General features: G+C 41.0%; 55 protein-coding genes, 2 tRNA genes and 1 riboswitch (1 of these 58 running past the window's edge). Of the genes, 27 read left to right on the top strand and 30 right to left on the bottom strand.

Annotated elements, in window-relative coordinates; translation table 11 throughout:
• The 4 genes from EHR06_RS19055 to EHR06_RS19040 form a co-directional block, all read right to left on the bottom strand.
• Positions 1–505: the 5' end (the start) of a hypothetical protein gene (locus EHR06_RS19055; protein WP_135758471.1), read on the bottom strand. Its footprint begins 767 nt before the window's first position; 505 of the gene's 1272 nt are visible here — the first part of the coding sequence; its start codon is at positions 503–505; its stop codon lies off the left edge, out of view.
• 5 nt (positions 506–510) lie between these two features.
• On the bottom strand, positions 511–1116 hold the full coding sequence (locus EHR06_RS19050) for an LIC_13076 family protein (protein WP_135758470.1): 606 nt from the start codon (positions 1114–1116) through the stop codon (positions 511–513).
• Positions 1117–1239: 123 nt separating this feature from the next.
• Positions 1240–2322 (bottom strand): helix-turn-helix domain-containing protein, encoded by a 1083-nt coding sequence (locus tag EHR06_RS19045; protein ID WP_167492320.1) that lies wholly within the window; start codon positions 2320–2322, stop codon positions 1240–1242.
• Between the two features lie 111 nt (positions 2323–2433).
• Positions 2434–3684 (bottom strand): PilZ domain-containing protein, encoded by a 1251-nt coding sequence (locus EHR06_RS19040; RefSeq protein WP_135758468.1) that lies wholly within the window; start codon positions 3682–3684, stop codon positions 2434–2436.
• A gap of 350 nt (positions 3685–4034) precedes the next feature.
• On the opposite strand from EHR06_RS19040, the gene EHR06_RS19035 reads away from it, so the two are divergent.
• Genes EHR06_RS19035 through EHR06_RS19005 form a run of 7 tightly spaced genes read left to right on the top strand, consistent with a single transcriptional unit; the run spans position 4035 to position 12239 of the window.
• Positions 4035–5318 carry a response regulator gene (locus EHR06_RS19035; protein ID WP_135758467.1) on the top strand — a complete coding sequence of 428 codons (1284 nt, stop codon included), beginning with the start codon at positions 4035–4037 and terminating at the stop codon, positions 5316–5318.
• 12 nt (positions 5319–5330) lie between these two features.
• Positions 5331–7865: a chemotaxis protein CheW gene (locus tag EHR06_RS19030; RefSeq protein ID WP_135758466.1), complete on the top strand. Its 2535-nt coding sequence runs from the start codon at positions 5331–5333 to the stop codon at positions 7863–7865.
• Positions 7866–7868: 3 nt separating this feature from the next.
• Positions 7869–8312 (top strand): chemotaxis protein CheW, encoded by a 444-nt coding sequence (locus tag EHR06_RS19025; RefSeq protein ID WP_135758465.1) that lies wholly within the window; start codon positions 7869–7871, stop codon positions 8310–8312.
• Between the two features lie 10 nt (positions 8313–8322).
• Positions 8323–9933, top strand: coding sequence for a methyl-accepting chemotaxis protein (locus EHR06_RS19020; RefSeq protein ID WP_135758464.1), 1611 nt, complete (start codon positions 8323–8325; stop codon positions 9931–9933).
• Positions 9934–9936: 3 nt separating this feature from the next.
• Complete coding sequence (locus EHR06_RS19015; protein WP_135758463.1) at positions 9937–11031, top strand: protein-glutamate methylesterase/protein-glutamine glutaminase; 1095 nt, start codon at positions 9937–9939, stop codon at positions 11029–11031.
• Positions 11031–11873: a CheR family methyltransferase gene (locus EHR06_RS19010; protein ID WP_135758462.1), complete on the top strand. Its 843-nt coding sequence runs from the start codon at positions 11031–11033 to the stop codon at positions 11871–11873. Before EHR06_RS19015 ends, EHR06_RS19010 begins: the two co-directional genes overlap by 1 nt.
• A gap of 3 nt (positions 11874–11876) precedes the next feature.
• A complete protein-coding gene (locus tag EHR06_RS19005) occupies positions 11877–12239 on the top strand; it encodes a response regulator (RefSeq protein ID WP_135758461.1) in 363 nt (120 codons plus the stop codon).
• A 104-nt stretch (positions 12240–12343) separates the two neighbouring features.
• On the opposite strand, the gene EHR06_RS19000 is transcribed toward EHR06_RS19005, so the two are convergent.
• Both EHR06_RS19000 and EHR06_RS18995 read right to left on the bottom strand, forming a co-directional pair.
• Positions 12344–13183, bottom strand: a complete 840-nt coding sequence (locus EHR06_RS19000) for an SDR family NAD(P)-dependent oxidoreductase (protein WP_135758460.1) — start codon at positions 13181–13183, stop codon at positions 12344–12346.
• Between the two features lie 27 nt (positions 13184–13210).
• A complete protein-coding gene (locus EHR06_RS18995) occupies positions 13211–14662 on the bottom strand; it encodes a flavin-containing monooxygenase (protein ID WP_135758459.1) in 1452 nt (483 codons plus the stop codon).
• A 229-nt stretch (positions 14663–14891) separates the two neighbouring features.
• On the opposite strand from EHR06_RS18995, the gene EHR06_RS18990 reads away from it, so the two are divergent.
• From EHR06_RS18990 to EHR06_RS18975, 4 genes are all read left to right on the top strand, one after another.
• On the top strand, positions 14892–15212 hold the full coding sequence (locus EHR06_RS18990; protein ID WP_135758458.1) for a DUF1330 domain-containing protein: 321 nt from the start codon (positions 14892–14894) through the stop codon (positions 15210–15212).
• A 45-nt stretch (positions 15213–15257) separates the two neighbouring features.
• The gene (locus EHR06_RS18985; RefSeq protein ID WP_135758457.1) at positions 15258–15644 is read left to right on the top strand and encodes a TfoX/Sxy family protein; all 387 of its coding nucleotides are present in this window, start codon (positions 15258–15260) and stop codon (positions 15642–15644) included.
• A gap of 186 nt (positions 15645–15830) precedes the next feature.
• Positions 15831–16526, top strand: coding sequence for a FecR family protein (locus tag EHR06_RS18980; protein ID WP_135758456.1), 696 nt, complete (start codon positions 15831–15833; stop codon positions 16524–16526).
• Between the two features lie 165 nt (positions 16527–16691).
• Entirely contained in the window at positions 16692–18086 is a 1395-nt protein-coding gene (locus EHR06_RS18975) for a hypothetical protein (RefSeq protein WP_135758455.1), read from the top strand.
• A 39-nt stretch (positions 18087–18125) separates the two neighbouring features.
• Here the strand turns inward: EHR06_RS18975 and EHR06_RS18970 are convergent, their stop codons facing one another.
• On the bottom strand, positions 18126–18974 hold the full coding sequence (locus tag EHR06_RS18970) for a tetratricopeptide repeat protein (protein WP_100725067.1): 849 nt from the start codon (positions 18972–18974) through the stop codon (positions 18126–18128).
• A gap of 113 nt (positions 18975–19087) precedes the next feature.
• Here EHR06_RS18970 and EHR06_RS18965 point away from each other — a divergent pair, with 113 nt between their 5' ends.
• Positions 19088–19267, top strand: coding sequence for a hypothetical protein (locus EHR06_RS18965; protein WP_024864064.1), 180 nt, complete (start codon positions 19088–19090; stop codon positions 19265–19267).
• A 73-nt stretch (positions 19268–19340) separates the two neighbouring features.
• Here EHR06_RS18965 and EHR06_RS18960 read toward each other — a convergent pair whose 3' ends face one another.
• The 7 genes from EHR06_RS18960 to EHR06_RS18930 form a co-directional block, all read right to left on the bottom strand.
• Positions 19341–20165, bottom strand: a complete 825-nt coding sequence (locus EHR06_RS18960) for a crotonase/enoyl-CoA hydratase family protein (protein ID WP_100711333.1) — start codon at positions 20163–20165, stop codon at positions 19341–19343.
• Between the two features lie 43 nt (positions 20166–20208).
• Complete coding sequence (locus EHR06_RS18955) at positions 20209–21585, bottom strand: histidine kinase dimerization/phosphoacceptor domain -containing protein (protein WP_135758453.1); 1377 nt, start codon at positions 21583–21585, stop codon at positions 20209–20211.
• Positions 21586–21893: 308 nt separating this feature from the next.
• Entirely contained in the window at positions 21894–22979 is a 1086-nt protein-coding gene (locus EHR06_RS18950) for an alpha/beta hydrolase (protein WP_135758474.1), read from the bottom strand.
• A 7-nt stretch (positions 22980–22986) separates the two neighbouring features.
• Entirely contained in the window at positions 22987–24108 is a 1122-nt protein-coding gene (locus EHR06_RS18945; RefSeq protein ID WP_135625645.1) for a peptidoglycan DD-metalloendopeptidase family protein, read from the bottom strand.
• A 93-nt stretch (positions 24109–24201) separates the two neighbouring features.
• On the bottom strand, positions 24202–24612 hold the full coding sequence (locus EHR06_RS18940) for a bactofilin family protein (protein WP_100725072.1): 411 nt from the start codon (positions 24610–24612) through the stop codon (positions 24202–24204).
• Between the two features lie 251 nt (positions 24613–24863).
• Positions 24864–27338, bottom strand: a complete 2475-nt coding sequence (locus tag EHR06_RS18935) for a penicillin-binding protein 1A (protein ID WP_135758452.1) — start codon at positions 27336–27338, stop codon at positions 24864–24866.
• A 19-nt stretch (positions 27339–27357) separates the two neighbouring features.
• Entirely contained in the window at positions 27358–28425 is a 1068-nt protein-coding gene (locus tag EHR06_RS18930) for a zinc dependent phospholipase C family protein (protein WP_135758451.1), read from the bottom strand.
• A gap of 77 nt (positions 28426–28502) precedes the next feature.
• Between EHR06_RS18930 and EHR06_RS18925 the strand changes: the two genes are divergently transcribed.
• Entirely contained in the window at positions 28503–29774 is a 1272-nt protein-coding gene (locus tag EHR06_RS18925) for a diaminopimelate decarboxylase (protein ID WP_135758450.1), read from the top strand.
• Positions 29749–30459: an IspD/TarI family cytidylyltransferase gene (locus tag EHR06_RS18920; RefSeq protein WP_135758449.1), complete on the top strand. Its 711-nt coding sequence runs from the start codon at positions 29749–29751 to the stop codon at positions 30457–30459. Before EHR06_RS18925 ends, EHR06_RS18920 begins: the two co-directional genes overlap by 26 nt.
• A 160-nt stretch (positions 30460–30619) precedes the next feature.
• Here EHR06_RS18920 and EHR06_RS18915 read toward each other — a convergent pair.
• From EHR06_RS18915 to coaE, 7 genes are all read right to left on the bottom strand, one after another.
• Positions 30620–30701, bottom strand: a tRNA-Leu gene (locus EHR06_RS18915).
• An 80-nt stretch (positions 30702–30781) separates the two neighbouring features.
• The gene (locus tag EHR06_RS18910) at positions 30782–32353 is read right to left on the bottom strand and encodes a methyl-accepting chemotaxis protein (RefSeq protein WP_135758448.1); all 1572 of its coding nucleotides are present in this window, start codon (positions 32351–32353) and stop codon (positions 30782–30784) included.
• A gap of 145 nt (positions 32354–32498) precedes the next feature.
• Positions 32499–33317: a CPBP family intramembrane glutamic endopeptidase gene (locus EHR06_RS18905; protein WP_135758447.1), complete on the bottom strand. Its 819-nt coding sequence runs from the start codon at positions 33315–33317 to the stop codon at positions 32499–32501.
• Between the two features lie 24 nt (positions 33318–33341).
• Positions 33342–34031, bottom strand: a complete 690-nt coding sequence (locus tag EHR06_RS18900) for a hypothetical protein (protein ID WP_135758473.1) — start codon at positions 34029–34031, stop codon at positions 33342–33344.
• 96 nt (positions 34032–34127) lie between these two features.
• A complete protein-coding gene (locus tag EHR06_RS18895) occupies positions 34128–34778 on the bottom strand; it encodes an FFLEELY motif protein (RefSeq protein ID WP_135758472.1) in 651 nt (216 codons plus the stop codon).
• 87 nt (positions 34779–34865) lie between these two features.
• Entirely contained in the window at positions 34866–35531 is a 666-nt protein-coding gene (locus tag EHR06_RS18890) for an SPOR domain-containing protein (RefSeq protein WP_135758446.1), read from the bottom strand.
• Positions 35528–36154, bottom strand: coding sequence for a dephospho-CoA kinase (coaE, locus tag EHR06_RS18885; RefSeq protein ID WP_135758445.1), 627 nt, complete (start codon positions 36152–36154; stop codon positions 35528–35530). The genes EHR06_RS18890 and coaE overlap by 4 nt, the downstream gene beginning before the upstream one ends.
• A gap of 131 nt (positions 36155–36285) precedes the next feature.
• Here coaE and EHR06_RS18880 point away from each other — a divergent pair, with 131 nt between their 5' ends.
• Positions 36286–36525 carry a hypothetical protein gene (locus tag EHR06_RS18880; RefSeq protein ID WP_086446954.1) on the top strand — a complete coding sequence of 80 codons (240 nt, stop codon included), beginning with the start codon at positions 36286–36288 and terminating at the stop codon, positions 36523–36525.
• 8 nt (positions 36526–36533) lie between these two features.
• Here EHR06_RS18880 and EHR06_RS18875 read toward each other — a convergent pair.
• A tRNA-Phe gene (locus EHR06_RS18875) sits at positions 36534–36606 on the bottom strand.
• Between the two features lie 39 nt (positions 36607–36645).
• Here EHR06_RS18875 and EHR06_RS18870 point away from each other — a divergent pair.
• The gene (locus tag EHR06_RS18870; RefSeq protein WP_135758444.1) at positions 36646–37347 is read left to right on the top strand and encodes a protein-L-isoaspartate O-methyltransferase family protein; all 702 of its coding nucleotides are present in this window, start codon (positions 36646–36648) and stop codon (positions 37345–37347) included.
• 1 nt (position 37348) lies between these two features.
• Here EHR06_RS18870 and EHR06_RS18865 read toward each other — a convergent pair whose 3' ends face one another.
• Both EHR06_RS18865 and EHR06_RS18860 read right to left on the bottom strand, forming a co-directional pair.
• Positions 37349–38242, bottom strand: coding sequence for a porin OmpL1 (locus EHR06_RS18865; protein ID WP_135758443.1), 894 nt, complete (start codon positions 38240–38242; stop codon positions 37349–37351).
• A gap of 262 nt (positions 38243–38504) precedes the next feature.
• The gene (locus EHR06_RS18860) at positions 38505–39407 is read right to left on the bottom strand and encodes a porin OmpL1 (RefSeq protein ID WP_135758442.1); all 903 of its coding nucleotides are present in this window, start codon (positions 39405–39407) and stop codon (positions 38505–38507) included.
• Positions 39408–39749: 342 nt separating this feature from the next.
• Positions 39750–39842, top strand: a riboswitch (TPP riboswitch).
• 115 nt (positions 39843–39957) lie between these two features.
• Between EHR06_RS18860 and thiC the strand changes: the two genes are divergently transcribed.
• Together thiC and EHR06_RS18850 are read left to right on the top strand one after the other, a co-directional pair.
• Positions 39958–41547, top strand: a complete 1590-nt coding sequence (thiC, locus tag EHR06_RS18855; protein WP_135758441.1) for a phosphomethylpyrimidine synthase ThiC — start codon at positions 39958–39960, stop codon at positions 41545–41547.
• Between the two features lie 51 nt (positions 41548–41598).
• A complete protein-coding gene (locus EHR06_RS18850; RefSeq protein WP_135758440.1) occupies positions 41599–42324 on the top strand; it encodes a hypothetical protein in 726 nt (241 codons plus the stop codon).
• A gap of 66 nt (positions 42325–42390) precedes the next feature.
• Here EHR06_RS18850 and EHR06_RS18845 read toward each other — a convergent pair whose 3' ends face one another.
• Positions 42391–42603: a hypothetical protein gene (locus EHR06_RS18845; RefSeq protein ID WP_135758439.1), complete on the bottom strand. Its 213-nt coding sequence runs from the start codon at positions 42601–42603 to the stop codon at positions 42391–42393.
• Positions 42604–42740: 137 nt separating this feature from the next.
• On the opposite strand from EHR06_RS18845, the gene EHR06_RS18840 reads away from it, so the two are divergent.
• Positions 42741–42938 (top strand): hypothetical protein, encoded by a 198-nt coding sequence (locus EHR06_RS18840; protein WP_135758438.1) that lies wholly within the window; start codon positions 42741–42743, stop codon positions 42936–42938.
• 28 nt (positions 42939–42966) lie between these two features.
• Entirely contained in the window at positions 42967–43884 is a 918-nt protein-coding gene (locus EHR06_RS18835) for a class 1 isoprenoid biosynthesis enzyme (RefSeq protein WP_208757833.1), read from the top strand.
• Between the two features lies 1 nt (position 43885).
• Here EHR06_RS18835 and EHR06_RS18830 read toward each other — a convergent pair whose 3' ends face one another.
• The 3 genes from EHR06_RS18830 to EHR06_RS18820 all read right to left on the bottom strand — a co-directional run bounded on the left by EHR06_RS18830 (position 43886) and on the right by EHR06_RS18820 (position 48219).
• Positions 43886–46015 carry a PP2C family protein-serine/threonine phosphatase gene (locus tag EHR06_RS18830; protein WP_135758436.1) on the bottom strand — a complete coding sequence of 710 codons (2130 nt, stop codon included), beginning with the start codon at positions 46013–46015 and terminating at the stop codon, positions 43886–43888.
• Positions 46016–46078: 63 nt separating this feature from the next.
• Positions 46079–46969 (bottom strand): formylglycine-generating enzyme family protein, encoded by an 891-nt coding sequence (locus EHR06_RS18825; protein ID WP_135758435.1) that lies wholly within the window; start codon positions 46967–46969, stop codon positions 46079–46081.
• A 119-nt stretch (positions 46970–47088) separates the two neighbouring features.
• Positions 47089–48219: a hypothetical protein gene (locus EHR06_RS18820; protein WP_244288668.1), complete on the bottom strand. Its 1131-nt coding sequence runs from the start codon at positions 48217–48219 to the stop codon at positions 47089–47091.
• Positions 48220–48457: 238 nt separating this feature from the next.
• Here EHR06_RS18820 and EHR06_RS18815 point away from each other — a divergent pair, with 238 nt between their 5' ends.
• The 4 genes from EHR06_RS18815 (at position 48458) to EHR06_RS18800 (ending at position 52002) form a co-directional block, all read left to right on the top strand.
• On the top strand, positions 48458–48907 hold the full coding sequence (locus EHR06_RS18815; RefSeq protein WP_100725094.1) for a DUF2147 domain-containing protein: 450 nt from the start codon (positions 48458–48460) through the stop codon (positions 48905–48907).
• A gap of 58 nt (positions 48908–48965) precedes the next feature.
• Positions 48966–49415, top strand: a complete 450-nt coding sequence (locus EHR06_RS18810; protein WP_135758433.1) for a DUF2147 domain-containing protein — start codon at positions 48966–48968, stop codon at positions 49413–49415.
• 144 nt (positions 49416–49559) lie between these two features.
• Positions 49560–51074 (top strand): M14 family zinc carboxypeptidase, encoded by a 1515-nt coding sequence (locus EHR06_RS18805; protein WP_135758432.1) that lies wholly within the window; start codon positions 49560–49562, stop codon positions 51072–51074.
• Between the two features lie 4 nt (positions 51075–51078).
• On the top strand, positions 51079–52002 hold the full coding sequence (locus EHR06_RS18800) for a DMT family transporter (protein ID WP_135758431.1): 924 nt from the start codon (positions 51079–51081) through the stop codon (positions 52000–52002).
• A gap of 3 nt (positions 52003–52005) precedes the next feature.
• Here EHR06_RS18800 and EHR06_RS18795 read toward each other — a convergent pair whose 3' ends face one another.
• The gene (locus EHR06_RS18795) at positions 52006–52929 is read right to left on the bottom strand and encodes a hypothetical protein (protein ID WP_135758430.1); all 924 of its coding nucleotides are present in this window, start codon (positions 52927–52929) and stop codon (positions 52006–52008) included.
• A 70-nt stretch (positions 52930–52999) separates the two neighbouring features.
• On the opposite strand from EHR06_RS18795, the gene EHR06_RS18790 reads away from it, so the two are divergent.
• Together EHR06_RS18790 and EHR06_RS18785 are read left to right on the top strand one after the other, a co-directional pair.
• A complete protein-coding gene (locus tag EHR06_RS18790) occupies positions 53000–54124 on the top strand; it encodes a hypothetical protein (RefSeq protein ID WP_135758429.1) in 1125 nt (374 codons plus the stop codon).
• Positions 54125–54220: 96 nt separating this feature from the next.
• Positions 54221–55795: a methyl-accepting chemotaxis protein gene (locus EHR06_RS18785; RefSeq protein WP_135758428.1), complete on the top strand. Its 1575-nt coding sequence runs from the start codon at positions 54221–54223 to the stop codon at positions 55793–55795.
• 95 nt (positions 55796–55890) lie between these two features.
• Here EHR06_RS18785 and EHR06_RS18780 read toward each other — a convergent pair whose 3' ends face one another.
• On the bottom strand, positions 55891–56331 hold the full coding sequence (locus tag EHR06_RS18780; RefSeq protein WP_135758427.1) for a carboxymuconolactone decarboxylase family protein: 441 nt from the start codon (positions 56329–56331) through the stop codon (positions 55891–55893).
• Between the two features lie 161 nt (positions 56332–56492).
• Here EHR06_RS18780 and EHR06_RS18775 point away from each other — a divergent pair, with 161 nt between their 5' ends.
• Positions 56493–57188 carry a DNA-3-methyladenine glycosylase I gene (locus EHR06_RS18775; RefSeq protein WP_135758426.1) on the top strand — a complete coding sequence of 232 codons (696 nt, stop codon included), beginning with the start codon at positions 56493–56495 and terminating at the stop codon, positions 57186–57188.
• Positions 57189–57671 lie beyond the last annotated feature (483 nt).

The raw sequence follows: 57671 nt of genomic DNA, 5'->3' as shown, positions 1-57671 counted from the left end.
CCACTCTTAGGGAATAAGTAGAGATATTGGAAAAAGCGACGTCGGCGCTGGATATGGAGTGTGTGATAAAAGCGGAAACAGTCCCTTCTACATTACTATTATCTAATGCGTTTACGGAAATCGTTTGGAATTGATCCCAGTTTTGGGGAGTGAATTCGATCCTGACCGTATTTGCACTTCCGTTAATCTGCATTCGATTTTCGGGGCTTATATCCAAATATACGGACTGGGTCGGTTCAATTTTCAACCGGATGTCGTAAGAAGACCCGTTGCCTCCTTCTATTACATTTAATTGTGTTTGAGAAACTTCCAAATAATCTTCCGCATTTTTATTCGTTAAAGAGGAAGGTTCAACCGCGAGTAATATTCCTAAAAAATCGGAATTAAAAGATTCTGTCGGATTTCCGGATAGATAATCCTCCAAATAAGCTTGGTAATGAAAATATCCACATCGAATATGGAATAAAGAAATAAAAATAATAAAGATCTTATATATCCGGAGCATGATCGTTAATCCAATGAATATCTTACTTTTAAGATATCTCGTTTATAGAATTTTTTTCGGGCTCCGTCCTCGTCTTCAATCTCCAATATTTCAGTGTCTTGGGCTACTACTTTGCCTTGTTTTAGGCTTCCGTCCATAAACCAGATTAGCGGGAGATTGGATTTGAATTTTTCACCAAATTCTTTTTTAGCTCTTTCTGTCAGAAGTTGGGGCAGATCTTTGTATTCTTTTTCGATCTCACCTAGGATCTTATTTCTTTCATGTACTAAATATTCGGTCTCCACCGGAGGAAAATCCCCGCAGTCTTGGTAAGAAAATGTTTTTCTTCCGACAGAGGCGATGATCCCAAGCGGAATAGTGACCAATATGTCTTTCCAGGTTACCTTCTCTCGGATCTTGATCTTTTTGTATTTTGAACTTTGGAATTTTGGCTCGTTGATGGAATAGAGCCCGTACAACCAATAGTATTGCTCGTATTCTCCTATCTGCTTACAATCCGTATCTTGGTTTTTGGATATTCTAACCTGATTGGCTTGGTCTATAAAAACTTGGTTTGTTCCGCAAGATACGAAAAGGAAATAGGATAAGATCTTAATGATCGAATGTTTCATTTTTTTCTTCAAAAATATCGTTCAATCTAATCGTTCCTCCGATCAAACGATCTTATTTTATAAGGATAAGCGACAGTATACCCGACAAACGAATGATAGTCGTCCATCCGTATAATTCTGGACCTAAAAATCGATAGCGGCCCGAAATTTTTTCGGATGCATTCCGGTATGTTTTTGGAAAGCGAGATGAAAAGAGGATTTAGCCTTGAACCCGCATTCGTAAGCAATGTCAAGGATGCTCATTTCAGGCTTTGTTTTCAGCATTTCACAGGCTAAATTTACTCGCCATTCGTTGATATAGTTGCGAAACGAGATCCCCTTTTTCACATTCAAATATTCGGAAAGTTGGTGGACGGTCACATCCGCATATTTTGCCAGATCGGCTAATGTGATCGATTCTTCCGTATAGATCCTATCTCTTTGCATGATCATTTGTAGACGCTCTTCCAATTCATCTAAATCGATTTCGTTCAGTCTGGATTGTTTATAAGGTTTCTGGATCTCGTAACCTTTCCTGAGCTGGTAGCTAATGTATCGTTTATATAAAAGGAAAAATAGAGGGATTATGATACCCGAAGACAAAATATGAAGATCTAAATAAGAAGTTTTCGAGACGGCTCTTTCCGCAAATCCGAAAAGGGACCGAATGATCAACAGTCCGGAAACGATCCTTATAATTCTTCCCTGCATTCCTAATAAAAAATTCCGTGAACGAAAATATGTGACCCCTAATCCGTATATTTGATATAAGATTGCGGATATTAAGACTAATGGCGGAATTAAACTTACACTTTTTGAATTTGTTCCAGAGGTCACAACATTCAAAAATTCGAATCTATGATCGTAATTTATAAAATAGGTCGGAAGAATGATCGCAAAGGAAATCAAACAGGGGAAAAAGTCTTTGATTACTGAGGCGAAATCTCTTTTAAGCTCCTCTAAGGTCGCTAGATTACTAATACATCTGAGAGATCTCGGCAAAGCCCAAGCGTGGCAAAACATTATGGGGCCCGCAAAATAGATCAAAGTTGCTGCATAATCTTTATGCCCCGAAAAAATAGCCCATCCTAATAGCATGAAAAAAGAATGCGAAAGGTAGATTACGATTAAATACAATCTCCAAGGATATTTTTCCTTGGAAATACCTTCTCCCAAAAACAGAAAAAGTGAGAGAGAACCGGAAATTATAGTTATCTTTTCGATCAAACCTTCCATATAACGAAAGTAAAATGGATTACTATTTTCGTGTAGGACTTTTTAGGATTGAATGCGCAGTATATCCTTCTTCGGGCTTAGGCGATTTTTGTGAGGATTGGGTTAAAATTTCTTTCTTTTTGGACGCAGGCTTCGATAAATTTTAAAAGCCGTAGCGTCACTTCCACCGGCGCTTATACGATTGCGTAAGGACTGCAGATTATATTCCAATTTTCTTAAACTGGAAAGCTGCTCTTGGTCGTAAATGAATTGTAAACCTAAAGAAAGTTTTCCACTTCTATCGACTGAGCGCCAGCAGATCTTCGCATTCATGTGAATAGGAGGTCTTCCCTTGAATACAAGGTCGAATTTGAGACTCTCTTTTCCGTAAAGGTTATATAATAGATCTTTTTGATGTATCCTTATTTTTGCACCGGATTCGGAAATATTTAATACACTGAATCGGTCCGTTGCCTTGATCGAATCGGAACTTTGGATCGTATTGATGATCCTTTCCGATAATGCATAGAGCCCGGAAAGATCTTCCGCTAGGATCGGTTCTCGATAGCTTCTGATCCAAAGATAAGCTTTGGGATAGGAGTCTTTATCATTTTTATCATATAAGATCGGAAGTATAAGTTCCGATATAATTGATTCATTCTTATAACTTCTAATTGCAGAAAGAATGTTTTTACCGAAGTAAGTGCTGTATTGTACGAATTGAGGCAGGGCTTCCGTGTAAGAGCTAGGTTTACTCGTATTTTGGATGTAGAAGATCTTTTTAGTTTTTCTGACGATCTCAAATTTGGATTCCTGTCCGGATTGAAAGAGTCCTATCTTGATCTCTCCGAATTTAGGATGTGTCAATTCGTCTTTAAAGATTTCTAACGCTTCCCGAATAACGTTCAGAGAAATATGGCGGTTTAATTCGAATCGTTCCGGATGATATACTACATTCGTTGCAAATACGGAATCGTTCTTAACTCGTAGCCTTTCTTCTTTTCGATTGGTTTTAGCAATAGAAATCGATTCGGCTTGCATTAAAAATTCGAAGTCATTAAGGCGTCTGACGGCTCTACAGTTCAGCTCTATATGATGTTTTAGTGTTCTTTGTAGAGTGACTTTTTCGCCCAAAGAGATAATAGATCCTTTTTGAAAACGTACTGCAATCTGTCCGGAATCCCCGAAAATTTTTGTGATAATCGCTTTTGTATCGGAAGACCAACCTTTCACTGCAAGTTCTTCCATATATAGGAAAGAATCTGCTATTCGGGAAATTGTGGAGGGATCGGACAGAACATCGCAGGGTCTTTTATCCGTTTCCTGATTGGCTATTGTCTTTTCCAAAATTAGACCCTTTTTCTTCTCTATCATTTTCTGACGAAAAAATGCCTAATGTCTCCACTGCTTACCTGAGATCGCGGGAATGTATTTTGAGTGATCCGGAAAAAATCAGTAACCTCTTTATATCCTTACGAATTCGGGAAATTGATATTTGTCAATTTCGCATTGTTGCTTTAAGGACAGTGTGTATGACGTTTGTGTGTAGAGTAATGTTTTTCTTATACATATTCAAGTGAAGTACCGTTAATTATATTTCTCATATTCAAAAGTAGTAGACCTGCGTAATAATTTCGATGTATCTCAAGTCTCTAAAAATTGTTCGATTGTGATCCTTGATCTTCATTCAAGCGAGCACGACGAGAACAGGGGAAGAAAGATATATGGGTCGGGAGTTAGATCAAGTTGTAGATATGCAGGTTCTTTCCGGAGAATCTAGGATGGGAAAAATTCTGATATTAGAGGATTCACCGGAGATCGCTACGGTCTACGATAACTTTTGTAGAAAGATGAATTGGGACTTCGATATCGCTTCTAACGGTAAGGAAGGAATGAAGAAGATCCTTTCCGCTTCTAAACCTTATGCGTTATACATTGTGGATTTGGTGATGCCTGAACTGGATGGGCCATCCTTTATACGTGAGCTTAAGAAGAAGGATCCGAATGCAATTATAGTAGTACAATCTTCTCTATATGAGCCTGACAAGATAATCGAAGTGATGAAGCTGGGAGTTTTTGATTATCTTGTTAAACCTGTTACGAGAGAAGCCTTTGATAGAACGGTCACCTTGGCTTTTCAATATAACAACTTGCGGGAATTTCAAGCGGGTGCGGAAAAATCGAATCGTGATGTATTAAAAGAGCAGCTGGATTGGTTAACATATAAAGAGTCCATCCGAAAGTCCGATGAGACTTCATTATCTCTTTCTACCATAAAATCTTTGAATACTTCCTTTTCTCAGGGATCCGGGATCGGTTCTATTCTTTCCCTTCTGGATCTGCTGAAAATGGGACATCAAACTACCGAGAACGGTGCATTGGTAAATAACGAAATATTAAATCTTCTTTATGCTAGCCAGGACGTTTTAAGAAAACAATTAGGAAGTCTGTCCACCATTCTGGCTCTGGCCGGAGAACAGGCAAAGATGGAAACAATTTCCATCGGCGATTTGGTAAATACTTTGACTAAAAGGTCTGAGGCGTTCGTTCCATTTTTGGATAAGAAGGACCTAAAGATACGGTTTTCGTCCTGCAAATCGAAAGGGTCACTTAAGGCGCAATTAGATTGGGTTGGCATCGTATTCGATGAACTCATCTTAAACGCTATGAAATATTCCAAGAAGTCAACCTTCATAGACGTTTATTTCGGTAAGATAGACGGATATTTCTGTATAGCAATCAAGAACGTAGTCACTTCCGCTCAAAACCTTGTAGATGAGGAAAATAAGGAAGTTTTGGTGACTCGCCCTTTCTTTCGTTTGCTTCCTCCTGTAGAGGAGTTTTCGGAATTAGAGAGGTTCGGAATGGGGCTCGGTTTGACAGCCGTCGACATGATAGTGAATAAACATCGTGGAATATTTAATATTCATAATGTTTCGGATCATACTTCCGCTGTAGTTGAACCTTGTGTAATGTCGGAAGTTTTCTTTCCCGTGGCATCCGTATAGGATATAGAATATATGGAAGTCGATTACGAAAACCTGTTAAAAGATTATCTGGTAGAGGCTAGAGAACTACTGGATATGGCTGAAGAGTCTATTCTCGAATTGGAGAAGGATTATCAACCGGAGCAGATCAATACTCTTTTTAGAGTGATCCATACTATAAAGGGTAACTCGGCCATTTTCGATTTTCCGTTGATCACCGGATTGGCTCATTCATTCGAAAGTCTTCTGAACCAATTCCGCAAAAAGGAGACCAAGCCTGCGGATAGGGAGATCGGTCTTTTTTTGGACTGTATAGACGCTCTTAAAGAAATGAACGAGCGCAGGAATAGCGTTCCTGATTCGAAAGTTTCCGAGTTGGTGTCGAGGATCAATGAAAGTCTGAAGGCGGATGAAAGATCAGGCGAGGACGAAAAACCTAGATTCGGATTATTTACTCCTCCTAAAAAGGATAAACCGGTCAATCCCTCTCCAAGTAAGGAAGGGGAAAGGATTTTGTTCAAAGATGGGAAAGTATTAATCCCTAAAAGTTATATCGTAAAGGCAGAGCAGGAAGCTTCTTCTCTTTTTCTGATCAAGTTTCAGCAGAAAGATCCGCAAGATAAAAATTGTTCGGATGTAATAGAGAAGTTTTCCGGTATCGGCATGGTTTTGAGCCACGGCGATTTTAACGGAAAGAACGGATCTTATTCGAACGGCTCCGAGAATAAAATACATTATGCTGTCATAATGTATTCTGCGGATAAGGAAAGTTTTTTGGAACTTTCTCCCGTTTCTTTACTTTCGGCTTCCACGATTTTTAAACCGGAATTAAAGGAAAACCCGCAGGTATCTCTGCCAACGTCGGACAGATCCGCTAAGCCAGTAGTTGAGGCCGAAAGTCAGACCAAGTTGAAAGAGGTTTCTGCGGAACATTATCTTAAGATCCCACTTCAGCTTTTGGATCATATGATCAATCTAGCGGGTGAAACAATTATAGTAAGGAACCAACTACTGCAAAAGATCGAGAGTTACGACGATCCTTCTTTACTATCTATAGTCCGTAATTTGAGCCAGTTGATCACATCCTCTCAAGAGAGCGTTATGCGAACTAGGCTCCAAAAATTGGAATCATTGTATAAAAGGATCCCAAGATTGATCCACGATCTTGAAAGGACCACCGGAAAGGAAGTCGAGCTATTCCTGGAGGGAGGAGAAGTCGAACTTGATAAAAATATAATCGATTCGATCTCGGATCCGATCACACATATGATCAGGAACTCTGTCGATCACGGAATAGAATCACCGGAAGAACGTGCCTTGGCGGGAAAACCTAAAAAAGGAAAAATACATTTATCCGCTTCTTTAAGAGGAGGGAACGTTATTCTCAAAGTAGAAGACGACGGTAGAGGATTGAACGTTGACAGTATTAAGAGTAAGGCGATTGAAAGAGGACTTATAACCGAAGAAGAAGCTAATAGAAAATCCCCGGAAGAATTATCCGAATTTATTTTTTCTCCGGGATTCAGCACGGCTAAGTCGGTGTCTTCTACTTCCGGCCGCGGCGTCGGCATGGACGTGGTAAAAATGAATTTCCAGAAAGCGGGAGGTACCGTTTCGGTTTCGTCCAGACAAGGTGCGGGGACTTCGGTTATCGCTTCCTTACCTCAGACTCTTTCCATCATAAATTGCCAAATGGTTAAAACTTCCGGAATGCTTTTTGCGATACCTCAACAGAATATTTCAGAGCTCATTTTACTCGATCGAAGGTCCCTATCTTATTTGGAAAATAAGATGGTGTATCAACTAAGAGGTCACCTTCTTCCTTTGATCAACACGGGAGTGTTACTGGGATTATCTTCCGATCGGTTGGAGGAAGAGAAGGACAAATACATCGTGGTAGTTCATACGGAAAAACACAAATTCGGAATGTTGATAGAAGAGATCGAAAATCCGGAAGAGATAGTGGTCAAACCTCTTTCTAAAGATCTGGCAAAGATCAATCTTTATACAGGCGCTGCGATCTTGGGCGACGGAAATGTCGCGTTGATCCTGGACATTTCGGGGATCAGCAAATTCTTAAAGTTACATACGAACGTAAAAGAGGAGCTTCGCTCTAAAACCGTTCGCGAGATCGGAGAGAAGGAGCATTATCTACTGTTCTCCGTCAATAAGCAGATGTTCGGTTTGGATTCAAGATCCGTGATCCGGATCGAACAAGTGGATCCGAAATATTTCGAAAGAGTTATGGATAGAGAGGTTATCCAATACCGCGGGGAAGTCGTAGAACTTTGCAGATTGGACCGTTATTTCAATCTGAAAGAAGAAGAAAAGGATGTGGAGAGAACTATGATACTCATCCAGACTTCTTTAGGGAAGAAGGGAATTCTTGTACAAGAAATCCATAATGTTGTGGGAGAAATAGATTCTTTTTCCAAGAACGAAGATCAATCTTCCGGAGTTATAGGTAACGGGATCGTATTCGGGCAAATGGTTATCGTTATCGATCCAATTGCCGTCCTGAAAAAGATCGGAAAAGATATAGTTCGTCAGGGAATTATTTCGGAGTGATATATGGCGGATCAAGAAGACAAGAAACAATATTTATCATTCTTCCTCGGGACCGAGATCTATGGACTTCCTTTGGAAGGATGTAAGGAAGTGGATCATAACAAAAGAATATTAAAAGTCCCTCATTCTCCTGATTACATAGAAGGGATCGTGAATCTACGAGGGGACCTTGTTACTATACTTAACTTAAGATCTCTTTTCGGCAAAGATAGTATAAGCGGAGAAGGAAAACATTCCCTCATTCGTTTAAAAGGAAAAAAAGAAACCTTCGCCATTCTTTCCGATTCGGTTTCGGATATCGTAGAAGTGGCAAACAAGGATCTAGAGAATTGCCCTTCTCATTTGAATGAGAAGGAGGCGAGATTCATTCGAAACGTAACCATTTTAAAAGATAAGACCATGATAATTTTAAACAGGGAAGAGCTACTACGTCTAGAAGACGAGTGAGGAGTGTTATATGCTAGGTTTTGTGTCTCAAAGTAAAGAAAAGGAAACTGAGAAAAAACAAATGTCCGTAACGTTGACGGACAATGAACGTTTTGTTAAAGAAGGGACCACTCTTGTTTCGATGACCGATTTGAAAGGTCGGGTTATCTATGCTAACAAAGAGTTTTTGGAAATAGCGGGTTTGACCGATGATGAGTTGGTCGGTAAACCTCATAATGTGGTTCGACACCCGGATATACCTAGGAGTGTATTTAAGGATTTTTGGGACACGATCCAGAGCGGTAAACCTTGGAGAGGGATCGTTAAGAATAGATCCAAAAATGGGGACCATTATTGGGTAGATGCGAACGTAGCCCCTAAAGTAGAGAACGGGAATATTGTAGGCTTTATGTCGGTGAGAAGAACTCCGGCACGCCAACAAGTCGAAGCCGCTTCCAAATTATACGCCGATATACTTGCTGGAAAACGAAAATTAGAACCTACTCAGAAAAGAAAAATATCCATTAGAACAAAATTATTCTCGTTTATATTTTTGAACCTACTGGGTCTTGGAAGTTTAGCGGTTTCAGAATATATCGGTTTAGCCTCCGAGGCGACTATGGGGATTGCGGGATTTTTTGCGGTTATCCAGATCCTATTAGGCGGCTATCTTACTTTTTATATTCTGAAACCTCTCAAAGAAGCTACGGATATCGCAAACAAAATAGCTACCGGTGATCTTTCCGTGAATATCGCTCACAATCGTAACGACGAATTGGGTGAATTAGGAAAAGCGATCTTGAATATGCTGATCAATACGGCGGCATTGATCTCACGATTAAAAGAAAACGGAGATATACTCTTTTCCTCCGCTCAAGACCTATCGGGAGCAAGTCTGAACTTATCCTCAGGGATAGAGGAAATGTCACAACAATCTCAAACGATTGCAGCTGCAGCAACTCAGATGAATCAGAATTTGAATGTTGTTTCGAGTTCTATCGAAGAAATGTCCGTTTCCGTAGGAGAAGTGGCTAAAAAAGCGGCAGACTCCGCAAAGATAGCAAGAGAGGCAAATTCTACCGCGATCGAAACAAGCAGGGTCGTAAAAGAATTGGGAGAGAATGCGAACGAGATCGGTAACGTAATCGAAAGTATTTCCAATATTGCCGCTCAAACTAAACTTCTTGCGTTAAATGCAGCGATCGAAGCTGCGGGGGCGGGAGACGCCGGGAAAGGTTTTGCCGTAGTCGCATCCGAAGTAAAAGAGCTTGCGCGTCAGTCCGCGGAATCTTCAGAAGAGATCAAAAGTAAGATCTCTGCCATACAGAAGAGTACGGAGAAGGTGATCGAGTCCATCAGTAAAATTACGAGTGTGATCGCTGAAGTGAACGAGATCAGTGGAAGTATCGCTTCCGCGGTCGAAGAACAGTCAATCACGACTAAGGAAATTGCAGCTAACGTCAGTCAGACTTCTCTTACCTCGAATGACGTTACTAAAAATATCAACGGGATCTCTACCGCTTCTCTAGACGGTGCAAAGGACTCGAACAGCGTATCGAAACTTTCCCAATCTCTCCAGGATCTTGCCGCAGGTATGACGATGTTGGTGAATCAATTCAAAATTTCGAATTCGGCTAAGTAAAAGGTGAGCGCCTTGGAATTACCTGTGGAAAAAAATAAAACGTCTCGGAAGACATCCGTCTTCATCGTGGACGATTCTTTGGTCTACCGGAACCTTCTTCGGAACACTTTTTCCCAAGATGGAGAGATCGAATTTTTAGGAGCGGCGATCGACGGTAAGTTCGCACTTCCTAAGATCGCTCAACTGAAACCGGACTTCGTGATCTTGGATGTAGAAATGCCTCAGATGAACGGGATCCAAACTTTGGAGGAAATTAAATCTAAATTTCCAGACACAAAGGTGATTATGCTCAGTTCTCTCACTCAAGAAGGAGCTAAGATCACTTTGAAAGCTTTGGATATGGGGGCGATCGATTTTGTGCCGAAACCTAACGGAGGGCAAGAAGGAGCGTTAAGCGAAACCTTGGAGTTATTGACTTCAAAGATCAAAGCCCTTAGTCCAATCAAGCCGATCATCCAGAGTCCGGCGGAAAAGAAAAATATTCCCGTTAATATTGTCCAAACCAGAAGGGAGAAGGATTGTTCGATATGCGCGATAGGAATATCTACCGGAGGACCGATCGCGTTGCGTCAATTATTCCAAAAGTTACCGTCGGATCTTAGCGGAAGTATCGTAATCGCACAACATATGCCTCCTTTATTCACCAATTATCTAGCGGAAAGCCTTTCGCAGGCGGCGAATATTCTGATCAAAGAAGCGGAGGACGGCGAAGTATTGCGGAAAGGAGTAGCTTATATAGCTCCCGGGGGAAAACAACTCGAGATAATCAACGGCAATTCCGGCCCTTCTGCAAGAGTGTTTAACGGTCCTGAAGAGGAATTATGTAAACCTTCCGTAAATATTCTATTTAGATCTTTAGCCGAAAATTTTCCGAAAGAAACAACCGCGATCATTATGACAGGAATGGGAGAAGACGGTTATCTCGGAATGAAGGAGTTAAAGAAGAATGGAGCATACTTGATCGCTCAGAATAGGGAATCGTGTACGGTTTTTGGAATGCCCAATCGTCCGGTACAGGAGGGGCTCGTAGATGAAGTATTGGATGTGGATCATATCGCCGAAAAGATCTCTAACCTATTACAAAGGAACTCATTATAATGTTAGATGCTACTTTCGAATTGATGGACGCGATAAAACAGGCGACGGGCATATCCCTGACCGAAGAAAAAATTTATCTTTTGGAAAGTCGTCTCTCGGATATATTAGCGGATTATAATTTATCCGACTTCGGGCAATTGTCTAAAAAATTCAAAGAAGGTTCCGATCTTGAATTTAGGGAGAGAGTAATAGAAAGAGTAACTACTCACGAAACTAGATTTTTTAGGGACGAAAGTATTTTCGGAGCGATCTTAGAAAGGATCATACCTGAGATCTTGGAGAGAAAACAACAGAAGGATCCCAAGATCAAAATATGGTCGGCTGCCTGTTCCACGGGACAAGAGCCTTATTCGGTGGCGATCTCCATCCATGAAAGGTATCCTCATTTATTTAAGAATATCAGCATAACCGCAACGGATATAGCAAAGGATACGATAGAAAAAGCCAAAGGCGGGGTTTTTTCCGCTTTCGAGATAGGAAGGGGATTGCCTGAGGCACATCTTGCAAAGTATTTCGATCCTGTCTCCAAAGGACTGTACAGGGTGAATGATGAAATAAGATCTATTATAGAATTTAAACAGCATAATTTGATCTACGATCCTTATCCATCCGGTTGTGATTTAATACTATGCAGGAACGTATCTTATTATTTCGATCAGCAGGAGCGAAAAAGTTTATTCAATAAAATAGAGAAGGCATTGGATCAAGACAGCTTTCTTATTTTGGGTTCTGCAGAATCGATATCGGAATATTCCAAAAATTTCATCATTCGTGAATTCGGTCTATGCCGTTTTTATGAATTGAATCCTTCCAACTTTACGTTATTTATTAAAGGAGCTTAATATATGGGGAACTTAAGGATACTAGCGGTAGATGATTCGGCTACTATGAGGAGTTTGGTCCAGCAGACGTTGGGGATAGGCGGCTATGAAGTCACTCTTGCATCCGACGGAAAGGAGGGCATAGACAAATTCAGCGATGCCGAATACGATCTAGTCATAACGGATATAAATATGCCGGTGATGGACGGGCTTGCTTTTATACGCGAGGTAAGAAAGAGAAATACGAATGTGCCTATTCTGACCCTAACTACCGAGTCGGAAGAAAATATAAAACAGAAAGGCGCAGAAGCCGGAGCGAACGGATGGATCATTAAACCGTTTCGGCCCGCACAATTCCTGGATATCATAAAACAAGTAATACAGTGAGATCACTACTTTCCTGAAAAATTCTTTATATTTTTCGGATAGGGTCTCTTACAAACGGATTTTGTTTACGGAAAGCCAATCGAATGGCTCTCCGTAAATCGAATTTATCTCATTTGTTTGAGTAGAAGTTTCCCGATTATTACCTGGTAAGAAGTGGGAAGTAATCTCTGCATCAGATCCACAAATACTGCATCCGGCCCGATAAGAACTCTGCGGGAATTCTTTTTTACTCCTTTAAGGATCACTTTTGCGGCGCGTTCTGCAGTCGTTATAAACTGAGCGGACATCTTTTCCCCTGCAGTATTTGGATCCAAGCCAAGTGCTCTCACGCTATCATTGGTCTTAGAACTTTTTGCAATTGCAGTTTTGATACCGCCAGGATGGACGCTGGTTGCGGAAACTTTCACTTTGGTAAGGTCCAATTCTTGCCTTAAGGTCTCCGTAAATCCTCTCACTGCAAATTTGGATGCATTGTATGCAGAGGTCCCTGGAACTGCGATGATCCCGAATACACTAGAGGTATTGATGATATGACCTTCTCCACTTTCTTTTAAATAGGGCAGAAATGCTTGGGTTCCGTTCACTACTCCGCCGAAGTTGATGTCCATAACTCTTTGAAAATCTTTGGATTCGAATCCTTCTATCGTGGAGCCGAATGCGATCCCTGCATTATTAAATATTAAATTTATCTTATTATGATCTTTGGCTACTTTTGAGGCCCAATCGAAAACAGCGGAGCGATCCGATACGTCCAGTTTTTGGCTGGTAACGGAAATATTCGGATTCTTCTTCTTTACTAATTGAACTGTTTCCGCAAGGCCAGCTTCGTTTACGTCTGATAATGCGAGATTGCATTCTTGTTCCGCAAGTTGGATCGCAAGTTCTCTGCCCATTCCCGATCCGGCCCCGGTAATGGCGGCCACTTTATTTTTAAAACTTTTCATTTGGGTTTTCTTCTTCCTATTTTGTTTTTATCCGAACGACAGGTTAGAGTCGTTCACGTTCGCGAAATTTATATCGAATAGATCCATTAGATAATTCTGATGGAATCTCCAAGGTCTATTTGCTCCCCTTTGAGGGAACTGCTCTATGGCTCTTTGGATGTATCCGGAATTCAGATCCAGTATAGGCTCCTTCTCCATTTTGGAAGGATCACAAACCGGAACACATTGTTTGTAACCTTTTGAATCCATATGGTTCAGAAGTCGCGCAACATAAGTAGAAGTTAGATCCGCTCTTAATGTCCAAGATGCGTTTGTATAACCCACACAAAATGCGAAGTTAGGAACTCCGCTTAGCATTAAACCTTTGAATGTAAATTGTTTGGAAATATCTACCGCTTCACCGTCTACCTTTAGTTGTATCCCGCCGATTGCGAGTAATTCTAATCCTGTTGCAGTGACTATAATATCCGCTTCTAATTCTTTCCCGGATTTTAATTTAATCCCCTTGGCTGTGAAAGTTTCAATATGATCTGTGACTATGGATGCTTTACCTTTGGAGATCGACTTGAAAAGATCGGAGTCGGGCACCAAACATACTCTTTGATCCCAAGGCTGGTAATTCGGTTTGAAATGAGTATCTATATCATAACCTTTAGGAAGAGAGGCTTTTAATCTTAATCTGATCAGCCACTTCGCAAAGTTAGGAGATCTTTTACAAACTTGATAGAACCAAATTTGGATCAGAATGTTTTTGATACGAGTGATATGATGAGCAAGTTTCGCAGGCAGAATAAATCTTAAAAAATCTGCGACTATATCTTTGGATGGAAGACTGGTAATATAAGTAGGAGACCTTTGCAGCATAGTAACATGAGAAGCATCATCCGCCATAGATGGAACTAATGTAACCGCAGTTGCACCGCTTCCGATCACTACTACCTTTTTGCCCTTATAGTTTAAATTTTCAGGCCAATGTTGAGGATGAATGATCTGTCCTTTAAAATTCTTTACTCCGGGAAAATTCGGAGTGAACCCTTTATCGTAATTATAATAACCGCTGCAAATATAAAGAAAGTCCGCAGTGTATGTGCGTTTTTCTTTTTTAGGTCCTACTTCTACGGTTAAAGTCCAAAAATTTTCCTTACTGGACCAAGAAGTCGAGGTTACTCTATGTTCAAATCTGATATTACGATCTATTCCGAATTCGGATGCTGTTTCCCTCACATAATTTAGGATAGAAGGTCCGTCGGCGATTGCCTTCGCTTCTTTCCAAGGTCGGAAAGAATAACCCAAAGTAAACATATCGGAATCGGAACGAATTCCAGGATAACGAAATAGGCTCCAGGTCCCGCCTATATCCGATCTACTTTCTAAGATCGTATATTTTTTACCCGGGCAAAGTTTTTGAAGATGATAACCTGCGCTGATCCCTGATAAACCCGCGCCCACAGTGATCACGTCGAAATGTTCTTTTTGCATTTTTTCCTCGGCGGATACATTCTATCGATCCCTTTGAAAGAACCGATTACATCCCGCTTGTCTATGATGGATTTTGCACCAAAACCGAGTAAGATTCGACTGATCTTATAATATCGCCCTTAAAAATTCGTTCGAGATGATAAGAATATACGGATTTTCACTAGTTTACATCTCAAAGTAATCCTGAAAAGGCTTGCAACCATTTCAAAATCTAAGATTGGAGAAGGTCATGAAGTATTACTCCGTAGCAGAATTAAATATTACCAGCGCGCGTTGGATCCCTGCTTATGTGCGCAGTGTGACCAAGATGGTGGAAAAATTCGGGGGAAGATATCTTTCCAGGACCACGAATATGGAAAAGATAGAAGGGGACAGAAAACTTCCTCAACTATTCCTGATCATCGAATGGCCGTCCAAAGAAGCTCTCCGAAACTTTTATAATTCGGAAGAATATAAACCGTTTCTGGAAAGCAGACTAAAAGGTTCTAATGGAGAATTTATTTTGGTCCCGGGAGAAGATGTAAACCAGCTCGCGAATGTTCCTGAGTAATCGGATTTTCATTCGAATAAACATCTAAAAACTTAGGAAAAGTATATGGCGATTCACGAAAAAACGGCCGAACGTGTACGAAAAACTCTCACCGAACAAAAAGAGGTAGAAGAGAAAAAAATGTTCGGTGGTCTTTGTTTTATGGTAAACGGAAAGATGTGCGTTTGTGTCAGGGACGAGGAGCTTATGTTCAGAATAGATCCCAAAGATTACGAATCCGTTTTAGAAAAGAAAAAAGCCAGACCAATGATCCATAATGGAAATCTGATGAAAGGATTTGTATTCGTAAATATCGAAGAAGTAAAGCTTGAGAAAGAGTTTGGATACTGGATGGGACTTGCCTTGGATTATAATAGGACCTCCAAGGCTTCTAAGAAGAAGGCTACAAAACGGAAAGTCCCTTCTCCCAAGAAAACTTCTCAGAAAAAATAAGCGCCAATAAGACTTTTATTTACCCGCTTCTTCGTTTAGAATAATTATAAGAGCCTACTGCATCGGCTCTGGAAGCCCGACATCGGATGTTTATTGATAAACTAAAGATTGGTACGGACTATAATAGTCTCTTCTTTTTCAAAAATAGATTTACTTCCTTTAAAAGAGCCTCCACAATCGACCGCTATGAAAATATTATCAGTTCTATTTCTTCTAGGTATAACATGCGTTTTGTTTTCTTGCGGTAAAAAGGAAGCGGATGTAGGTAAGGGAGTGATCACATTTGTTGTAGGGAACGTAACCTTAGAAAGGGGTTCCGAAAAATCCAAGGCAGAAGTGAACAAAGAGATCCAAAACGGTGACACATTGGTTACGGACGAAGGCGCCACTGCAACGATCGCATTTGGAGAAAATGTTTCCTTGCTGGAAATCCAATCCGGTTCCAGATTCCGCTTCGACGACATCAAATCTGACAAAAAGTTTTTCCAAGAGAAGGGAAGATCATGGCTTCTCTCCAATAAACTTGCAAAAGGTGAGGGCTTAAGCTTAGGAACTCCAACAACTACTGCGGGTGTAAGAGGAACTCAATTTTTTACTAATATTGTAGAAGACATGACTTTTATCTGCCATTGCCAAGGTAAGGTGGAGTTGGAAAATTCTTCAGACCATTCTAAGATGATACCTACATCCGATTATCTCACAGTCACAAGAGGAACAAAAACGATTGTGATCGATAAGGATGATCTGCTAAAGATTGGAATTCCTTATGTTCACAACCATAGTGAAATAAGTAATTCTCCTGTGGGAGAAAAAAACACTTTGAAGTTAGAGGATTTTTTAAAGATCCAAGATCTTGCTAAGAGAAAATTAGCAGGGAAGTGATCTTTTAAATTACGTCTTCAAATATATGCGGGAGAAGAATAAAATTCCCGCATAATCGCCTTTTCTATAGAAAATAAGGAATATATGGCAAAATATTGTTGCGCCTAACGTTAGCTAAAACTTATAAAGAATCTATCCGGGGATTTCCCATATTTTGGCTAACGTATGAAAAAAATATTATTTTCTTTTATTCTGATCTTCGGGTTTAATATTTTTTCTTACGGCTGCCAGCCTGGGGCCGGTTCTGAGCCAATAAGTAGTTTGGCCTTCTTATTCGGTGTCGTTCAGTCAGTTCCGAATTCTCCAAAATATCTGGTTCAAGAGCTTCCAACCAAGAAGGATCTAATGAAGCTTGGAAGTAAATCTTCCGATCAGAGTTTGGGAGCTTACTCAATTTTACCACAATCGGAATTATACACTTCCAATTTGAATTCGGAGATGGATGCAGTGTATTCGATCATTCAGGAAAACGATCTATGCAAGTATATTATCCTAAATTATGCGGATACAGTTGAATTGGGAGCGGCTCTTGTAATAGGAGATATTGAATTTGAGGGAAAAGAATATAAGAACGTATCTTTACGCTATTATCTGCAGAATTCAGTCTATTTTATTGAAATGAAATATGATTTGGATGAATATCTAAGGCGTTTTGTGACTATACAGGTCGAAAATTTTAATACTCCCTCGGAAACTATTCTACTTTCGTACTTTGATAAAATTGTTAATCCTCTTCCATATCTTTACTCTTCTGGATATTCTATAGTAAAAAGGGCTAACACTACATATTCGGTCCAAAATCGCTCGTTGGTACATTTTAGAGTCTATGATCAGAATTCGTCCTCTGATCTCTTTTTAAGATATGGCAAGGCATTTCGGATCTCAAGAGTAGGTCAGGACTATTATTTTTATTCATCTGATAAAGAAGTAATTCCGGATTATACTTACGAGGGCCAGTTCTATCCTGAATTTATTTACGAACTTGAAAGGACTTTTGCTTTTGTATCCACCTCCGACGGTTATGCAGGTAAAGCTATCGGATATTCAACCGGAGGTTTTTACTTTCAATATTATAACGATGATTTTGATTTGATCCTTTCTTCCAATCTTGCCACTCTTACTCCTGCCTCCGATAGTATGGCCCAATACGGTTATCCTCTAAAATTTATTAAAGCTGCAAGTTCCTCTGCTCCGATTTTATACGACGAAGACCTGCCGCGTTTGTGGATCGATACGAATAATAACGGATCGTTTGATAATGGGGAACCTAAACTCCAAACGGATATGGAGCCTTTAAGTCAGGTTTGTTCTTGTGGTATTGAGGTGAAATCTTATCCCGTATTTTTAACTGATGTCCCGTATCATACTCCCATATCGGATGTCATATTTAATTATTATAATAATCCTCTTTTTGCGTCTTTTGTTTATAACGCTCAAAGTTTCTTAGATACGAATAGGAATGTTATAAAATCCGCATTAGATGATGGAATAGTGAATGCCTTAAAATACGATATTTCTACTTATCCTGTAGATGCAAATCCTGCCAATGTAGAATGGTAGTGATTTGAATTAAGTTTGCAGGTTATGCGAGGCAGGTGATCAGGCTTCGTCTATTTCAACATTCTCTAATGTATCAAAAAAACCGGTCTGCAATAACGGGCCGAAATCCACCATATCCTCCGCAGAAAGTTTAAGACCGTTTTCCATGGAGTAGGCCTGCAGTAAAGAAGCGCAGGCCAAGTGACTTTCCTGCAATTGAGCGTGGGCTCTCGCTTTTACAACGAGTATATCCGCGTCGGATTCTCCGAAATATTTGATATATAGATCTATGAATTTAAGTGCATTCTTATGATCCGAAACTTTCAGATAACACTGAGCGATCATATCGTAATGTAAAAAGGTCTCTTCTTCGTCCATTCTCATGGCGGTTTTTAAAGAAGCTAAGGCCGAGTTATAATCTCCCCTTTGATAATACAAATATCCGAGTTCGGACCAAATATCTTTTCGTTTGATCCCTCTTCCTCTGGACAGTTTTTCCTGGGATAAGGCCTGCTTTAATACTTGGATCGCCTCATTGGATCTATCCGTATCTTTTAATAAACTCGCTAGAGTTAGATATAATTCCAACTGGTCCGGGAATATCTCGATTGCAGTGGTAAGTATCTTTTTAGCGGATTTAAAATTGTGAACCTTGATGAGATAATTTGCATAATACAATCTGCTTTCCGGATGAGTGGAAAAACGGTCCTGCAATTCCTGGAAAAGATTCAGGGTCTCTCTGGTATTCCCAATATAATATTGGCACCATGCCTGGCGGTTTTTCACCTTCACTACGGTTTTGGGATTTTTGGTAAAATTCAGGGATTCCTTGTATAGGTTAAACGCCTTAGTAAATTCTCTCTGCCTTTCCCGATGGATGGCGCTTATGATCAGTTCCCTAAAACCCACGACTGGGACAGGCTAAAAAAATTCCTAAAATAATCAAGTTTTCCACAGATCAACCGATGATTGAAACGGGGGCAAAGGAAAGAAAAAATCCCCACTCTATAGAGGTAAAGAAAATGGAAATCGGTAGCCAAACCAGCCAATCTCTCATGATCGAAAGAATCGCCAATCTGCCTAGGGAAATATTCCAAGCTCAGTCGGATATGAATTCTAAACTTTTGAAGCTGAACGTAGAGGCTCAAGTGCAAGCCCAAGCTTCCGAAGGGAGATCCAGACTTTTGGATCTTTACGTTTAATTAGGATGCAGGAATTCCACAAAACGTATCTACCGTTTGCAGGAGTTCCCACATCCCACCCACGCTTGCTAAATTAATTCTTATTATATTCCGGCCTTTTTCTATCTTTAAAGGCTTTCATTGCCTCTCTAAAATCCCTGGAATCCATAAAGCTGGAATTCCAAACCGCGACATAGTTCAAACCGACAGCTAAAGGTTTTCCTTCGGAGTAGTTCATTACTTCCTTAGTACCTTCTACCACTATTCTTGGATTTGCAGCGATCTCGGAAGCGGTTGCAATTGCACCTTCCAAAAGTTGGTCTTGGTCCTTGAACAATTTAGAGACAAGTCCCATTCTGAGAGCTTCTTCTCCGTCTATGTCTTTACCGGTGTAGGCGAGTTCTCTCGTGTTTCCTTGTCCAATGATAGAAGGAAGTCTGTTGATAGAGCCCATATCCGCTACGATCGCTACCTTTGCTTCTCTTAAGGAGATGCTTGCATCGTAAGTCGCATAACGAATATCGCAAGCAGAGATCAGATCTAGTCCGCCACCGATACAATGTTTTTGGACTGCGGCAACGGAAGGTTTAGGAGAATCATAAACTGCATTGATCCCTTTCTGCATTCGGAGGATCAGTTCATAGAATTTTTTACGATCATCTCCATAGGTACCTTGTACTACGGATCCAAATTCTTGGAAGAATGAGTCCAGGTCCAAACCTGTGGAGAATGATTTGCCTCTTGCTGCAACTACGAAGGATCTGATTTTTTGATTGGAGTTAATTTCGTGTACGACATCCGGAAGGTCTCTCCAGAAACTCCAGTTCATCGCATTTCTTTTGTCGGGACGGTTTAAGAAGACGATAGCTACTCCGTCTTCTCTCTCGACGATTTCAAAGAATTCAAAGTTTGTCTTCATCGGGATCAGAGTTGTCCGATTCAGCCGACGAGTAAAACGTTTTTTAGGTCTCGTGTTTTACAGGGAAGCTTAAGGTGGCCTTGCAGCCGTTATCGTTCTCAAGCTTAAGTTTTCCTCTTAAAAGTTTTACGAAAGAATCTACCAAAGAAAGTCCCAAAGAGCCTGAATTGCGGGTTTGAGCCATAGTATCCTCGGACACACCCACACCGTCATCTTTCACTTCTAAGAAATATCGTTCGTCATTCAAACTAAAACGGATCAATATAGAACCACTCTCTCTGCCTTTGAACCCATGTTTGAATGAATTAGTTAAAAGTTCGTTTATGATCAATGCACAGTTCATACCCATCTCGCTTGGGATCTTTGGAGTTTGGATATCCAACACTAGTTTGAACTTAGAACGATCTACTTTATATACTTCGAATAAAAGATCGGTAAGCTTGCGCACATACAGATCGAAACTGATAGAAGACAGATCATGGTTTTCATAAAGCACTTCGTGCAGAAGGGCCACTGCCTGTATCCTATGCTGGCTGTCCTTGAAAATATCCAAGGTCTCCTGGTCCTTCAGGTTGGAAGCGTTCATGCTCAGCAAAGAGGAAATAACTGTAAGATTGTTTTTGATCCTATGGTGGATCTCTTTTAAGTAAGACTGGTTTGTATTATCCGATTCTCCCAAACGAAGAACAGTGATAGAACCGCTGGATTTTCCTTCGGTGTTTAAGATGGGAGAGATCTGAACGGAAACTGAAGTTTTATTTCCGATCCCATCGACCGCGAATATTCCATTTTTCTCAATCGTTTGGTTAGAGGTTAACACGTCCGAAAGAGGAAGAGTATAAGAGGAAGAGTTTGGATCTTCTAATTTTAAAATCTTTGTTAAGGAAAGTCCTATAGACTCTGCGTAACTAAGACCTGCGATCTTTTCCGCCACCGGATTACAAAATAGTACTAGGCCGTTCTCATCCGTAGTGATGATCCCGGATTCCATTTGGTTCAAAGTGGATTTTAAGGATTCTTCGTTTTTGCGATTTCTATGCTCCAGCTCGTTTTTATACAAAGCAACTTCGATAGAAGAACGGAGCTGGTCGGATTCAAAAGGTTTGACTATATAACCTAAAGGCTGAGTTCTTTTGGCCCTATTGAGAGTGTTCTCGTCCGCATATGCTGTAAGATAAATAACCGGGGTTTGGAATCTATTCCTTAGTAGTTCGGCAGTTTGGATCCCGTCCAGATTTCCTTCAATATTGATATCCATTAGGACCAGATCTGGATGATTCTCTTCCGCCTTTTGGATGGCCTCCTCTCCGGAGGATGTGATGCCCACGAGATCGTAACCTAATTTTTTAAGTTTCTGGCCCAAGTTGACTGCGACTATGATCTCATCTTCCACAACTAGGATCTTAGGTTTTGTGAGCATACTTCTAATCTACGAATAAAACCGATTGTTTCAACCACATAAATGAAAAATGATAAGTGAAAATATCTGCAGAAATATGGGCGAAAAATGAATAGAGATCTTTGCAAGTAAAATAGAATATAAGTGTGATTTTTGTAAGGAATGTTTATTACCCTGTAATTTTTTTTGAAACAACCATTCGTATATAAAAACCCATCTAATCCTTTCGGACTAAAATCCGAAATTTTTTGATATATCGTCTAACGTGTGATCTTGCGCGGATATTCCCGTCCCAGGGACAGGTGGATCGATTCCGGGTTTAGAAGGATTTAATTTCGGAGAATATAGTTTTCGTTCCCGTAGGACTTACGGATGAACAACCTCTTCTCCGCTCCCAGACCCAAAAACAATTGGTATAGATCGGTCAAAATCGGACGGGAAGAATAATATCCGTGACCTAGCGACAATAAAGAGGAGTCGATCGGGTTTACATTGACCACATCCACTCCTGGAAATTTGGAACAGGCGCCTAGTCTTCCAGTTTGGTGGATCTGTGCGGAGGCAAATAATGCGGAGTCTCCGGGAGAGCAGTACAATGTGATCCTTTCCGAAGATTTTAATAAACTATCTAATATGAGTATAAACTCACCGGTATCGTAATCAGGCGCATTCAAAACCAGTTCCTTTAGAAAAGGTCTGTCTCCCCATTCTTTAGAAAGTTCGGAAACTGAATTTAAGACTACCTGATGCCCCATAGAATGGACCAATAGATGGATCTTTTTGTTAGTGGAGGCCATTCTTTTCAGGAAGTATTTGAAAGAATCCCTGCTGCTTCTCGCAGAGACTAGATTTTTTTCGTAAGTGTTTTTTAGGAAGAAGGTCCCAAGCATGGAACCGTCTCCTCCTGCCGGCCAAGTATACAGCGCTACCTTGCCTGGAAATTTCAGATCGTATTTGAGCTGGGCCGCTCTTAAAATTGCCTCTTCGAAGTTTACATTAAATCCGTGAACGAATACGATCACTTCTTCGAAAGGATCTTCTTCTATTCTTTTCCACCAAAGTTTCTCTTGCTCTTCTTTGGTTTTGCCTTGGATAGAAACTCTATGTTCTAAGAATTGAAATGATTTCTCTTTATTTCCCAGGCCGAACGGAAGGGAGCCTATCTCTCTGTCCGCAGGAACATTGATCAAACAGGACCCTGATTGTGTTCCCATATTTCCGAAATTCAGAAAATAAGAATTAGAACAGGCTACTTGTGTTCCAGGATTTACCGCTCTGGAAGTATTAAAAAATACCTCGATCCCATGAGTGGAAGAATATTGGGAATTGGTCCTTTTTTCCAGATGTTCGGAAACGGAAGGTCCGCAGCCTAATATGAGAATAAAACTAAAAGCAAAAAAGAAAGATCGAAACATCATAATCTTAATGGTTCGGTTTAGAGCCTCTTTTGTAGCTGAGACCTTTTAGGTATTTTCCTGGGTTAACCGATTTTCCCTTATGGATCACTTCAAAATGTAAGTGAGGGCCGAAGCAGTAACCTGTACATCCTGAGGTCGAGATCTTCTTGCCTGCGACCACATAGTCCCCTCGTTTTACATTCAGCCTGGAATTATGCGCGTATAATGTTTTGAAATCGTCGTTATGTTCGATCACGATCGCGTTTCCGTAACCGCCCATCCATCCTGAGAATACTACCTTACCGTTACGAGCAGCCATAACCGCTTCGTAATTCGCCTTTAAGTCCAGTGCTTCATGGAATTTGTGTTGAGGGAAGGTTCTCCAACCGTAATTGGAAGTGACCACATGAGAAGTAACTGGAACCACCCATTTAGGAGCAGGATCAGGGATTACGGCTCCTGGAAGAAAAACTTTTTGGCCGGGACGAAGAATATCCAGATCGTCCAGTTTATTCTCTTCTAAAATTTCATCCAAGTTTACTTTGTAAAGAGAAGCTACTTTGGCGACAGTATCTCCCGCCTTGAATTTATATAATAGACCTTGTTTATTCGGGATTTGTAATATTTGTCCCGGGTATAATGTATCTTCTAAATTAATACTGGAAGAACCTGCGATGGATTCCATAGAGACCTTATAACGAGTAGCGATCTCTGAAAGTGTTTCGTTTCTTTTAACTTTGTAGGTGACTACTTTAAGTTGTTTCTTTTTATCGGAAGCGCTTTTGATCTCGTTCGCCATTAAGATGGTGAGTTTTGCTTTTTCGGATTCTTCTAAGAATTTTTCGTCGCCTTTTTTGGCTTTTAAGTCTTCCGAATCGTTTTCGGTCACTTCAGTAGAAGCGGATTCCATAGAAGCATTAGATGGGCTCATCCAAATCCCCAAAAATAGGACCATAAAAATGACCGATGCTACAAGAGGAATAACGCGGAATTTGCGTCTTCTGAAATCCAGGTTTCCGTGGTATAGATTCCCTCTGAAATAAAAGGAATAATGGAAATGGAAAGCGCCCAGGTAGATCAGGGTGAAATTATCTGTCCGGAGGATTTCCTTTCCTGCGGTCAATTGCCTGGGCTTCTTGAAGATCATACTATGAGTATCGGTCGATCGGGCGGAGAACCACCCGAGTTTTTGATTCGAACAAATCTAAGAGGTGGGAAAAAAGAACTCGGGTCCTAAGAGTTATTCTTCCTTTCCGTTGTCCAGGGTCCTTGTTCCGCCAAAAGATTCTTCTACGATCTTTTTAACGTCTTTCTTTTGGCCTCCGGTTACGGTGATATTTCCTTTTGCTACCACACCTTTTGCCAGGGAAAGAGCGGGAGCGATAATATCCCCTAAGAGACGTCCGGTTTCTTCCAAGCGGACTTCTGATTCCGCCTTAATATTTCCGATCAAGGTTCCTGCTACGATCACTTCTCTCGCAGCAATATTAGTGCGGACCTTACCGGTTTCTCCAATAAATAATGCGTCGTCGGTTTTAATTTCCCCTTCGAATTTTCCGTCGATACGTAGGGAACCAGCGATATAGAATTTGCCCTCAAATATGGAACCTGGGCCGATTACGCTGTTATTATTATCCTTACCGATGGCCATCTGTTACTCCTGACTGCTGATTCATCTATTTGGTGGGCGGTTCCGAAATCGACAACTCTTTTTGTAAAAGGTGGATAAGAGAAGATATAAGGGGGAGGTGTCCCCCTCGCTTCAGCCGCTTCGCGTCTTCCGCTCCCCCCTCTCCGGGAATCTTATTTCTTCGGACCCCGGACCGACTTGGTTGTAAGAAAATAAATTTAAGTCTCACGCAGAGCCGCGAAGCCGCAGAGAGAGATTAGGGGTTTCAATAACTACCGAATGACATCCTCGTCACCCTCGAAGAGGTTCGGTTTTTTCTTCTTAGTAGTTCCTGGGTCTGCGGTATGGGTCGGGGTTGGATCCGGTTCGCTCATACCTCTATGGTCTTCGCAGACTTCTTTAGGAACCGTATCTTTATCGAAAACTTCTTCTTCCGTTTGGTAACAATGGCTGCCTGGCAGTTTTCCGGAGATGGAGCAGATGGTCCTGCGAACAATTTTTGCGTCTCCGAAATCGAATGATTTGGATTTTTCTTTGGCAAGTGCATTCGCCATAAATCTTCCCCAGATAGGAGCGGCTACAACTGCACCTGACATTCCACGGCCTAACGAAAGTGTTCCAGTATCATATCCCACCCAAACGACCGCTACAAGTTCAGGAGTGTAACCTGCGAACCAAGCATCTCTAAAATTATTAGTGGTCCCAGTTTTTCCTGCGGCAGGGCGAGTGAGTCCGTAAGATCTTGCTCCGGTCCCTGTTCCTTTTTTGATCACGTCTTCCATCATGGAAGTGATTACGTAACTTGTTTCAGGGGAGAGTAATCTTTTTCTTTCTTTGGATTCGAACTCTTTTCTGAAATCTTTGATCAGATTTCCTTGTTCGTCTTCTACATATAGAACGCTGAGAGGGAAAACTTGTTTTCCTCCGGAAGCAAATACCGCGTAAGATCTTGCGAGTTCATAAGGAGAAACTTCAAAACTTCCTAATGCGATTGAAAAGTCTCTTGGAAGATTTCTATTCTCCACTTGTAAAAGTTTTTCGAGTCTTGGCAGAAGATTATTCAAACCGGTATGTTCAAGAAGTCGAACTGCAACACTATTTCTGGAAAGTTCGAGTGCTTGTCTTAAACGGATAAATCCTGAATATTCTCCTGAATAATTACTTGGGTTCCATTCATCCCCATCTTCTAAAACATATTGAAGTGGAGAATCATCAAATAGGGAAGCAGCAGTAACATTCTTTTTGTCATCAGGGTGTTCATGATAATATTCCATCGCGGAAGCATACACTAAAGGTTTGAATGCGGAGCCAGGTTGTCTGTAAGCCTGGAATGCACGGATCTGTTGGTTATCTGATCTAAATCCTGAACCTCCTACCATCGCGGTGATATGACCAGTGTCCGGACGAATGGAAATTAACGCTCCTTCTACGGGAAGAAGATGATCCTCAGTAGCTTGGGTCCTATAATTCCAGTCGATTGCTTCTCCCAACATCTCCGTGCCTGAGATCAAATTTAATACGGATAGATCGTCCCTAAATTCTTCCTGCCAAGCCCTATTGAATGTTCTATAAGAACGGGAGATCTTAAATTTGAATTCTGGAAGATCATGAAGTTCCGCCAAAAGTTTATAGGTAGAACCGTAGGAATCTTCGAATGAATCAATTTTCGTGAAAGCCCTTTGGTTGGATAATTGGGTCTGTTGTTTTAAACCTGCAGCCAAGGCCTTTTCTGCCTGGGCTTGGTGCTGTATATTTAGGGTGGTATAGATCTTCAAACCGCCCTCGTATATCTGTTGAGAAGGTATATAACGGGCCAGGTTCTTACGCACATATTCCGTAAAATAAGGGAATTTATTGAGACGATCCGAGAATGCGGAATCGTTAGGAGAACGATTTAAGGTTATATAATATTCGGAGAATGCTTCGAATTCTCTCTCTGCGGTTTCCACATCCAGGATCCCGTTTTCCACCAGCTTTTTGAATACAACTCTTACCTTGGAAGCGGATGTATTCGGATTTACTAAAGGAGAAAATTCCTTGGGTCTTGTGGTCAAACTTGCAAGAAGTGCTGCTTCTCCCCAGCTCAAGTCCTTAATATCTTTTCTGAAATAGAATTTTGCCGCGGCACCTACTCCGATCGTTCCATGACCAAGCGGGATCTCGTTTAAATAGATACCTATTAAGGTTTTTTTATCGAATACAAGTTCGAGAAGAAGTGCAAGCCATGCTTCTCTTGCCTTACGTAAAAAGGATCTTTCCGTATTTAGGAATTTTAATCTGGCAACCTGCTGAGTGATTGTGGATGCACCTTCTTTCACTCTTCCTGCAAGAAGGTTGACCATGGTTGCTCTAAAAATCCCTCGAAGGTCCAGACCTTTGTGGGATCTGAAATTATTATCTTCCGTAGAAACAAAACAACGGATTACCTTATTATCATCCCAACCGCCGGGAAGATCTTCGTCGGTGATCACCACTCTGGAAAATCTATAAAATTCCGCGATAGGCTCGTATTTCCCTTCCGTGTTGAGTCCGAAGAGTAGAGAAGGTTTTTCGTAACGGTCCGCCTTAGGGACCTGCCAAATATCTTTGATAGAGAATACGAATAAAAATCCGTTTAAGAAGATAAGCCCCAAAACAAGATAGATAAGTTTGCGAACTGGGTCTGAAGAATCCAAACGGGATTGGACCTTATCCCTAAAAAGTACTACGAAATATCTTGTGAAAAAATCTACGGGTTCGTGTTTCATTTGGTTTTATGCTGATTTCTTATAAAGGCGAAAATTGGCGCATCTTATCTATGCCGTGGAATCTAAGACCGGTATCTAAATTATATCCTTGGTATTCTTTGATCATAGAAGAACGAGAAGTTTTGTCGTGAACATAACCCCAGGCATTCGTAACCGCATCTTTTGCAGCCTCGCATGCTTTGTTGATCAACTCCACAAAAGAATCATTACGGATCAGGTTCGGGTCCGCGGGATAAGACCATTCTCTTTTTTCTTCATTCATGATCCTCTTATCTATATGTTCCTTTAATGGAAGCATCAGGACGGAAGAATTTACTTTATGAAAAGTGATCTTATCTAAAAAGCTGAGTGCGGCTCTTACGATCTTACTTCTGGAATCCAAGTATCTATGAAAATACAAATAACCTAAGAAAGATTCGTTCAGAATATCTCCGGGAATGATCTTTTCTTCGGAGCCTATATACTTTTCTTTAAACTCTTTAGGGAAGGTTGCCTTTAAACTTTTCAACCAGAAGTTCCAAAGCATAGGATCCATTTTTTTCTGCCCGTCTTTTCCTTTGAAGATCACATCCACATGCTGCACAAAGTCGTACGCTTTAGGAGTCATTCCCCATCTGAAATCTAAGAGCCAAGAATCCAAAGCGAATTCCACTCTCATATGATTGTATTGAGCCTTGGAGCTGATCTGTTTATCCGGGCTATAATAATCTCCGGAAATAAAAAAGATATAAGGATGAGTGACTATATCCACGGCGCAGTGGATGATATAACCTAGAGTGAATGCGAGAAAACGATCTCTATAAATTCCTTCTTCGACCGTGAGGACCCCGTCCAAAAAATTCAGGATCAATTCCAAAACGTTTTCGTGATGGCTTAGGTCTCCCCAAGGAAGAGCCTTTTTGGTCCGAACCGGAGAAAGAACATGATAAAAATAGAAAATGTCGGGAGCGATCGCGCCTATATTGGCAAACTTACGGGTACCTTCTTCTCTTAACAGTTTTGCGATCTTTCTTTGTTCTGCGGTTCCGTGATCCAGATGTTTGCAGACTTGAGAAAGAGCTTCGAGATGAGTGATTTTGCCTGCCATATCGGAATTTTGCCTTTGAAAAAACCCGGACCGCTCTAAAAGATGGCCTAGAAGGATCTAGAAAACCCTCTAACCCTATGCAATCAATAGAAAATCTTAAATTTTTGACTCCCGAAGAAGCTAGAAAAATCGCAACAAATTTCGGAACCCCAGTATTTGTGTACTCTCGCAAAGGGATCGAAAAAAGCTGCGACGATACACTTGCATTCCCGAACGCTTTCGGACTGACCGTTCGATTCGCAATGAAAGCCAATCCAGGCAGAACGGTTCTGGAAATATTAAAGAAGAAGGGAATACAAATCGACGCTTCTTCGGAACATGAAGTGCAGCGCGCGATACTCGCGGGATTCAAACCTTCCGATATTCTACTCACTTCCCAACAATTGGCAAAATCCTTAAAGGATCTGATCCCGCAAGGGGTTCAATTCAACGCATGTTCTCTCCGACAATTGGAAGAATTTGGAAAATTATTTCCCGGCGGAGAAGTAAGCGTTCGTTTTAATCCAGGTTTAGGATCGGGCGCTACAAAGAAAACGGATGTAGGAGGTAAAACTTCTTCCTTCGGTATCTGGCATGAAGAGATCGGAAAAGTAAAAGAGATCGTTTCCAAATACGGACTCAAACTTGTTCGAGTTCACACTCATATAGGTTCAGGCTCAGATCCTGAAGTTTGGAAAGCAGTTGCACATTATACCTTAGAGATCGCAGCACAATTCCCTGATTGTAGGACTGTTAACTTGGGTGGAGGTTTCAAGGTGGGGAGAATGATCGGTGAAAAAACGACCGATCCTCAGGTTGTAGGACAGCCAGTAAAAGAACTCTTTCAAAATTATGCCAAAGAAAAAGGGATCCAACTCAAAATGGAAATAGAGCCGGGCTCCTTCTTAATGGTGAATAACGGAGCAATCCTCACTCAGGTGGATGATATTGTCTACACTGGAGAAGGCGGATATACTTTCGTAAAACTAGATATGGGAATGGATGTGAATACAAGACCCGCTTTATATGCGGCAAAACATCCATTGGTGGTGATCCCAGGAAAAGAAAACTCCGAACAAAAAACAGGAGACTTCGTGTATGTGGGACATTGTTGCGAAAGCGGCGACTTGATCACCCAGGAAGAAGGAGGTGGGCCTCAACTTAGGACCACTCAAATACCTGAGATTGGAGACTTGGTAGTGATGGAAGGAACGGGAGCTTATTGTTCTTCTATGTCCGTAAAAAATTATAATTCCTACCCGGAAACACCGGAAGTTCTGATCGATCTGGATGGAACCGTAAAATTAGTCCGTAAAAAGCAAAGTTTGGAACAAGTCCTTCAGAATGAAGTCCTGGTTTCCATCGGGTAATATATATCTTCTACTTCTTTCGGGAGGAACAGGCTCCCGGATGAAGTCCGATATTCCGAAACAATTTTTAGAATTAAACGGAAAACCGATCTTACTCCATAGCCTGGAAACATTTCTGGATTGGGGAAAAACCAAAAGTATCGTACTCGTATCACATAAAGATTATATTCTAAAGTCGGAAGAACTTTGTTTCCCTTATCTCAGAGAAAGAGATAGAATTGTAGAAGGCAGAGAGACCAGGCACGGATCCACGTTATCCGGAATTTCTTCCATTCAGTTTGCTCCGAACGATATTATTTTGATCCATGATGCGGCAAGACCGTTCGTATCTCAAGATGATTTGGACAATCTGTCCGTTGTGGTAGAAGGTGCAGGAGTTGCCACACTAGCTTCTAAAAACCACGAAACAGTATTGGAAGAAAATAATGGCAATCTCAAGTTTTTAGATCGGGACAAGATCTGGTTTATGAAAACTCCCCAAGGGATCCGGGGAGATATCTTGAAAAGTCTCCTGGAAAAACCATCTACAACGGAACCGACCGATCTATGCACTTGGGCCCAAGCTCACGGGATCAGTTCCAAGTTGGTAGAATCCAATCCTTATAATCTGAAAATCACGGAAAAGTCTGACCTTGCTCTGGCAGAAGCGATTTTGCCTTTGTTCCAAAGCTGGAAGAGCGAATAGGGCGACTCCTCACTTACGTTCGGACCGCGCTCTACGCTCAATCAGCGATGCACCATAACGCAATGGCGCATCGCCGGATTTCCGCTACGATCGCTGTCGCTTCGAGTCCCTCGAGATTTGTTTTATCAGAATGTTTGATTGTTTTGAAGAGGAAAGTTTTTGCGAGTGGAGGGACTCGAACCCCCACACATTACTGCACCAGAACCTAAATCTGGCGTGTCTACCAATTTCACCACACTCGCGATGGGTTACGAAAGTCAGTCTTTCAACGGATGCCGGGAAGTCAAGAATATTGAACTTCTAAAAACCGCCCGGCGAGGCTTTACTGAACTACCAGTCTTTTTGATTGTTCGGAAAGCTCCTCTAAGCTGGCTCTCATTCTGTTCGAACCTTCCGAGATGATATTCGAAGATTGTTCGATGGAAGAAAGTGCCTGGACCACTTCTTTGGTCCCGTTCTTCTGCTCGCTCGCGATGGACTCAATTTGTCTGGATAGATCGAATAGTTCCCGGAAAGATTTTAAGAAGGACTCATGGATCTTTCCTTGGTTTTCCACTCTGGATCTCAATTGGTTCAGGTTATCTACCACGGAAGTAAATCCGGATTCTTGGACGGAAACTTTTCGTTTTGTTTCTTCTGCCGCGGTGTTTCCGTTTGTGATCAGTTTTGCTGCTTCTCCGATAATTTTAGAGATTGTGGCTGCGTTTTCGGAAGCACTATCTGCGAGTTTTGCTACCTCTTGTGCTACTACCGCGAATCCTTTTCCGTGTTCTCCTGCTCTTGCCGCCTCGATAGAAGCGTTTAACGCTAGTAAGTTAGTCCTGTCGGCGATCTCTCTCATGATATCGTTAACATCTTGGACTTTTTGGAAGGATTTACTTACTTCTCCGAAATTATTTCCCAATACTTCCATTGCTCCGGAAACATCTTTGCTATAAACTTTGGATTCTTCCGTTGTTTTGGAGAGCGAGTCTGTGGAGATACGTACTTCTTTTAAGATCGAATTTAACGTATCACTTTCTTTGTTTAATTCTTCTATCTTTCCGAACTGTGCTTTTACGAATTCGGCTGCGCTGTCTGTGGATGCAGCTAATTCTTCAAGAGAAGCGCTGATCTGTTCCATACTGGAAACCTGGCTCTGGATCTCCGAGTTTAGAGTGTCCATTTCAGTTTTCATTTCAGAAGTATTTCTATTTAATGTAGAAGCTTCGCTAGTAATTCTATCTTTGGCCTTCTCCGCTTCTTCACTTTTTGCTTCTGCCTCGACAGTGGATTTGATCGCTACGTCTGAAACCGAAACTAAAAATTTTACCACCGAAGTTAAGATATGGATCCCTAAAACGAAAAATACGAATCGTATGATCTCGAAAAATATGGAGATCTCTGTGGACTTATCAGTGTTATATTTAAACTCCACTCCGTTCAACCATGCAAAATAATCCATGGAGAATGTTCCGATCAATGCCAAATATCCGACCATCAAAGTGGTCCTAGGGGAAAGAAGAAGTCCCGAATAGATCATCACGAAAAAGTACAACATGATGAAGAATGGCATCTTCAATGTTCCGACCATAGCTTCCGCATTTGCGGCGAAAACGGTTACTGTGATGAATATGAGCGAATACATTAAGATATCTAAGAACACGCATAGAGTTACAAAGGACTTTTTAAGTTTTCCTTTTCTGAGTAAGAAGATCTGAGCGACCCCGTAACCGAAAATGGTGAGTTCTATTAAAAAATTGATGAATGTGCTGGTTTGAGAACTGGACCCTTGAGAGAATAAAGCCAGAACGTTCACAAAAAGCATCACTATGGAAAATCCTATACGGATCTTGTTGATGCTGATCGCTCCTTTCTCTGAAAAATTTGTAGTTTGGACGGAGTTTGCCACCATTGTTTGTTTGCCTTTCTAATTCTAACGGAGTGATCCGAATATACGAATGGCCGAGATGGTTCGGCCAATATTGTTCGACTTCTAAAAACGAAAAAACTACACAGTTGTAATCCGAATAGAAAAAACGAGTCTTCGGATTGTTAGCTTATGCGGTTTTTTCGTGCCGGCTTCTAAATAAAAAGAATGTTAAAGATAATCCAAAACAAGTAATCAGTAAACCCAAAAGGTCTAGCCAAATAGGTTGTAGGACCTGAATTTTTCCTGCAATCGGGGCGGAAAAACCTGGGATCTCCAGTTCTAGTCCATGCAGAACGATAAGCGGGATCCCATTGAATACCGCATGAATTAAAATCGAATTCCAGATCGAATCCGTTTTATAAACTACCCAGGCCATATAGATTCCCAGAATACTCGATCCGATAAATTGCCAAGGATTCAAGTGGATCAGCCCAAATAACAAAGAGGAAAGAATAAAAGAAGAAGTAACCGAGAATCGTTTTAAGAAACGATCTAGGATCACTCCTCTGAACATAAGTTCTTCCGTGATCGGAGCTACGACTGAAAGTAAGATCGCGGATAAGAATATATTCTCCCCATCGAATAATCCTTGGAATAAGTTTATGATGAAGTCCGGTTTAGGAACTAACATAGAAAACAAATTATCCACTTCGGAAAGTAGAAAGGAAAAACCGATTGCTGTGATCGCGAAACTGATCGCTTCAAGCGGCTTCAACGGATTGAGTTTTAAAACTTCAGAATATTCTTTTTTAGAGATCCTAAGCCCGATCCAAATTGCAAATCCGAAAGAGGCTGAGTTTCCTATTGCAGTAATCACCTTTGTATCTATACTTAATTTTGTAGTGGATTGAAGGATCGCAAACACGATCCCTATTCCAAAACCTATAACTAGAACTAAGAGACAAAGGCCTACTGCACCTAAGAATGGATAATTTTTATTTTCCACAGATTAGAAATACACCTAATAAGATCAAGACTCCGCCGGAAGTCTTTTGCCGTCCAGCCAGCCTGCTACCCAAGCAAGAAGCACATAACCTACTAACGCCTGGATAGAAAATTCAGGGATCGTAAGCGGAGGAGGGAAGAATGGAGTTGCAATCGCTAAAACCAAAAGTATCCCGCCAAAGATCTGCATTCCGAACTTTCCACCGAATGTCGGGCCCGGTTTAGTCGCTTTGAAATATAATATCAAGCCGATCAAGGTAAGAGTTACTTCCGTAGCGATGGAAAGAGTTCTATTATGCCAAAGACCGAATCCTATTTTAGGACCTGAATCGAATAGGATAGGCAGATCCTCAGTATGCATTGGAAGATCTAAAAAATAATGAGAAAGAACGGTTAAACCTATAAGTCCTGAAATTTTGTTCTTTAAAGAATTTGAATATGGTTTGGATCTTAAAAAAACGAATTTAAAGATGAGAAAACACAAGATAGACCAACCGATCCCTCCTACTAGACTATGAGTGATCGGCATATAATAAAGATCGAAATTATTCACTTCCGTAAAACCCGGAACGAACCTAATACCTTCGATCCCGAATAAGATAAAGATCATAAACAGAATATCTACGAACTGAACTCCTATAAAACTCGCCCAAAGAGGAGTTTTAGGTTCCGCTTTTTTAGAAGCGAAAGAAACGCTATAATGCCCTATAAACATGAGTTTGCCCCAAGGCCAAAGGTCCGGCCGGAGCAAAGGATCTAGGAAATCTAAAAAAAGGCAAGATGGAATCTGAAAAGGAGTTCTTTGGAAAAATTAAAATTGGATCGGCTCGTGTTTGTCGCCGTTGATCAATTTGCCTAAAAGTCTGTTTTCTCTATCGATAAATGAATCAATGAACGGTTGTAAATCTTTGATCTTAGAAGATAAATTATAACCTGCTTCCATAGTATCCACTAAAGAAGTGGCTCCAACCATGGACGCTGCAACTTTGATAGGCGCCATGATGAGTTTCACCATAGGAAGTTTGGAAAGAGAAAAGAAAAACTTTAGAGTATCACCAACCATGCTGATCTGAGCTCTTCTATCTTCGAATCTGCCGGTCGCGCCTAATGCAGCATAAAGATTTTCTTGAGGGATCTCCCCGTTCTCCATCAGATTATTTTCGATAACTATTTTGGCAGTATCGAAATCCAAAGAATCGGTGAGTTTATTTAACAGAATAATCTGATGGATATTGTCGGTCATGGCCTTACCGGCGACCGTTTTTAATTTTTCATACAAACTTTCGAGCGCATTGTCTCTTTCTTCCTTGTTTGTAGGAGCGTAGAGATTGTTTTCGAAAAAGGAGGGGATCCCGTCGTATCCCTTAATCGATGTTAAAAGATCCGAATACGTATGACGCAATCTTTCGATTGTGGATCTGACAACGGCAAGACGAACTGGTTCGAGTTCTTTCAGATCCATTTCTGTTAACAACGAACTTGGGGTTTCACGGTTCCTAGGTCAATTGAAAAAATATAGAAGTTCAGCCGGCAGAATATGGAAAAAAAATTATTCCTTAGAGACCAAAGCGTTTTCTTTCAAGTTGCCGGGAAGTTTTTTCATGGATTTTTCAGCGTCTTCTTTGGACGGAAAATTTCCCATACGAACAGTAAAATAACCGTTTTTGGTTTTTTTCACGTAGGACTTCCCGCCTAAAGACGACTTGAGTTCATCCGCCTTTTCTTTGGTCTTGAATGCCGCTACCTGAACGAAAAAATCATTATCTGCCTTGTGAACAGCCGCCTTACGAGGAGAAGTGTGAACTGATCTCTTGGATTCCTTTTCTTTGCGGACTAATTTTTTTTCAGGATGAGAAGAAGATGGGGCTTCTACTTCTATCTTAGACGGTTCTTCTTTTTTTGCGGGAGAAACATCGGATCTTAGATCCACAACTTCCGCACCTGGAGGAAGATTTCTAAATTTAACTTCTTCTTCTTTTTTAATTGTAGAAGTAGCGGAAGATTCTTCCATCGCTTGGTTCACAGTAGAAGAAGATAAGGATTGTATATTATCTCTATTAGAGTTCAGAGCCAAGTCGTCCTGCACTTGGCCTCTTTTTCTGCCTACGGAAACTCCTAAGAAGAAGAATGAAAAAAGAAGTCCCACTAAAAATAGGGAGAGTAGGGAGATCCTTTTATTGTCTAGATTGATGACGTAGAAAACTTTTTCCTTCATTTCATTCTTCCTTTTAACTCAGCGTACAAATATTCGCATTCTTTACGAAGGTCCGACAAATCCCCTGTGTTCTTAATGGTATAGTCGGCCTTATTCGCTTTTTCCTGAAGTGAAAGCTGACTTTTTGCCCTGGCCTCCGCTTCTTCTCTAGTGATCCCATCCCTTTTTACTGTCCTTTCTAGGGAAACTTCAGGATCAGAGATCACGCAGACCGTAACATCACAAAGTGTATAAGAGTCCGTTTCGAATAGAAGTGGGACTTCCCATAGGACCAGGCTGCCTTCTTTCAAGCCGCCCAGGACTTCCAAAAACTCCTTACGTATCCTTGGATGGGTCAAAGAGTTTAGGATTTTCAGTTTTTCGGGATTCCCGAATACCAACTTAGCGATCCTTTTACGATCTATCTTGCCTGACTCATCCAGAATTTCCGAACCTAAGGAATCTATTAGTTCCTTCGAGATCGGGCTGTCAGGATCCGTATATTTACGGGCAATCTCGTCAGCGCTTATCCTGACTCCGCCCAACTCTTCTAAGATCCTAGCTGCAGTGGATTTACCTCCACCGATCATCCCTGTGATCCCGACAAGAAAGGCCCCGTCAGTTCTAAGAGAGAACCGAGTCATTGGGAAAGATTATACAAAAAGGCTTTTTAGTACAAGCTTTTTAAGGATCGTCTGCATAAGTAAAATGCTTGGGCAGAAGAGAAGAATAAATCTCTTTCCAAAAGATCTATACTTGATAGAGAAGTAGAATCATGAAATACTTAGAAACTTCTCAAATCATCCCTGCAAAAGGGATGTCCTACACAATGTACGAGATAGAAGGGGAGGATCAGATCTTACGGATGCTTACTTATATACCGGATACGGATGAGATACATGTGTATCCAAAACCGCCGGTAAAAAAATTATATAAGCCCGAACTTTGCAAACAAGTGGAAGATCTGGTATTTACCGAATTATGGAAATTGGGAGAGGAAAGGAAGAACGGATAATCGGGTTTTGGCTTCGGGCAGAATCGAACTGCCGACACAAGGATTTTCAGTCCTCTGCTCTACCGACTGAGCTACAAAGCCGAACCCATAACCAAATTACTGAGTCGGGCCTATACGTCAATGGAAAATCCTGATTTAGGCTTCGTCTCCAGGTTTGATGATGCGGGGACTGTTCTTGCGAGAGAAAGAATGGTCCGAACCCAAATCTCCGACAGAGGGATCAAGGATCCAAATCTACTTTCTGCATTTCTGAAAGTTCCCAGACATATATTCCTTCCGGAAAAAACCAGAGAACATTCTTATGCAGACAAAGCGGTTCCGATCGGGGAAGAGCAAACAATTTCCCAGCCGTATATAGTCGCATACATTGCCGATCAATTGAAGGTAAGATCTGGAGATTCCATTTTAGAAATAGGCACAGGTTCGGGTTATTTGGCCGCTATTCTGGATTTGCTCGGAGCAAAACTTCTCTCTTTGGAAATTGTGCCTGAATTGTACGAAAGATCTTTAGTAGTTTTGGAAGATTGGTCCCCCGGATTTACAAAAAGAAATCAGATCTTATTCGGAGATGCGTTACTCCTCACTCAAACAAAAGGAAAATTTTCTAAATTCGTATCTTCTGCCTGTTTTCCAAAAATCCCGGGACCCGGGAGTTTGGTTTTCGAGTCCCTACCGGAAGAAGGACTTGCGGTGCTTCCGGTAGAATGGAAAGAAGAAGTCCAACTGCTTCTCACTTTAAGAAAAAAACAAAATCGATTTGAAGAAACAAATCGATTGCCTGTGAAATTCGTACCTTTGCTTGGAAGAATAGATTTGGTTTAACTCAGATCTCGTGTTTATAACCGAATCTATATTGGTTTCCACCTAAAACCTGAGGATAGGCGACACTTGGTGCTAGGCCTACCATTCCACCTTCCGAACTCGGATGGGCAATTCCATACTTGAAGGAAAACAAAGTTTCCATTTCCATGTATACATGACCTTTATCCGATATTCTTGCTTGTGCACCTAATAACCAATTGGGTGCAATCCCGGAGACATTAAATTTTGTGTTTTCCCAATTCGCAGAAGGTGCTGTTCCATCTGCAACTAAACCTAGAACGGTAGTGTCCGTAATGCCTGCATTGACTAAAGTTTCATGCACATCGTTCAAGCGGTTATTTCCGGCTAAACTCCATCCACCTTTGAAGTAATGAACTCCTGCACCGATATAAATTGAGGCATCTTCGGAGATCGAAAGTTTGATCCCTACATTGACCGGAATTTGGATAGCATTATAGTCCCAGGTCATATGATAAAAAGATTGTCCTGCAAATTTTGCTTCCGTATCTCCTCCCATAATCTTTCGGGTATAATGAGCGTTTATTCTCCAGAAGAAAACCTTTCCAAGATCCTGTTCATATCCTAAAGAAAGAGTAAGTCCAGTCATTGCTCCGTTTGTTTTAGCGCTAATGAGACCGTTGGAAGAATGTTGCAATGTGAGCAGACGGTTTTCAGGAATGACTGCTCGGCGGGGAAGAACTCCAGGTGTACCGTCGGTAGCCTTTGTAGAGAAACTTCCGGCAGAATCCAAACCGTCAGTGGAGATCGTACTTCCTAAATCTCCCAAATCAAATTGTAATCCTGCACTACCCATCACATATGATTTTGCATTCAAGTAGATTCCTGGTGTTAGGAATAGAAGGATCAGGAATATTCTTCCGGTGGTTTGTATCATGGGCTGTCTCCAAGGTAAGTTTTAGAACATTTTTACTGGAAATGGATACACTTCCAGGCAGCCATCGTTTTTTCATTTTAGATCATTACATGATCGTTATGTGATAAAGTTTTAAAGAAGGTGTTTATGCCCTTAGGGATGGAAAAACTTATATTTCGCTTATTAATTTAGGAAGAAAGCTAACGTTTTAAAGAAAAGATATGAGGAAATAAAAAAGGCCCTCCTTGCGGAGAGCCTTTGCATACAAACAAAAATCTAAGAATTAGATCTCGTGTTTGTATCCGAATCTGTACTGGTTTCCACCAAGAACTTGAGGATACGCAACGGAAGGTGCTAAGCCAACAGCGCCACCAGCAGATCTTGGGTGAGCGATGCCGTATTTGAAGGAGAATAAAGTCTCAACTTCCATATATAGGGAACCTTTGTCGGAAATCTTAGTTTGAGCTCCTATCAACCAGTTTGGAGCCACTCCGGAAACTTGGAAGGTAGTTTTTTCCCAGTTTGCAGAAGGATCGGTTCCATCAGCAACGAGGCCCATTATTGTGGTTAGACCAGGTGTAGTAGGAGGTAGAGCTGCTAATGCATTGTGAACATCACTCAAACGGTTACTTCCTGCTAAGCTCCATCCACCATTGAAGTAGTGGACCCCTGCTCCGATATAGAAGGAAGTATCTTCAGTAACGGATAGTTTGATACCTACGTTCACTGGAACTTGAAGTGCATGGTAGTCCCAAGTGATGTCGTAGAAAGTTTGTCCTGCGAATTTACCGGTAGTTTCTCCACCCATAACTTTGCGAGTGTAGTGCGCGTTTGCTCTCCAGAAAAATGCTTTTCCAAAATCTTGCTCATATCCCAAGGAAAGAGTAAGACCTGTCATAGCACCACTGGTCTTAGCGCTGATCAATCCCATTGTAGTGTGTTGCAAACTGAGTAAACGATTTTCAGGGATGATTGCACGACGAGGTAGAACTCCTGTAGTTCCATCTGTAGCTGTAGTGCTATAGTTAGTGGAAGAATCCAAACCGTCAGTTGCAATTGTATCGCCCAAAGATCCAAGGTCGAATTGGAGACCGAGGCCTCCAGTGATGTAAGACTTTGCGCTTAAGCCGAATGAAGAACAAAGTACGGCGAAAACTAGCAAAGCTTTCGTGATGTTACGAACCATTTAAATAGCTCCTTAAACTTTTCGTATAGTAGAGTGGTTTTTCACCTGGACCATTTATGTCTATAGCTGGGCCCAAGCATTGGACAGGACAATATCGATGCGGACCTGGGTGTCAAACAGATATTCCCAATAAAATAAAAAAGTCCGTTATATCAGATTTTATTTTGAACATTTGTTGTAAAAAATAAACATTCACTTCCTCTTCTTTGAGAATCTTAACATCCGTTCGTTAATTTTGATTTTTAAAACTTTGAGAAAAATCAATGAATTCTCTATCACGAATACAAGTGAGAAGTTTCGGAAAAACTCCTTGCAAGACTAGAATTTAGGAATCCAATGGAGAAGAACCGTTGGGGGTGGGACCAAAAGTCTCTGAGAGAGTCCCCGGAACCTGATCAGGATAATGCCTGCGAAGGGAAACGGAAAAAAACGAACGCCCGAGATCTAGGTCCGCAAAAGATTATAAATTTCGCATGGACTTCTTCCCGAGCCCTTTTTCTTTTCCTCTTTTTTCAGATTCCGGAATTTTCCCCGACATGGGAGAAACACTATGGAATCCAATCAAACTAAACCTCCGTTCGAAATTCCTCGAAAAGAGATACGCTTAAGCAACGGATCCGTTTACAGCGCTTATACTACAGAAGGTCCTTGGAAAGACGGATGGAATCCTTCCGATTGGAAGGCAGGGATCCCTAAACTTAGGCAAGAATGGATCCACAAAAGAATTTCGGGTCCTTCTCCGGTCCAAAATCATTCCCAAATGTATTTCGCAAAACAGGGGTTGATAACCGAAGAAATGAGATATGTAGCACTGCGCGAAGGAATGGATCCTGAATTCGTGAGAAGTGAGATCGCAAGAGGAAGAGCGATCATTCCTTCCAATAAAAACCATCCGGAACTTGAGCCGATGATCATAGGTAAGAACTTCCTGGTGAAAATTAACGCAAATATAGGGAACTCCGCTCTTTCTTCTTCCATTGAAGAAGAAGTGGAGAAGCTGCGCTGGTCCATCAAATGGGGAGCAGACACTGTGATGGATCTATCCACTGGAAAAAATATCCATGAGACTAGAGAATGGATCATTCGAAATTCCCCTGTCCCGATCGGTACCGTTCCGATCTACCAGGCTTTGGAAAAAGTAAAAGGTAAGGCGGAGAACTTAAGCCTTTCCGTATTTTTAGAAACTTTGGAAGAGCAGGCGAAACAAGGTGTGGATTATTTCACGATTCACTCGGGAGTTCTTCTTAGATATATCCCGATGACTTCTAAAAGAGTGACAGGTATAGTTTCCAGAGGCGGTTCCATCATTGCAAAATGGTGCTTGGCTCATCATCAGGAGAATTTCCTGTACACCGGTTTTGAAGAGATCTGCAAGGTGATGAAAAAATACGGAGTATCCTTCTCCTTGGGTGACGGTTTACGTCCCGGAAGTATTGCGGATGCAAACGATGAGGCACAATTTTCGGAATTAAGGACCTTGGGAGAACTTACACAGATCGCTTGGAAAGAAGATATTCAAGTAATGATAGAAGGTCCTGGTCATGTTCCAATGGATAAGATCAAAGAGAATGTGGACTTGCAGATGGAAATTTGTAAGGAAGCTCCATTCTACACATTAGGGCCGCTAGTGACCGATATTGCACCCGGCTATGATCATATTACTTCCGCGATCGGAGCCGCGATGATAGGTTGGCATGGAACTGCAATGCTTTGTTATGTAACTCCGAAAGAACATTTGGGACTTCCTGATAAAGAAGATGTGAAACAAGGAGTGATCGCTTATAAGATCGCTGCACATGCGGCGGACCTTGCGAAAGGACATCCAGGTGCCAAAGAAAGAGACGATCTATTGAGTAAGGCAAGATTCGAATTCAGATGGGACGATCAGTTCGCACTTTCCTTGGATCCGGATACTGCACAGTCCTTTCATGATGAAACACTTCCGCAGGACAGGATGAAAACCGCACATTTTTGTTCTATGTGTGGCCCTCATTTCTGCTCCATGCATTTGACCCAGGAACTTAGAAAATACGCGGAAGAGAAAGGGATTTCGGACGAGAAGGCTATGGAAGAAGGATTTAAAGAAAAATCCGAAGAATTTTTGAATAAAGGCGGAACTGTCTACGTCTCCTCCGAGTAGCTTGACCTTTCCAAATTAATTTGGAATCCTGGATCGGCTGGACGGACCCGTATGAAACAAAACCTCCTTATTTTCGGATTCTTCTTATTGATTGCACCTGCTGCTTTTGCGCAAGGAAACAGCGATCTTGCTCCTGTTCCAGGCGAATTAGAACAGGCCGGAAGAAGAAGTTCTAGAAAATTTTTCATAGGAGGTTTTACTGCAAACGGTCTAAGCTGGTTCGGTTCAGGGATCCAATTTTCTTCTAAATTGGCTGCTTCTCTCCAATGGCAGGAACAAAGAGTGATCCAAAGATTCGATTTGGATCTGAATGGTGTACAATCCGATCTATCCGGAATATTCACTCTTACGAATTCGGAAAAGATCCAAAGACAATTGGCTCTTCAAATGGAATGGTTTCCATTTTCGGGTCCTTATTATTTTGCGGCAGGCGGCGGATTGGAAACTTATTCCGAAAAACAAAGAAAGACGGAGACCAATGTTCCAAGCGGGAATTATAAGGACTATGCTTGGAATATTTCCCAACAAAAACTTTTTCTTTCTGCGGGTGCCGGTTTTAGATATATCTTCACTTCAGGATTTTTTATCCATGTGGGAGGAAATATTTTATTCTATCCGGAAAGAGGCACACACGAGCAGAGAGGTTCGTATAATACCAATACAAATTGGGATTACAGACAGTTACAAAAAGATTGGCAAGAACCTGAGAAAGAAGCTAGATCTCATCAGAATCCGTACGGTGCTCAATTACAGATCCTATTCGGGATAGCTGTTTAAGATCCGCTAACGGATTTCAAAAACAATGCAGCCGCTTAATGGCCTCAGAGGAAACATTACGAAATTTTAATGTAATGTGGAAGGATCCGGGTCATCTGCCGTATGACTCGATATGGTCTTAAATGTTTCAATCACCTTGGAACATTCCCAAGTAGAAACATCATATCCTATGGTCTGGAACCAATCTTGTAAAAAATTAGGATCTTCTTTTTGAATGCTTAGAATGAATTGAGGGTGGTTTGCTTTTTCCGTATGAATAAAATCTAAAAAAGTTCTCAAACTATTTCCCGCCGATTTCAGGAGATTCTTACTGAAATTTAAAATCTGCAAGAATAATATTAAGAGAATTGCGGAATTCGTATTCCGATTTTATAATCTTCCGAAGATTCGATTTCGATTAACAAGGAGTATAACGTATGTTTTTCGAAATCCCTTCGCAAATTAAGGGACATAATCCTATTTTACGTCCAATGTTTGAAAGAATGATTACCTTGATTGGGGTAAATCCGTTACTAAATTCTAAAATACCAAAATGGAATATTATTTCCGGAGAGAATCTTCAAAAAACCTTATTTATCACAAAAATTTCCTATAAGAAATTAAATAAATGGTAAAAAAAAGAAATTTTTACAATATGTGGCCATGCAAAGGCTTGATTTCGGTCTTTCGGATAGTCCCGGAGAGGCGGAGGAGTTCTGTAAATTACTGAATCGCTCCGCTTTAAGTATTTGTTATGGATTGCCGATCTCTCTTAGAACTGAGGCTGTGTTATTTTTGTATAAATATTCGCAGAATAGCGTAACGGAAGGATTTAATTTTTTAAGAAAGTATTATAGTCCAAGTTATTCTATCTTGTATTGGATCAACGAATCTGCTCATGGTTTGCCTTGGGAGAATCCTTGGCTGACTTTACTTTTGGAATCTCATTCTTCCGCGTTATTACTTCATTCTTTGGACGATCATATAACGGACGGATCCTTAAGAGCAAATCATATCATTCTGCAGCTTAGGACCGAGGCTTGGACTAGATACGCGCAATCCAGCAAATTATTCGGTAGAGAAGTGCATGACGGTGTTTTGATCGCGGAAGAATTCATCGATAGATATTTTAAATCCATAGTCGATCTAGGGATTGCGGAAAGTTTAGAAGCCCATTTAGATAGATTTCGCTCTCAAATGGGGATCTGGTCTTTGCAACCTTATTTGCTTGCCAGATCTTTTTTCTCCAAGGACCAAGCGGAACTTGTCAGAAGAATGTACGAATTCTTTGGCGTGGCTTGGAGACTTTTGGACGATTACCAAGACTTGAACGAAGATCTGGAAAATGAAGATATTTCTTCTATGATCTATTTTCTTCCGGAAGGCAAAAGACACGATTGGAAAAGGGAAAAGAAACGGGAAATTTTAGGACTTTTAGAAGAGAACCAATTAGAAAGACAGATCTCGGATTTGATCAATTCCTATTTGAATGAAGCTTCCAAACTCGCAGAAGAGTTGCATATGCCTAAATATTCAAACTCCCTGCTTTCTTTAAAAATTACGGAACCTAGCCGTGCCTGAATCAGCCTAAATATTCCACTACTAATAAAGCTATATCGTCCTGATTCTGGAATTCTCCTTGAAAAGTTTGGACTCCGTGAATGACCGAATCGCATAGATCCTCAGGGAGTTGATTGGAATTTTTCCTAAGCATGTCGGACAAACGATCTTCTCCGAAAAATTCTCCTTCCGTATTTCTGGAATCAGGAATTCCATCCGTGTATAATACTATTTTGTCTCCCGGCTGCAAATCTACCGATTCTGTTTGGTAAGAAGTCGGAATTGCCTCGTAGATAGCGACCCCTTTGGGTCTGTAAAATTCCACAACTCCGCCTTTTCTTAAAACAAGACATTCAGGATGACCCGCATTTGCGATCAATGTTTTGCCGGATCTTAGATCCACGGTCACTAATGTCGCAGTGATAAAATGACCGTCCAATTTTCCTTCGAATTGATTACGAATATGTAATAGAAGAGAAGAAGGATCCTGCAGTAGAATGGACCAATCTCCCAGAGTCATTTTTAACATGGAAGCTAAAAGTGCTGCGGAAACCCCGTGGCCGGTCACATCTCCGATGAACATTCCCAAAGAACTGGTAGAAGGATCATAGATCACATCTAATAGGTCTCCGCCTATTTCCATCATCGGCTTGTATCTGTATGAGATCCTTGCATTTGGTATTACCGGAAGTTCTCTGGGCAGAAGCGCATTTTGGATCTTTCCTGCGATGGAAAGATCCTTTGCTAAAATCCTTCCTTTTTGTACAAGTTCCGCTTTTTGGAGTTCAATAATTTGAGTTCTTTCTTCTACCTTTGTTTCTAAGGATTCGTTTAAGGATTTTAATTTGCCTTCCGATTTTTCTAAGGCTCTGAAAACTTCCGCATATCTTTTGGCAAGAGCCAAGCTGAATAATAATGTTAGACCTAGAAAACTTTCGTTTACCCAAGGCTGGGCCTGACCGAAACCAGCAAAACTCAGTACCGTATAGAATGAAGACACTGCAACCAGTATCAAACCTGTGACTACCCAGCGAAAGGATAGAATGCTGCTCCATCTATATCTGAAAAATATATATAGAGTATTCATATAAAAGAATACTAATATGACTAAAAATATATGGAAAGCGACTTTTCCGAAATACTGGTGCCCTCCCGTGAGGCCGTATTCCAGAGTAGGCCAGATAGTAAGAAGAATAAAAAGAAACTGTAATATTCTTCCCGGGATATTTCGAGGAGCCTGAAAGATCCCTATCGTAAATTCGTAAAATAGAATGGGGAGAAACGCTCCCAATGAATATCCGAAGATAACCCAGGTCCAAGGAGAATCTACTATATATTGGAACCAACCCTCGTAAGCAGGATACCAAACCGCTAAGGATAAGTTCAAAAGAGCAAAAGAAAGATTAAATTTATCCTGTGGCCTTCGGATATAGATAAACGCAAAAAAGAAGAATGAAAAAAACTCCAAAGAGCTGAATAATAATACTCTAAGCGCTTTTACCAGATAGACGGTTTGTATTTCCGAAAAACTGCCTACTACCGGATTTTCCATCATGTTCCTTGGCCCGTTAAATGGAAATAACTGCAGCGCCAACGTAACTTCTTCATTTTGGAAAGGAATGACTACGATCCTAGGTTTGGAGGAATCTTCCGATTCTCCGGGTACGATCATTTGTTCTTTACCTTCCGATTTTACTCCCAGGTAACATCCAGACGGGCAAAAAGGTATATAAGCGGAAAGTAATATATCCAGATCATTCTTGCTTCTTTTGACTGAATGAAAGAATACGAAAGAGGAATCCTTTCTTTTAGGATTATAATTCGAGATATTAGAAGGCGCGGCTAAAAAGGATTCTATTTTATAGTCCGCTTCGCGGGCTTCAGGAGTCCGGGACGGACTCTTATATGGATCCTGGCCGGAAGGATTTTCGGAATTTTGTCCCGGTAGGATCGGAAAATGTCCGTGAAAAAAATTTCCAGGAGGGATTTCCGAAAACGCCCAATTAGAAATTATATAAGGACTTTTATCTTGTTCCCAATTTGTAGATGGAGTCTCTAATCCTGTGATTGGAGCGGGGCCCGAAGTTCCACATCCCGTCAGGAGGACCAACAAGATAGAAACGATAGGTTTCTTTAGATTTTTTGTTTTCATTTCGCATAACCATTTTTGGCTTCTTACATTTGTTTATAAGAGTGCCGTACGTTGTATAGCTTTTTAACCTGAGTCTTTCGCACAACGGAACCCAAAATGGTGGTATTCAGGGTAATTTTGAGGAACATGCGCCCTTCTTTTGGAGCCTCTTGCATAACTTGAGGGCCACCACCAGGATCCGCCTTTTAAGGTTTTTTTATCGAAGCCGGGACAGTTATCTTCTCCCTCGCAGGGTCCTTTGGGATCTTTTCCGCTGCATGCTTCTCCGCATACTTTGTAATTTTCGGAGTACCAGTCTTGGACCCATTCCCAGGAATTACCTGCCATATCGAATAACCCGTAAACTCCTGCGGGTCTGCTTCCTACGGGAGCGGTAGGCATTAAATTCGGAGGATTGATCTTTTTATATACACAACCTTTTCTTTCGTCCTCTTCGATGACGGCTAACTTACAGTTTGCAGGTTTGTTGCCCCATGGAAATAAATTTCCTTTCGGACCTCTGGCGGCCTTCTCCCATTCCGCTTCCGTCGGAAGCCTTTTTCCCACCCATTCACAATATTCTTTTGCGGTATACCAACTCACTCCAAGCACCGGTTGTTTCGGTTTTAAATATAGATCACCATAAGCAGGACCTATATAATCGCAGGTCCCGTTATATAGACAATCTTTGCAGGAACCTTCTTCTATACATTTGCTGAAGTCCTCATTTGTGACTTCGTAAAGATCCATGAAGAAGTCGCTGAGATAAATTTTTTGTTCGGGTGCTTCGTCAGGATCGTGGGTATTACTTCCCCGGATAAAATATCCTTCCGGAATACATTGCATTCCTTTGATCTTTTTTCCGTAGCAGGGTTTGCTTGGGTCGGGAGAGCCGAGTATATGAGGAGCGATCAGAAAGAGTATGGATAAAAATAAAATGATAAAATGGACCGGACGAAAGGAATATGAGCTCATCAAACCTGGAAGAATCCTTTCCCAAGAGGATTCGGCCGGGCAGGTTCTTATGCAAGAGAAAAATTGACTGGGAAGAGTGGACCTTCTTCCCGTTCCGAAAGTTTTTGATCCGAAAATTTTTAGAGAATAAAAAGCGGGACGCTGCAAGAGGAAAAGTCTAGATTACCCTGCTCCGTAGAATTATTCCCATTGGAATCGGTTACTGTGTATACATAATAGCCTGAGCCGCCGGAGAAGGAAATAGTTCCGGTTCCTGTCAGATCCCCACTCAAAGTAAAGGATACTTTTCCGGCCCTAGGAAGACAATCTATGTATTTCCATTTCACAGGTTCATCTACGGAAACAGTTAGTGTGAAATTTTTCTCCACATGGACTACTTGCAAGGAACCCGCACTCCAGAGACGGTACCAGGATAAAGGATTAGAGTCGCTTCTATCCGCGCCATACTGCAAAGAACTTAAGGAAGAAACCTGGTGGGAAAAAATAAGATCCGATCCGGAGTAACCTTCTCTTAAAACGGAAACGTCTTGGGAGTAAGAAGAAATTCCCGGAGAAGCTCCAGTGAGAATATTATTCCAAGTCAAGGAGTATGCCTGGTTGGTTGTCGGAGTTCCTGCAGCGTAGGAAAGAGGTGCGCCTGTTCCGGTCACCTTTACTGAAATTCCTTGGGATGAGTTTTGGATCGTACGGTTAACTCCGATTTTTAAATTCGTACCATTTTGTACGAAAGGAGAAGAACCGGAAAGATTACTCCAAATATTTTCAGTCAGCCCGTCGATCGCCCAATTGCTGAAAGGTAAAAATTTACAATTTCCGAACTCTTTAGAAACTAGAAAAGAAGAAGAAGGATTGTTCCCATTCAAAATATAATCCAAGAAATCATATGCGTTTGTATCAGTAGAAGCTACTTGTCTGGAGTAATGTCCTCCGCCCCAACAGTTGAATGAAAAATTATAAGCTTCTAGTTCTCCTAGATCAGGTCCTTTATTCCAAAGTCGATGTCCTAAAGAGCTGATCCTTTCCGGCCAAGTAATACGATTTCCTTGGATTGCAACCGATGTACCTTCTCCGCTTAAACCTTCCATAGAACCTGACACTGGATCCATGGCCGATGTCAAAGCCTCAGCGATTTGGTCTCTGTTTGTAAGTAAGGATAACGCGATCAAATCGTTTGTTTTGGAACCTTTATCTCCCTGAGAGCAATAAAATAGGAAAAATAAGGAGATAAGAACGGTTAGAGATACTCTCAAATAGGGGAGAAAACGATTCGAAAACATAATAAATACTATGAGAAAACAGGTATAAACCGTGATTTCTCTACTAAATTAACCTATAAGACTCTATGTTTTTGCGTAAAACCCTATTTCTTTTCTGCAAAATTCGGGTTTTTGAGCAAAAAAAATGGTTCAAAGAATAGTTTGCTTGCTAGGTTCCAAACAAGACTAAATATAACCGATTTCAATAGAAACGTTAAGGGGTTAATCAAAAATGAAAAAATCACTCGTTTTGTTTGTCGTTTTGGCGGCGTTTTTAGTTGGTGAATCCACATTTGCTGACGCGCTTCCAGTAGTCGGAAAATGGAAAACCATTGATGACGAAGACGGTAAAGAAAAGTCCGTAGTAGAGCTTTATGAGCAAGGTGGCAAAATTTACGGAAAGATCGCCAGCTTAAGAGATCCTTTGGATAAAGATGGTAAACCGAAAGTTTGTACCAAATGTGAAGGTGCTGATAAAGACAAGCCTGTTATCGGTCTTGTTATCATCAAAGGTTTGAGCCTGGACGATGATGAATATTCCGGCGGAACCATCATGGATCCGAACAACGGCAAAACATATAAATGTAAATTAAAAGCCACTGACGGTGGTGCTAAATTGAACGTTAGAGGGTTCATCGGTTTTTCTTTGATCGGTAGAACTCAAACTTGGCTTAAAAAATAAAATTCCAAGCAGCGGGGAGGATTCTCCCCGTTTATTTCTATTTTAACGAGGTGATTGTGTGAAGAGAATCAATGCAATATTCTTATTCGCTTTATTCTTTGCGGGAGCATTCAGTCTTTCCGCAGATCCTGCTCCTGTTACGGGAGTATGGAGAACATTCAACGATGCGGGAACTAAGGAAGAATCCACAGTTGAGATCTATGAGAAGGACGGAAAAATTTTCGGAAAGATCCTAAGTCTTATAGAGCCGAACGATAAAGATGGAAAACCTTCTCGTTGTACCGAATGTGACGGACCTGAAAAAGATAAACCTATTTTAGGAATGGTTATCATCAAAGGTTTAACGGCTGATGGAGACAAATGGACAGGTGGACGTATCTTGGATCCGAACGACGGAACCTGGTACAAATGCAGCCTAAAAGCAACCGAGGGCGGAAAAAAATTAGAAGTCCGCGGTTATATAGGATTCTCCTTGATTGGTCGTTCCCAATTCTGGCAGAAAAAATAATCTAATCATCATTTCAGATTCGGGGAAGAGTATTACTTTTTCCCGAATTTTGAATGTCTCCTTCCTCATATAAAGCCTATAAATATTCCTTTCAATCACTGAATTCTTTCTTTTCTTTCCGATTCACTTTCCGAAATTTAAACTGTGACGGGCTTCCTTCGGGTCTTTCTACTCGGCTTCTTATTTTATTTCTCTATAGTTTCCTGTTCTATACTTAGGGAAACCATTCCTTCTAGACCATTAAACGACGGATCTATCTCTGTTCTTTTAAAAATAGATAAAAATGCCAGAGAAGAATTCGAGAAGGCCACTTCTTGGGAAGTGCCTTATACTTTCATAGAGAAGGATCATAGTTATGCAGTGATCCATAAGGAAAAACTAAAAGTCTACGGTTTTCCTAAAGAAGGGATCAATATCGCAAAAGGAATGCCTTTTAAATATTATTCAGGCAATTACCAGGATTCTTTATCCGAATCCATTTTTGCATTAGCGGATATCAAAAAAGGTTATAAGGATAATATATTAAATTCTCATTATCTATTTTGGGTGCATCGTCTTTTTCCTAAACATTCTCAATACAAGATAATCGGAAAATCTGCGAGGGGAAGAGAGATCCCGGCAATCTTACTCACCGATACGAATATTCCTGACGAAGATAAAATTTCGGTCCTATTCAATTGTGCCCATCATTCTAACGAAGTTGTTTCGGTAGAACATTGTTATGATGTGATATACGAACTATTAGCTCATAAGAAGAAGTATTCAGATATTTTTGCAAAGTTGAAGATCTGGGTGGTTCCGATCGTGAACCCTGACGGGTCCAGAGTGTTTTGGCATGAGAATATGTCCATGGGAAGAAAGAATGGATATCCTGGCTGGGGACAGATCACTGAAAAAGATAATCCGGGAGTGGATATAAATCGTAACTATCCGTTCTTCTGGGGAAAAACAAAATCGAACCAAACTTCTTCCGTATCCAATAGCGTATTTTTCAGAGGACCTTATGCAGGTTCCGAACCTGAGACACAAGCTATGATGAATTTAGCGGAGAAGGAGAGGTTTGCAGCTTCTATCAGTTACCATGCATTCGCAAATTGTATTTTAGTTCCGTACACTATAGACGGCACTTCTAATCCGGAACCTGATCTGGTTTGGAATTTAGGCAAAAGGATCGCTTCTTCCGTAGAGAGTAAAAACCCGAATCATAATTTCAGCGCTAAGAAAAATATCTACGGCGTGGATGGAGTGGATCAAGATTATTATTTCTTTAAGTACGGAACTCTTGCTTATTTAATAGAATCTTCTCATTTGAATCCGCCTTATTCGGATGTTCCTAAAATCCTAGAATCTTTGAGACCTGCCTGGACAATCCTTTTAGAAGAAATTGCGGATGGAAGTAAACTTTACTTCAAGATCAAAGACGAACATGGAAGTCCATTAGCGGCAAATATCAAATTAGACAAGGTCCTTTTTTATCATGGAGAAGTTAGGACTTCTCGTAAAGAAGATGGAATGTTCTTCCAATCCTTTCCAGGGATACGTGGAATTAAATTGAAAGTGGAAAAAGAAGGATATGAAACTGTGAACTGGGAAGGAACCACTTGGAGATCCTGGAAAGCGATAGATATAATCTTAAGGAAAAAAGCTCCGGCTCAATAAGATCATGACCAGATATAAGAATGAGGCCGCCTTGATCTTTTGCACCTTGATCTGGGGTGGGACCTTCTCCGCTACAAAACTAAGTTTAGTTTCTATTTCTTCCTGTTTGTTCATAGGGATCCGTTTCGCGATCGCAACATTCGTTTTTGTAATTTACATTATTCTTAAAAACCGAAAGAACCCGGTATCTTATCCCGATTGGAAGACGAACAAATCTCTGTACTTCTTAGCGTTTCTATTGGGCTTCTGGATGTTTATGGGATTTGCATTCGAGACTGTAGGTTTAAAATACACAACCGCTACTAAATCAGGTTTTTTAACCGGAACCTTAGTGGTCATCACCCCTATTTTACAAACTTTATTCTTAAAACGTATGCCCAGCTCGGGGAACTTGCTCGGAGTGATCGTAGTAATGTTCGGTCTATTCTTCCTTTCCGCAGAATCAGTGGGAGAAGATCATAAATTAGTAATATCATATCATTTGGGAGATATTCTTACTTTAGGCGGAGCATTTTTCTTTTCCTTATATATTATCTATGTGGATAAGGCGAGTAAGTCTTGTCCTTTGGATATTCTACTTCTGTCCCAAACATTGGTGACGAGCGTATTCGCTTTTCTTTTAGCATTCATCTTACATTGGACCGAGTTCGAACCTTTGTTTATCAAAATGGACTCAAGGGTAATGCCTGCATTGTTTTACAACGGCCTGATCTCTTCGGTGGGGACAACATTCTTGCAGACAAAATACCAAAAAGGGATCTCGCCTACAAGAGCCGGGCTGATCTTTTCTTTGGAGCCGGTCTTCTCCGCGATTCTCGCCTATTTCACTTTAGAAGAAAGGTTGGATGCAACAGGTTTGATCGGTTGTAGTTTGGTGCTTACAGGCGTTTTGTTGGCTGAACTATTGGGTAGAGAAAAGAAATTTTAGATCTTAATTTTCTCGGATCGGGTTCTCTTGGTTTATGTCTTGCGAAGGGATCGGGATCTTTGCTTTGATTGCAGCTTCTTTGGTTTTAGGATCTAATCTAAGAAGCCTTTTGATTGCGATGTCCTGCCAATATCGGGATCGATTTTCTTTGATAAATCTTTTTAGAAAATGGATCTCCGCTCCCTTTGCGTTTATTTCTTCTTTTCCATAAAATCTATTTTTGAGATCGGAAACGAGATCCGGATGATCCTGTAGATAAGAATCCAGATTTATCAGAGCGTAAGTGCCTGTATAAGGACCACCAAAGGATATAATTGGTCCCTTTGGATGCGCGACAAAATTTCCTATAAAGCGGATCTCCAATCCTCCCGGATTGGAAAAAGAAAATTTAGATTTTTCTAATGGATCATACTCTATCGGAACTGAATTGGAGTGAACCGCGGTATACGTATGCGTTTGTAAATGTCCGTATTTATTTACAGTCGTGTAAGTGTGAGTGGTTGTATAAGTATAAGAAGCGCTATCTATAACTAAAGATTGATTTTGTGGAAGGCGGGTAACTACAAAATATTTAGGGACTCCTTCTTCTGATTTTCCCAACTGTAATTTTTGGACCCATGAAAATCTGTAATTTCCATTTCCTTTCATTTCTTTACCCGGATCTTCTAAATTGATCCGCAGAGTGTTACCTAAAGCAGAGGAGATATGTGTATCTTTCGGAACGGATTCTTCTAAGCCCGAAATTATCCCATTTGAGATATCAATCTTGGCGACAATTAGTCCGAAGGCGACTAAACCTTCCTCTCCAGGAACCGGTTCTTCCAATACAGGAAATGTTTTTAGACAATTTAAGTATAAGAGGGATATGTTTAGTAAAAGTAAGGATCTAAGTCTCCAGTCCATTGGTTCCATCTTAAATGATAGCATTACTTATTCAATTCGTTTTGTTAGTTGACTCAGATCGAATTGAGAAAAGCAATATTCTTCTTTATATTACATGAAGCGAAACATCCAGACAAAATTATATTTCTTACTTTTATTACTCGTTCTGTTTCCGATCTCTAATTTCGCTTCTCCTGCAAAGGCAGATCTGGATGAAGATGTTTTAAAAGAGATCAAAGATCATTATGATTCCGGACAAAAGGCAAACAAATTCGACAGAGACTTAGGTATTCCTAAAAGTCCTAAGGCAAAATTTTTCTCCATACAACCTGGAGGAAGTTACGATTTTATTTCCGATCTGGATATTAGCGGTAGAGGAGCATCTGCCGCAATGACTACGGAATCTCAAAAGCCGAATTTCTTTTTTGATATTAGAAGTAAGGATTATAAGATAAACGAAGCGTTCGGATTTCAATTTCTATTTCATTCCGCCAGAAAAGAATTCGATAAACAAGTTTATTCCGTGCCTGCTCCGGATACCGGTTCTTCCTCCGGTTCGAGTTCCTCTTCTTCAAGCAGCAGTGGTAGCAGTTCCGGCAAGAACGATAAAAATACGGTTACTGCGGATCTGGGAACCAATGTTAAAGTAGATTATAATTATATAATACCCACATTCTACTGGGGAAATCCGGAAGTGGACGGATTTCGTATGGGTTTCGGTTTCGGATTAGCTGACATGAGAATGAGAGGGAATGTGGACTTTAGGGATCCCGGGCAAACGATCGGAAAATTGTATGGAGCAATGGGTGATAGGGATACTTTTCTGAACACATTAAGTTTTATACAATTGAGTTCCGGATTGGTGGATCTGAGAAGAGGGGATCCGATATTCAATTATCTTTTAGTAAATTTAAGCCAAGGGAATAATTTAGAATTAATGGGAGCTTATCTCGCAAGCCAAGGTACCCATTTTTCTACGGATATAATATCACTTTTAGTTTATGCGAATTTGCAGGATAAGTATAGTCCTCTCGAATTATTGGCCTTGAGCGCATTGTCTAGGACCAGCATAAATGCAAAGGACAAACAAGTTTTCGCTTATATGATCTATGTAGAAACTCCTAAATTCGGCTTTGTAAAAGCCAGGTTGAGTTGGCATGGACCATTGTTCAAAGATTCAGGATATACGATCCACATGAGCACGCTGGAACTTGCTTTGATGATCCCGATCGACTTTTAATTCTTCTAATTTAGATCTGCGTAATATCCCTGCTTGACACTCGGTCGATTTGAAGCGATTTTGGGCCTAAAACTAAAACCGCCTAACCGAGGAATAATGAATAGAAATTTGGAATTAGAACGCCAAGGTGAAGTCGCCGCAAACTATCTGCGGATTTTTTTGACCATAGTTTTTATTTTCGGGACCGCGTTCGGATTGGTTTGGAGAAGCGGGATCCAAGCGGTTTTAGGTTATTATATTGGCGGGATCGTAGCATATTCCTTCATCATTTTCTTTTCCATTTTTGTAATGAAGTTTTTCGGTTACAGACCTTGGTTGAAATACGCCACAGTGTTCATGGAATTTATAGGTTATGCGATCGTGCAGGCGGGATACTTCGGAACGGAGGACCAATGGAAACCGAATGGGATCTTGAGCCCTGCGAACTATGGGATCTATTTTTTAATTTTAGCAGGGACCATTTTTAGGTTCAATCCTAGATTTACTTTTATCACTTCTACGGTTCTTGCGGTTCAATTCACTGCGATGGCAATCGCTCTTACCATTCTGAACCCTCAACTTCTCACCATGGGTTATGACGGAATGATCCGCTTAAGATCTCCTCTGGTGATCTTAATGGGAGTGTTCTTATTCGCATTCGGTGTCACTATTTCTTATGCAACCAAGTTCGTAAGAAGATTGGTAGAAGAAGCGCAAAACGCAGAAGAGAGAGCCATTCGAAATTATACTTCAGCGAAAGAAATTTTGCATAGTTCGGAAACAGTCGCAGAAGAACTTCGCAAATCCTTAATAGATGTGGAAGATGTAGCCAGAGCAAACGAAGATAGCAGCCGCGATCTGGCAAGCATGGTAGAAGAAACATCTGCCACCCTGGAACAGATGGGGGCAAGCATAGAATCCATCGCAAAGATGGCGGAACAACAGGACGAATTCGGAGACGACACTTCTACTTCTATTGACAAATGGAAAGACCAAATGGTCCGAGTCTTCGAAGCAGTTTCATTCGCTCGAAGTTTGGGAGAAGGTTCAGCAGCCACAGCGATAGAAGGGGAGGGCACAGTCCGAGTTGCATTGGATGTATTCTCTCAATTTAAGGGCACGGTCCAAGAGGTAAGTAAGATCTTAGGAGTGATCCAGGATCTTGCAGGAAAAACAAATTTACTTTCTTTGAATGCAGCTATCGAAGCGGCAAGAGCCGGAGAAGCAGGAAAAGGATTCTCTGTGGTCGCGGAGGAAGTGAGTAAACTTGCGGACTCTTCTTCCAGAAATGCAAAAGAGATCGTAAAACAGATCGGTGCCTTGGGAGAGGCTTCCGATACAAGCTCCGAAAAATTCGGAGAATTAGTCCAGGCATTCCGTGAATTGACTTCAGGGATAGGTTCTATCGGAGAAGCTCTTGCTCAGGTGGGAGATTCTGTAGACAGACAAAAAAGTCTTTCCACTGAAGTGGAAGATAAGAACAAACATATCCGTGATCTTTCTAAAGAGATGAAAAATTCCACATTAGAACAATCGAATGGAGCTAAACAGATCCTGAATGGGATAGAATATCTGAGCAGGAGATCCATGGAAATGTCCGAGATCACGGAAAAACTCAGAACTAGTTTAGAAAGATTAAAGGGTACTTCCCAATCTTTGACAAAAACATTAGAAGCAACTAAGTTAGAATAGGAAGGTTGCCTGCCGAGTTTCGGTCGATATTTCATACGTCCTTCGATCGAGAACCGATCCAAAGGCACGTATGAATTTTTAAATAGAGCCGCGATTTAGTTCGGAGCAGTCATCCCTGTGGAGATCGCGATCCGATTCCAGGAATTGATCGTGTTGATCACAACGATCAAAGCGATAAATTCCTTTTCCTCAAACTGAGCTCGTACTCTTGCATACAGATCGTCCGAAACACCATGTTCGGAAATTTTAGTCACATATTCTGTTAATTCCAGAGCGGCTCTTTCTTTTTCAGTATAATAAGGAGCCTCTCTCCAAGCGTTCAAAAGGTAGATCCTTCTTTCTTCTTCTCCTAATTTTCTGGCATCCACAGTGTGCATGTTAATACAGAAAGCGCAGCCGTTGATCTGGGAAGCCCTGATCTTGATCAGCTCGTAAAGTTTGATTTCGATCCCTGAACTTTTAGCAAAGTTTTCCATCTCCATCATTTTTTCCAAAACTTGGGGATACACTTTAGCGTAATTGAATCTTGTGTTCATTTGTTTCCTCTTTTAAAGGAAAGACGCTCGAGGTGGGGAAGTGTGACAGTGGAGGGGGAATTTTTTTAAAAGGGCCCCGCCCTCATAAAGAATTGAATAAAAAAAGGCATCTGTATTTCTACTTTAGTACCGATCTCTTCTAAATTTTAACCGAGGAATATATGATCTCTTTTGAAAAGATCCGAAAACGGGCCGCTAAAAGAAAAGGTGGAGAGAAAATATTACAAACTCTTCTCCCTAAAGTAACCCCTAAAAACAAACTCGGTCGTATCCCTGATGATCGGATCCTCAGTGAGATGACAAAGAGAGTTTTCTCGGCTGGATTCGTATGGAAGGTCGTAGAAAACAAATGGTCGGGATTTGAAGACGCGTTTTTAGGGTTCGATCCTGCAAAATTGCTCAAGCAGCCGAATCGATTTTGGGACGCATTGAGTTCCGACGAACGGATCATTCGTAACGCACAAAAGATCTCTTCCGTAAGAAAGAATGCGCAGTTCGTCATAGACGTTGCGATAGAACACGGAAGTTTCGGAAAATTTTTGGCGGATTGGCCGATCCAAGATCAAATCGGTTTATTGGATTTTCTTTCCAAACGAGGATCAAGATTGGGCGAAATGACGGGACAATATTTTTTACGATTTATCGGAAGAGATTCCTTCATTCTTTCTTCGGATGTAATATTATGTTTACGTGATGCAGGTCTTTCGCTCTCGAAATCCGGAAAATCCAAAAAAGATCTAATCCTCATCCAAAAACAACTGAATGAATGGGCAGAAGAAACAGGCTTATCATACACTCATTTGTCGCGGATCTGTGCCTTTTCGATCGGCGAAAATTATTCGATAGAAGAAGAGTAACTATACCGGAAATAATATGAAAGTTTTGGGCGATCCTCCCGCTTCGCGGGAGTCGCGCTGCTGCGTGTTCGCGCATTCGCGCTCATCCGTGACGCTTCGCGTCCCGGACTAACGCACTTCGCATCGCTATCGCGGGAAATATCTTGGAAATATTTTATAGATTTCTAATATGTTTTCCCGTTCGGCGTTTAGAGAGCAAAAACGGAGTATTTTTTCCGGGAATTTCTCTTTCTTTTCTCCAAAAAATCAAAGAGATAACTCACGTTTTTCCTTGACTGGCCAGCTCAATTCTCTACATTGGTTTTTACGGCCTTTTCCGTATGGGAAATCGCCGGCAAGGCCAAACGAGTTAAAAAGACGGAAGTCCTCTTCCCTCAAAAAGAAAAACTCGCTGAGGCAAATAATCAGTTCTTTTACAACGAATATAACTGCGAATGAGAAATTAAAATTTTTTATTAGCTGAGGTTATGTAAAGGTGAAGAG

This window comes from Leptospira dzoumogneensis, from assembly GCF_004770895.1.
Classification (GTDB): Bacteria; Spirochaetota; Leptospiria; order Leptospirales; family Leptospiraceae; genus Leptospira_B; species Leptospira_B dzoumogneensis.
Note: the sequence above shows the minus strand (reverse complement) of the source record. Positions and strands in the feature narration are given on the sequence as shown.

Bases quoted from the DNA above. Each gene is read 5' to 3' on its own strand.
- EHR06_RS18890 (WP_135758446.1), bottom strand. From the start codon at position 35,531: ATGAAGGAAAAAGTTTTCTACGTCATCAATCTAGACAATAAAAGGATC.
- EHR06_RS18780 (WP_135758427.1), bottom strand. From the start codon at position 56,331: ATGAACACAAGATTCAATTACGCTAAAGTGTATCCCCAAGTTTTGGAA.
- EHR06_RS18920 (WP_135758449.1), top strand. From the start codon at position 29,749: ATGAAGTCCTGGTTTCCATCGGGTAATATATATCTTCTACTTCTTTCG.
- EHR06_RS18870 (WP_135758444.1), top strand. From the start codon at position 36,646: ATGGAAAATCCTGATTTAGGCTTCGTCTCCAGGTTTGATGATGCGGGG.
- EHR06_RS18860 (WP_135758442.1), bottom strand. From the start codon at position 39,407: ATGGTTCGTAACATCACGAAAGCTTTGCTAGTTTTCGCCGTACTTTGT.
- thiC (WP_135758441.1), top strand. From the start codon at position 39,958: ATGGAATCCAATCAAACTAAACCTCCGTTCGAAATTCCTCGAAAAGAG.
- EHR06_RS18935 (WP_135758452.1), bottom strand. From the start codon at position 27,338: ATGAAACACGAACCCGTAGATTTTTTCACAAGATATTTCGTAGTACTT.
- EHR06_RS18865 (WP_135758443.1), bottom strand. From the start codon at position 38,242: ATGATACAAACCACCGGAAGAATATTCCTGATCCTTCTATTCCTAACA.
- EHR06_RS18975 (WP_135758455.1), top strand. From the start codon at position 16,692: ATGAAAAAAATATTATTTTCTTTTATTCTGATCTTCGGGTTTAATATT.
- EHR06_RS18790 (WP_135758429.1), top strand. From the start codon at position 53,000: ATGAAGCGAAACATCCAGACAAAATTATATTTCTTACTTTTATTACTC.
- EHR06_RS18925 (WP_135758450.1), top strand. From the start codon at position 28,503: ATGCAATCAATAGAAAATCTTAAATTTTTGACTCCCGAAGAAGCTAGA.
- EHR06_RS18965 (WP_024864064.1), top strand. From the start codon at position 19,088: ATGGAAATCGGTAGCCAAACCAGCCAATCTCTCATGATCGAAAGAATC.
- EHR06_RS19010 (WP_135758462.1), top strand. From the start codon at position 11,031: ATGTTAGATGCTACTTTCGAATTGATGGACGCGATAAAACAGGCGACG.
- EHR06_RS18900 (WP_135758473.1), bottom strand. From the start codon at position 34,031: ATGTTTATAGGGCATTATAGCGTTTCTTTCGCTTCTAAAAAAGCGGAA.
- EHR06_RS18990 (WP_135758458.1), top strand. From the start codon at position 14,892: ATGAAGTATTACTCCGTAGCAGAATTAAATATTACCAGCGCGCGTTGG.
- EHR06_RS19005 (WP_135758461.1), top strand. From the start codon at position 11,877: ATGGGGAACTTAAGGATACTAGCGGTAGATGATTCGGCTACTATGAGG.
- EHR06_RS18960 (WP_100711333.1), bottom strand. From the start codon at position 20,165: ATGAAGACAAACTTTGAATTCTTTGAAATCGTCGAGAGAGAAGACGGA.
- EHR06_RS18950 (WP_135758474.1), bottom strand. From the start codon at position 22,979: ATGTTTCGATCTTTCTTTTTTGCTTTTAGTTTTATTCTCATATTAGGC.
- EHR06_RS18895 (WP_135758472.1), bottom strand. From the start codon at position 34,778: ATGGATCTGAAAGAACTCGAACCAGTTCGTCTTGCCGTTGTCAGATCC.
- EHR06_RS18930 (WP_135758451.1), bottom strand. From the start codon at position 28,425: ATGGCAGGCAAAATCACTCATCTCGAAGCTCTTTCTCAAGTCTGCAAA.
- EHR06_RS19030 (WP_135758466.1), top strand. From the start codon at position 5,331: ATGGAAGTCGATTACGAAAACCTGTTAAAAGATTATCTGGTAGAGGCT.
- EHR06_RS18800 (WP_135758431.1), top strand. From the start codon at position 51,079: ATGACCAGATATAAGAATGAGGCCGCCTTGATCTTTTGCACCTTGATC.
- EHR06_RS18825 (WP_135758435.1), bottom strand. From the start codon at position 46,969: ATGAGCTCATATTCCTTTCGTCCGGTCCATTTTATCATTTTATTTTTA.
- EHR06_RS19020 (WP_135758464.1), top strand. From the start codon at position 8,323: ATGCTAGGTTTTGTGTCTCAAAGTAAAGAAAAGGAAACTGAGAAAAAA.
- EHR06_RS18785 (WP_135758428.1), top strand. From the start codon at position 54,221: ATGAATAGAAATTTGGAATTAGAACGCCAAGGTGAAGTCGCCGCAAAC.
- coaE (WP_135758445.1), bottom strand. From the start codon at position 36,154: ATGACTCGGTTCTCTCTTAGAACTGACGGGGCCTTTCTTGTCGGGATC.
- EHR06_RS18955 (WP_135758453.1), bottom strand. From the start codon at position 21,585: ATGCTCACAAAACCTAAGATCCTAGTTGTGGAAGATGAGATCATAGTC.
- EHR06_RS19040 (WP_135758468.1), bottom strand. From the start codon at position 3,684: ATGATAGAGAAGAAAAAGGGTCTAATTTTGGAAAAGACAATAGCCAAT.
- EHR06_RS18830 (WP_135758436.1), bottom strand. From the start codon at position 46,015: ATGAAAACAAAAAATCTAAAGAAACCTATCGTTTCTATCTTGTTGGTC.
- EHR06_RS18795 (WP_135758430.1), bottom strand. From the start codon at position 52,929: ATGCTATCATTTAAGATGGAACCAATGGACTGGAGACTTAGATCCTTA.
- EHR06_RS19025 (WP_135758465.1), top strand. From the start codon at position 7,869: ATGGCGGATCAAGAAGACAAGAAACAATATTTATCATTCTTCCTCGGG.
- EHR06_RS19000 (WP_135758460.1), bottom strand. From the start codon at position 13,183: ATGAAAAGTTTTAAAAATAAAGTGGCCGCCATTACCGGGGCCGGATCG.
- EHR06_RS18940 (WP_100725072.1), bottom strand. From the start codon at position 24,612: ATGGCCATCGGTAAGGATAATAATAACAGCGTAATCGGCCCAGGTTCC.
- EHR06_RS18850 (WP_135758440.1), top strand. From the start codon at position 41,599: ATGAAACAAAACCTCCTTATTTTCGGATTCTTCTTATTGATTGCACCT.
- EHR06_RS18995 (WP_135758459.1), bottom strand. From the start codon at position 14,662: ATGCAAAAAGAACATTTCGACGTGATCACTGTGGGCGCGGGTTTATCA.
- EHR06_RS19050 (WP_135758470.1), bottom strand. From the start codon at position 1,116: ATGAAACATTCGATCATTAAGATCTTATCCTATTTCCTTTTCGTATCT.
- EHR06_RS18775 (WP_135758426.1), top strand. From the start codon at position 56,493: ATGATCTCTTTTGAAAAGATCCGAAAACGGGCCGCTAAAAGAAAAGGT.
- EHR06_RS18980 (WP_135758456.1), top strand. From the start codon at position 15,831: ATGAAAATATTATCAGTTCTATTTCTTCTAGGTATAACATGCGTTTTG.
- EHR06_RS19035 (WP_135758467.1), top strand. From the start codon at position 4,035: ATGGGTCGGGAGTTAGATCAAGTTGTAGATATGCAGGTTCTTTCCGGA.
- EHR06_RS18835 (WP_208757833.1), top strand. From the start codon at position 42,967: ATGCAAAGGCTTGATTTCGGTCTTTCGGATAGTCCCGGAGAGGCGGAG.
- EHR06_RS18815 (WP_100725094.1), top strand. From the start codon at position 48,458: ATGAAAAAATCACTCGTTTTGTTTGTCGTTTTGGCGGCGTTTTTAGTT.
- EHR06_RS18840 (WP_135758438.1), top strand. From the start codon at position 42,741: ATGTTTTTCGAAATCCCTTCGCAAATTAAGGGACATAATCCTATTTTA.
- EHR06_RS18945 (WP_135625645.1), bottom strand. From the start codon at position 24,108: ATGATCTTCAAGAAGCCCAGGCAATTGACCGCAGGAAAGGAAATCCTC.
- EHR06_RS18985 (WP_135758457.1), top strand. From the start codon at position 15,258: ATGGCGATTCACGAAAAAACGGCCGAACGTGTACGAAAAACTCTCACC.
- EHR06_RS18910 (WP_135758448.1), bottom strand. From the start codon at position 32,353: ATGGTGGCAAACTCCGTCCAAACTACAAATTTTTCAGAGAAAGGAGCG.
- EHR06_RS18880 (WP_086446954.1), top strand. From the start codon at position 36,286: ATGAAATACTTAGAAACTTCTCAAATCATCCCTGCAAAAGGGATGTCC.